Source organism: Pseudomonas sp. KCJK9000, from assembly GCF_046230725.1.
Taxonomy (GTDB): domain Bacteria; phylum Pseudomonadota; class Gammaproteobacteria; order Pseudomonadales; family Pseudomonadaceae; genus Aquipseudomonas; species Aquipseudomonas promysalinigenes.
Window position 1 is genome coordinate 1 of sequence record NZ_JBJJLN010000009.1, and the last position, 57671, is coordinate 57671.

The following is a 57671-nucleotide window of genomic DNA, read 5'->3' on the forward strand; positions in this document are numbered from 1 at the left end:
AAGCGAACTGGAGCAACGCCTGGCCGGCATCTGGCAGGACGTGCTGAAGGTCGAGCGGGTTGGCCTGAACGACAACTTCTTCGAGCTCGGTGGTGATTCCATCGTCTCGATTCAGTTGGTCAGCCGCGCCCGTCAGCAAGGCCTGCACTTCACGCCAAAAGACGTTTTCGAGCTTCAGACCCTGCAGCGTTTGGCCGGTGTCACCGAACAAGGGCAAGCCAGCCAGGCCGAGCAAGGGCCGGTGACTGGCGAGGCCCCGTTGCTGCCGATTCAGCGGCTGTTCTTCGACACCGAGATCAAGGCCCGTGATCACTGGAACCAGGCCCTGGTGCTAGAGCCAATCGAGGCCTTGGATGCCGAGGTACTCAGCGCTGCGCTGGCACAGGTCACCCTGCACCACGATGCCCTGCGTCTGCGCTATCGCAGAGGCGCCGAAGGCTGGGTGCAGTATCATGCCGACGTCGATCAGGCCGTGCAGTTGGACTGTGTGCAGGTCGGTGACTTTGCGCAGGCCGCCGCTGAGGCTCAGCGCAGCCTGTCGCTTGAGCACGGGCCAGTGTGCCGTGTGCTCTTGGCCAGCCTGGCCGATGGCAGCCAACGTTTGCTATTGGTAGCCCACCACCTGGTCATTGATGGTGTGTCCTGGCGCATTCTGCTGGAGGACTTGCAAAGCGCTTACCAGCAGTTGCTACACGGCCAGGCGCTGCGCCTGCCAGCCAAAACCAGCGCCTACAAGGTCTGGGGCGAGAAACTGGTCGCCCATGCGCAATCGACGCAGCTGCGTGCTGAGCTCAGCTACTGGCAGGCCCAGCTTGCCGAGGGCGCAGAAGGCATCACGGCCGACCACCCGGATGGCAGCCAGGCCAAACGCCATGCCCGAACCCACACCAGCCGTTTCGACACTGCCCTGACCCGCGCGTTGCTGCAACAGGCGCCAGCGGCCTATCGTACGCAGGTCAACGATTTGTTGCTGACCGCCCTGGCCCAAGCCCTATGTACGTGGAGCGGCGAGGCCTCGGCGTTGGTGCAGTTGGAGGGGCACGGGCGCGAAGCGATGTTCGACGGCATCGATCTGTCGCGTACCCTAGGTTGGTTCACCAGCCTGTATCCAGTGCGCCTGCAGCCTGGCGCCGATATCGGCGCCTCGATCAAACGCATCAAGGAACAACTGCGCAATGTGCCCAACAAAGGCCTAGGCTATGGCTTGCTACGCCACATGGGGGCGCTGGCTGACCGTGAAGCATTGGCAGCCCTGCCTCAGCCGCGTATCACCTTCAACTACCTTGGCCAGTTCGATGCAGGCTCTGCAGAGCATGCCTTGTGGCGCCTGGCCCAGGAGTCGGCCGGTAGCGGTATCGACGAGGATGCCCCCCTGGGCAACTGGCTGAACCTTGATGGCCAGGTTCACCAGGGCGAGTTGAGCCTGAGCTGGACCTACAGCGCATGCACTTTCGAGCCAGGCCGGGTTCAAGCGCTGGCAGACGCCTTCGAAAGCGCTTTGCGGGCACTGGTTGAGCATTGCTTGCAACCGGGCAACCACGGCGTGACGCCTGGGGACTTCCCGCTGGCCGGGCTCGATCAGGCCCTGCTCGATGCATTGCCTGTTGCGGTGCCAGATATCGAAGACCTGTACGCTCTGTCACCGATGCAGGAGGGCATGCTGTTCCATACGCTGTCCGACAATGGTTCGGCGTTGTACGTGAACCAGGTCTGTCTGCCGGTGGAGGGCCTGGATCCACAACGCTTCGCGCAGGCCTGGCAGCGCGTCATGGCACGCCACGATATCCTGCGCACCAGTTTTCACTGGCAAGGGCTGCCGCGCCCAGTGCAGGTTGTGCATCGCCAGGCTCGCCTGGACTTCGAGCTGCTCGACTGGCGCGGCGAGGCGGTAGACCAGCAACGGCTGGCCAAGCGCTTCGAAGCACAGTGCGCCCGTGGCTTTGACTTGACGTGCGCGCCGTTGCAGCGTTTGCTGCTGATCCGCGTTGCCGAGCACAGCTATCACTTGGCCTGGACCAGCCACCACATTCTCATGGATGGCTGGTCCAGCTCGCAGTTGTTTGGCGAGGTGATGGAGCAGTATCACCATGGCAGCAGCAGCGCTGAGGTGGGCCGCTATCGCGACTTCATCGGCTGGCTGCAGCGCCAGGACCAGGGCGCCCTCGAGCGCTTCTGGAAAGGCCGCCTGCAACGCCTGGACGAGCCGACTTCCCTGAGCCAAGCCATGCATCCGCGCCATGTCAGCGACGAACAGGGCCACCATGCGCTGTACACCCGCTGGGATGAGGAACGCACCGCGCGCCTGCATCAACGTTGCCGCGAGCTGCGCATCACCGCCAACACCCTGGTGCAAGGTGCCTGGCTGCTGTTGCTGCAGCGCTATACCGGCCAGGCAGCGCCTTGCTTCGGCGCAACCGTGGCCGGTCGCCCTGAAGGCCTGACAGGGGCCGACCGAATGCTGGGCCTGTTCATCAATACCCTGCCGGTCATCGGCCGAATGGACCCTCAGCAGCCATTGCTTGACTGGTTGCAGGCCCTGCAGCACGACAACCTGGAGCTGCGCGAGCACGCCCATGTGCCGCTGGCCGACGTGCAGCGGTGGTCGGGGCAGGGTGGCCAGCCGTTGTTCGACAGCATCATCGTCTTCGAGAACTACCCGATCGATCAGCGCCTGGGTGACAGCGCCGCCAGTGGCTTGAGCTTTGGGCAGTCGTCCAACCACGATGTCACCAACTTCCCCATGGACCTGGCGGTGCATCTGGGTGAGCAGTTGTCGATCGAATACCTGTACCTGCGCGGTTGTTTCAGCGAACCGGCGGTGCAGAGCATTCGTGAAACGATGGAGCACCTGCTCGACGAAATGCTCGCCAATGCGCACGTCGCACTGGGTAATTTGCAGCGCTTGCCTCAGGCGCAGCGCACCGCGCTGCACTGCTGGAGCGCCGAACCAGGCCGTAGCTGGCAGGCGCAATCATTGGTCGAGCTGATTGCTCGGCATGCCGTGCAGCGTCCACATGCAGTGGCGGTGCAGTGCGGCGCAGAGCAGCTCGATTACCTGCAGTTGGAGCAGTCTGCCAATCGCCTGGCCAACCGGTTGCAGGCGCTGGGGGCCGGCCCTGAATGTGTGATTGGGGTAGCCCTGCCACGTTCGGTGCAAACCCTGGTGACATTGTTGGCGGTGATGAAGACAGGCGCTGCCTACCTGCCCCTGGACGTCGACTACCCTGCCGAGCGCCTGGCGTACATGGTCGAGGACTCTGGGATGGCTTTACTGGTGACTGAGGGTGCCTTGCAGGCGCGGATACCCGCACCGGCTAATCTTCAAAGGGTACTGCTCGACGCCGCCGATGAGGGCCAATGGCAGGATACTGCGCCGCCGTCGCAAGCCCTGCCAGGCAACCTGGCTTACCTGATCTACACCTCAGGTTCCACTGGCCGGCCGAAAGGCGTAGCAGTCCCGCAAGGGCCGCTCAGCATGCATTGCCAGGCTATCGCCGAGCTGTACGAGATGCAGCCAGGCGTGCGCGAGTTGCACTTCATGTCGTTCGCTTTCGACGGCGCCCACGAGCGCTGGCTGACCACGCTGATGGTGGGAGGCACGCTGGTGATTCGCGATGGCAGTCTGTGGACGCCAGAGCAGACTTGCCAGGTATTGCACGAGCAATGTATCGACATCGCCTGCTTCCCACCGGCTTACCTCAAGCAGATCGCTGAGTATGTCGAAGGCAGCGGAACGCCCGCGCCGCCTGTGAGCATTTACTGCTTCGGCGGTGATGCAGTGCCGGAGCGCAGCTTCGAGCAGGTTCGCGCGGCGCTGCGCCCACGCTACTTCACCAATGGCTATGGCCCCACCGAAACCGTGGTCACGCCGTTGCTTTGGAAAGCGGCGAGCGATGAGCCTTGCGGCGCCGACTATGCGCCCATTGGCCGTGCTGTGGGCGAGCGCAGCCTGCATGTGTTGGACGAGCAGCTCAATCCGTTGCCGGTGGGCTTGGCCGGTGAACTGTACATCGGTGGCGAGGGGGTTGCCCGTGGCTATCAGAACCGACCCGGGCAGAGCGCCGAACGCTTCGTGCCGGACCCGTTCGGTAGCCCAGGCGGGCGGTTGTACCGCACCGGTGACCTGGTGCGCCTGCGCGAGGATGGCATCCTTGATTACCTGGGGCGGATCGACCAGCAGGTGAAGATACGCGGTTTCCGCATCGAGCTAGGCGAAGTCGAAGCTGCGCTGCGCCGTGAGGCAGGTGTGCGGGATGCTTTGGTAATCGCCCGGGACAGTGCCTCGGGCAAGCAGTTGGTGGGGTACGTGGTGGGCGAGCATTCACTGTCAGGTGACAGCCTTAAAATGGCCCTGCGCGCCACCTTGCCTGACTGGATGGTGCCGGTGCAGGTCATGGTCATGGCCGCCTTCCCGGTTACCCCCAACGGCAAGCTCGATCGCAAAGCGCTGCCGGAGCCAAGCTTCCAGCAGCAGGCTTATGTGGCGCCTCGCAATCTCCAAGAGCAACTGCTGGCTGAGGTCTGGGCGCAGGTGCTGCAGGTCGAGCAAGTCGGTATCGAAGACAACTTCTTCGAACTGGGCGGTGACTCGATCCTCAGCCTGCAAGTGGTTTCACGGGTCAAGAACCATCCTGTGCTGAACCTGGACTTGAAACTACGCGATCTGTTGCGTTATCAGACTATCGTCGGCATCTGCGAGCGTCCGGCTGAAGCAGCCAGTGGCCCAGTCGAGGACAACAGCCGTGAGGTGAGGGAAGGCGCATTCCGCCTGCTGCCGATTCAGGAGTGGCTGTTCGCCGAAGAAATGCGCGAGCCGCAGCACTTCAATCAGGCGCTGATGCTCAAGGCCCGTGGTTCGCTCGACCTGGATGCGTTGGAGCAAGCCCTGGGGATAATCGAGCGGCACCACGATTCACTGCGCCTGCGCTTCAGCCGGGACAGTGGCCGCTGGCTGCAGCATTATTGTGCCGAGCACCTCAGCGCGCCGCAGCTGTGGCGGCGCGAAGCCGCCGATGCACAGGCGCTGGAGCGATTGGCCAACCAAGCGCAACGCAGCCTGGACTTGGCCGACGGGCCGATGTGGCGTGCCATGCACGTGAGCATGGCCGATGGCCAGGCACGACTGCTGCTGGTCATCCACCATCTGGTGGTGGACGCCGTGTCGTGGCGTGTGCTGCTCGAAGACTTGCGCAGCGCTTACGAGGCTTGCTGCCAAGGGCAGGAACCTCGCCTGCCCGTGCGTAGCAGCAGCTATCGCACTTGGGTTGAACATCTGGCCCAGGATGCTGGGCGGATCGCCGCCGAGCAAGCCGACTGGTGGCTACAGCAACTGGACCGCCCGGTTCAGGAGTTGCCTTGCGACAACCCTCGTGGTCGCAACCAGGTCAGTGAGCAGGCGGTGGCCAGGGTCGTGCTCGACATCAGCTCGACCAGCCGCCTGCTCAAGCAAGCGCCTGTTGCCTATGGCACGCAGATCAACGACCTGTTGCTGACTGGCTTGGGCCGCGTGCTGTGCCGCTGGAGCGAGCAGGAGTCGGTGCTGGTGCAACTGGAGGGGCATGGCCGTGAAGACTTGTTCGAGAACATCGACTTGTCGCGCACGCTGGGCTGGTTCACCAGCATGTTCCCGGTACGTCTGCAACCAGAGAGGGATATGGGCGACTCGATCCTGGCCATTCAGGGGCAACTGCAAGCTGTGCCGAACAAAGGCATCGGTTATGGCGTGCTGCGTTACCTGGGCGAGCCTGATTTAAGAGAACGCTTGGCCCGCTTGCCGCAGGCCCGAGTCACCTTCAACTACCTGGGCCAGTTCGACCAGAGCTTTGACGACAAGGCGCTGCTGGTGCCGGCTGGCGAAGGTACGGGGGACTGCTACAGCCCCGTTGCACGTCTTGGCAACTGGCTGGAAATCATCGGCCAGGTCTATGACGGCTGCCTGGCGTTGCGCTGTGTGTACAGCACGCGCCGTTACCGTCCCGAAACGGTGCAGGCGTTGATGGACGACTACTGCAACGAGCTTGAGCTGTTGGTCGAGCACTGCCTGCAACGTCTGGGCTGATCCTTTTCGTCATTCAATCGGGGAGGCCTGCCTAGGCCTCACCCTAATCGAGGCACTCCATGCTACATCCTGAACTTGAAGCGTTTCTGGACCTTGCTCAAGCCAATGCTGACAACCTACCCATGCATCAGCTAAGCCCTGCCGAGGCCCGGCGGGCCTTCCAGCAATCTACCGAGCAATTGCAATGGGCTGCGCCGGATGAGCTGGCTGTCGAAGCACTGAATGCGCCTGCCAGGGACGGTGCACTCATCCCGCTGCGCCTTTACCGGCCGCCGCAGGCAGACGACCTGTTGCCAGTACTGGTGTATTTCCATGGCGGCGGGTTTGTTGTAGGCAGCCTGGATAGCCACGATGGCGTTTGCCGCGAGCTGTGTGCCAGGGCTGGTTGTGCCGTGTTGGCGGTGGGTTACCGTCTGGCACCGGAGCATCGTTTTCCGGTTGCCGTGCACGACGGCGAGGATTGCCTTGAGTGGCTGGCCGGCCAGGCAGCGGCGCTGGGCCTTGACAGTGCCCGTGTTGCATTCGGTGGCGACAGCGCAGGCGCGACCCTGGCGACGGTGCTGGCCATTGCTGCTGCCCGGCAGGGGGAGCGCGCACGGCTTGTCCCTCGCGCTCAGTTGCTATGTTACCCAGTGACCGATGCCAGCCGGCAGAGTGTCTCGCGCACGCTGTTCGGCGAAGGTTACCTGCTTGAGAGCGATACCCTGGAGTGGTTCTATGACCATTACGCGCGTACCGCGAAAGACCGTGAAGACTGGCGCTTTTCACCGCTGCTGGCCGAGGACCTGAGCGGTGTGGCGCCGGCCATCGTCGCCTTGGCCGGGCTCGATCCGTTGCTTGATGAGGGGCGGGCCTACGTGGAGCGGTTGCGCCAGGCTGGGGTTGCGGTCCAGGTGATGGAGCTGCCGGGGCTGACCCATGATTTGCTGCGCATGGCCGCGGTACTGCCGCAGGTGCTGCAGGTGCATGAGCGACTGAGTGCGGCGTTGGCTCGAGCTTTGGGGTAAGGGAGATCAGGGGGGCGCTTTGGGTGTTTAGCGCCTGGGAGAGCGAGCACCGCTTGAGCGGTGCATCGCGAGCTGTGCTCGCTCCTACACGTTCGCGCATGTCTCAAGGCCTGCGCAGGCCCGGAGGGTCTAGCGGCGAAGAGTTCTGCGCGGTGGATGGCACCGGCTACGCCCGTATTCGCGGCTAAAACCGCGAATACGGGCTGGTGCCTGACTTGGCCGGGAACTCAGAAATCGCCTTTCAAAGTCACCATGAAGTTACGGGGCTCGCCGTAATAGTTGCCCCACCCGGTGGCCCCGATGGTGCTGTAGTACTTCTTGTCGAACAGGTTGTTGCCATTGACCGCAACGGTCCAGTTCTGGTCGATGCGGTACTGCACACGGCCACTGAACAGCGTGTAGCCCGGCTGCTCGATGCGCGTGGTGCCCTGACGGCGGAAGTTATCGCTCTGGCTGGTCACTCCCGCGCCCAGGGTCCAGCGGTCCAGCGCGCCGTCAAGCTGGTAGTCACCCCAGACTTTGACCATGTGGCGTGGAATGAAGCTTGAGGTGAACGTCAGTTCCGTTGGGTCGGTATCGTTGATGGTTTTCAGGTATTTGGTCTGGGTATAGGTGTAGCCAGCCAGCAGTTGCAGGCGATCGATCGGCGATCCGCTGATCTCAGCCTCGAAGCCCTGAGCACGCACCTTGCCGCTGTCGCTGTAGCAGTAACCGTCACTGGAGCCGCCGCAGACATTTTCATAGTCGGTTTCTGCGCGGTGATCCTCGATGGTACGGAACAGGTTGAACGAGGTGTTCAGGTTGCCATCGAGCAGCTCGCCTTTGATACCCAGCTCATAACTGCCACCGGTTTTGGGCTGCAGTGATTTGCCATCGGCAGTGGTCAGGTTGCCTTGTGGCTGGAAGATCTGCGCGTAGCTGGCGTAGGCGGTCCACTGGTCGTTCAGGTCGTAGAGCAGCGCGCCGAAGGGGGTGACTTCACCATTTTCCTTGCTGCGAATATGTTCCCAGGTATCCCAGCGCTGGGTATAGGAGTCGCGATCGTTGCGGTACCAGCTGACGCGGCTACCCAGCACCAGCGTAAGGGGTTCGGCCAGTTTCAGCCGCAGGTTGGCATAGGTGCCCCACTGAGTGGTGGTGGAATCGGTAGGGAACGGCCCGCCACGCAGGGTGCCGGTCTGGTAGTCGGCTTTGCTAGGGCGCGGGAAGTTATCCGATGGGTCGAAGGGGTTTTGCGTGCCGCTCAGGGCCAGTAGCGCGAAATAGTCGTGATTCTTCTGGCGACTGGCATTGGCCCCGATAATCAGCTCATGCTCCAGGCCGAAGGCCTCGAACTTGCCATCGATATAGCTATCGAAGCCGTAGTCGGTCTGGTCGTAATCGAAGCGACCGGCGTAACGGCCCATAGCGCCAGTGCTAGCGCCTACCGGCACGGCGCCTTCAGAGTAACCGTACTCGATGTTCTGGTTGTTGTGGGTATACACCGAGGCGAAGTTAAGCGACCAGTCATCGTTGAAGCGGTGTTTGAGGTCAGCGAAGCCTGTGATGCGCTCGCTTTGCAGGTCGTTCCAGCTGGCGCCCAGGCAGGTCGAGCGGGATAGCTTCAGGTCACTGCCGTTGGCGTATCGTGGCAGGCCATGATAGCAAGGTGAGGCATCGACATCCTCGTAGGCAAGGCCCAAGCCCAGGGTGGTGTCGGGCGTCACATCCCAGTCGATGGCGCCGTAAGCGACACGGTCCTGACGATCGGCGTTGTCGTAGAAATACTGTTTGTCTTGAAGCGCCGCTACCGCTCGGCCGCGCACGGTTCCCGATTCGTTAAGCGGCCCTCCCACATCCACTTGGCTGCGGTAGTTGTCCCAACTGCCGGCGGACAGTGTAACGCTGGTGTGTGCCTTGTCTTGCCCCCGCTTGCGCACGAAGTTCACGCCGCCGGCCGAGGAGCCGGAGCCCTTCATCATGCCGGCTGCGCCCTTGAGGATTTCCACGCGGTCGTAGATCGCCATGTCGCTGGAAAAACTGTTGGCCTGCACGTAGTTGCCACCCACATCCAAGGGCACGCCGTCGTACTGGTACTGGCCGTCGAGGTTGAAGCCGCGCGAGTAGAAATACTTGCCGCCCATGGGCGAGTCATAGGTGGTGATACCGGGCGTCTTGTCCAACACCTGCTCGAGGGTGTTGAGGTTTTGGTCATCGAGCATCTTGCGGGTCATGACCGTGACCGACTGCGGCGTTTCTTTGAGCGTGTGCACGCCTTTGCCGATGGTCACGGCACGTGCAGCGTACGAGTTGGTCCCCTCACTGGTGGCGCTGAGCGTGTTGGCGTCGATGTTCAAAGGTCCCAGCTCCATCGCCGATGTCGCCGATGCGCCAGTCAGGATCACCGTGTGGCCGTCGAGCTGGTAGTTAAGGCCGCTGTCACGCAGCAGCAGGCGCAGTGCCTGTTCAGGCTCCATAGTGCCCTTGATAGCGGGGGCGGTGGTGTTACGCACGCTTTGCGGGCTGTAGAGCAACTGCAGATCAGCCTGTTGCGCCAGAGCATTGAGTGCGCCGGCGAGCCCCTGCGATGGGATGTTGAGCTGTACGGGTTCGGCGTAAGCATGCATCGAGGCCGCCAGCGCACAGGCCAGTAGCGTCGGAGATGCCAAGGTCAAGGATTTCCTGCGAACCGCCCGGGCGAGCGGCGAAACCGTATTAGTGATCATGCGGATACTCAGTGTTAGCAGATAGATTACTTATGAGAGTTATTTGCATTTATGTAACGTTCGGATGCCCCAGAACCGGAAAGCTCAATGTGAAAATTCTGTGATTTCTTCTTCCACGCGCTTGCCATTGCGCAGGCGCAGCAGGTGGTCGGCCACATCGAAGTAGCGATCGTCATGGCTGATGACGATGATGGTCTTGCCCATGCGCTTGAGCTCTGGCAGCAGCTCGGTATAGAAGATGCGCCGGAATGTCGGGTCCTGGTCGGCCGCCCATTCGTCGAACACCAGCACAGGGCGCCGCTCCAGCCAAGCGTTGATCAGCGCCAAGCGTTTGCGTTGCCCGGTGGACAAATCCGTGGTGGTGAAGGCCCCGTCGCGGATCTGCACCTTGTGGGCGATTTCCAGTCGTTGTAAATAGTTGCCGGCGTCCTCGGGCAACGCCTGGCCGTCCTGCAGCAGGTCATCGAACAGGTAATAGTCGGCAAACACGGTGGTGAACAGCTGGCGGTAGTCGTCGCGGTTGCTGGCGGTAACGCTCTGGCCGTCCAGTACTATCTCGCCTTCATGGGGCGCGTACAGGCCCAGCAGCAGCTTGATCAGGGTGGTCTTGCCGCAGCCGTTCTCGCCGACGATGAACAGGATGTCGCCCTGTTTTATTCGCAGGTTGATCGGCCCAAGGGCGAAGGGCGCAGCACCTTCTACTGGCGGGAAGGCAAAGCGCACATTGCGCAGCTCCAGGCTTTGGATTTCCCGGTCAGGCACATCAGGGGCATCGAGCAGCAGGTGCGGTTCGGGCGAGGAAAACTGCTGCGACAGCTCGGCAATGCGACGCAAGGCAATCTGCGCGCGGCTGACGATGGGCAGGGTCGAGACCAAGTGCTCAAGTGGCCCTTTCATGTACAGCAACACCAGCACGAAGCCGCTGGTCACCTTGGGGTCGCTGACCAGTTGCGCCTGTTGCAGGGCCAGCACCAGGCCGATCACCACAAAGAACAGCATCGAGCCAAGGCTTTTGGCGATGACGAAAATGTTGATCGAGCGCACGTGAGTGTCGCGGATATAGTTCGCCGTACGGCTGATGCGGTCGTTGAACATACGCTGTCGACGCGGGCGGCTGATGCGCAGTTCCTTGGCACCAGAAGCTACACCGTCGTAATGCTTCTGCAATTCGTCTTCAGCTTCACGGGCCGCGTTGAACCCCCGGATGCCACGTATGCGTGCGATGTATTGCACGCCTGTACCAATCAGCACCGCAAGCGCGGCGATCAGAAACATAGGCCAGGATAAGTGCGCCAGATACCCCAGGCAGCCCAGGGTCACCGACAGCGAAATGGCCAGCGGTGCGAACGCGAAGGCGAAGTCACTGATGGTGTCAACGTCATGGGTCAGCACCGGGATCAGGCGGTGGCTGCGGTAGCGCTCGATCTGCTCGATCGGCGCACTGAGCACTTTTTCGCCCAGGTCACGGCGCAAGCTCGCGATCACGTGCTGGCCGACATAATTGGTGCCGATGTCCGAGGCGATGGAGGCGCCCAGCGCCACCAGGCAAATGCCCGCGAACGCCAGCACCACGCCCCAGCTCAGTGCACCAGGGGTATGCAAGAGGTTGTTGATGTTGGCCAGCAGCACGGTAATGCAGAGGCCGCCCACGATACCAAGGCCGATGGCAGCGGCGACGATCAGGCGGTAGGGTTTGAGCAAGCCGAGGAGTTCGCGAAGTGCGCCAGGGGACGATCGGTTCATTGTGGGTTCCTGGTGGATGCGCGCGAGCGCTTTGGGCGCTGCGTCAGGCAGGCGCCGTGCGGGCCATTGCCCTGTGAGGAAGACGTTCGAGAAGGGTTCTTATTTAGCAAGCCCAGGCTATCGAGCCTGGGTCGTCTGGATGACCGCGCGGGTTACAGCTCTCGAGCTACCCGAAACCCCAACCAGTCGCCGCGTACATAGGGTTCGCGGTAGTTGCGGTTACCCGAGCGGGAAAACACCGGCGCTTCACTGTAGTCGTTGCCGCGGATGTGGTTGTACTCGCAGCTTGCTTCCATCCACGCGCTGCCATCGCTGGGCGCGCCTACGTAGCTGTCGTGCATGCAGTCGGCTACCCATTCGTAGACGTTGCCGTGCATGTCGTAGAGGCCGAAGGCGTTAGCCGGGAAGCTGCCGGCAGGCGAGGTGTAGTTATAGCCGTCGGCGGCGCCGTAGGTGTTGGCGTGTTTGGCGATGCTGTATTGCTTGCCTTCATCGAACGGGAACGGGAATGGGCCGCTGGAGCCTGCACGGGCGCCATATTCGCGTTCGGCCTCGCTGAGCATGCGGTAGTGCTTGCCGGTTTTCTTGGACAGCCAGGCAACGTAGGCCTTGACCTCGTCATAGCTGATGCACACCGCCGGTTGGTCCGGGCCTTGCGGGTAGCTAGGCTTGCCATTGGTGCAGCGCCGGCCTGGACGGTCGTCGCCGTCGGGCAGGGTGACCTTGGCTTCGCGTTGCCAGGCTTGCATCTGCTTGGCCTGGACCTGGAAGCGGCTGACCGCAAAGGGCTTGGCGAAGGTCACGGTGTGCATCGGGCCTTCGTCGGGCTGGCGGCCCACTTCATCATCCGGCACGCCCATGGTGAAGCTGCCGGCAGGCAGCACGACCATCTCCGGGCAATCCTTGCAGTCCTTGAAAATCTTGCCGGGTTTGGGCGCGTCGGCGGCCAAGGCCGGGGCGCTGGCGAACAGGGCGGCCATCAGGGCCAAGGGTTTGAACATAGCCATAGGGTTCTCTTCAAAGGCAACAATGTCAGGTGAGTTGTGGCGCGAGGATCGCCATCAACCGGTCGATCTCGGCTTCGTCGTTGAGCAGGCTGGGGGCCAGGCGCACCACTGGGCCCACGTCACGGTCGACGGCATCACTGATGACCTTGTTGGCCATCAGGTGGCGGGCGACGGCGTCGCAGTCGCGGCCTTCGACGCGAAAGAAGGTGAACCCTGCGGAAAGCTGGCTGCTGCGAGGGGTGACCAGCTGCACTTTGGGGTGCTCGGCCAGCCGCTGCTTGAGGTAGTCATTGAGTTGATGCACGCGAGCCTGGACATCGGCCTTGCCCAGTTGCAGGTGCAGCTCGAACGCTTTGCCCAGGGCCAGGCGATGATCGAAGGCGTGGTAACCGCCAGGGGTCATCAAGGTGCCGAAGTTTTCCCCTTTGGTGAACGTCGGCAGGCTCGGCACCAGGTAAGGCTGTGGCTTGGCGTGGCGAGCGATGATCACGCCGGTGCCGCGTGGGCCGAACAACCACTTGTGGGTGCCGGCAATGAAGTAGTCGCAGTTGAAGTCAGCGAAGGTTACGTCCTCGATGCCGAACCCGTGTACGCCATCCACCACGTAGATGATTCGGTCTTGCTCGTCGCGTTGCTGGTTGAGCTGGTTCACCAGCTCACCGACCTCGCGGATCGGCAGCTTCACGCCGCTGCCAGACTGCACCCAGGTCATGCCCAGCACACGGGTTTCGGGGCGGATGGCCTGGCGGATATTGCCGAGTATTTCGTCCACCGAAACCTGGTGCGGGTCCTTGAACAGCGCCACCCGGCGCACCTTGGTACCCATAAGCCGTTCGCGGTAATCCAGCCGAGTGTTGGTCGAATAGTGCTCATGGGCGCTGACCAGGATCTCCTTGCCCGGCGCCACCTGCAGGCCGCCATAGATCATCGACAAGCCCTCGGTGGTGCTGCCCGTCAGGGCCACCTGGCCTGGCTGCACGGCGAAGTAGCGCCCAGCCCAGGCACGCACCTGGTTTTCGTAGCCCCACAGTTCTTCGCGGTCCCAATCGACCATTTCGCCGGGGTTCTGATCCAATCGAGTGCGAAAACGGGCGATGGCCTCAGTGACCACGCGCGGGTGGGAGGCGAGCAGGAAATTGCAAAAGTGCAGGTAGGCCGGGTCCAGGTCGAACTGCTGGCGCAGGGCTTGCCATTTGTTCTGGTCGGGCGTTGCCAGCGGCGTGACGGCCAGCGCCGTCTGGGCAAAATTGCCGGTCAGCGGTAGGGCGGCGGCCAGCAGGCCTGCCTGTTTGAGAAAGCGCCGACGTGCGTTCATCAGCCGCGCTCCGCTGGTTTGATGGCACTGGGTTTGGCCAAGCTTTGCACGGTGTCCCACACGCGCAGGAAATTGCCGCCCCACAGCTTGGCGATGTCCGCGTCGGAGTACCCGCGCTGAATCAGCTCGGCGGTGACGTTGCGCGATTCACCGACGTTCATCCACCCCGTGACGCCGCCTCCGTCGTTGAAGTCCGAGGCGATGCCAACATGGTCGATGCCGATTTTGCGCACGGTGTAGTCGATGGCGTCGACCAGGTCTTTGACCGTGGCGCGGGGCTCTTCGTCGAGGATGGCGTACAGCGCGCTGGCGTACTCACCGAACCGCTTTTCCGGCCAGATGGCAATGATCGCATCGCCCGGCATCAAGGCATTGGCAAGGCCCGTCAAGGGCTGCAGGTCGAAGCGTTTGCGCAGCGCGTTGAGTTTGTCCAGGGTGCCTTGGCTCAGGGGCTTGAGGTAGGCGGGAAAACCCACCACCTGAACCACACCGCCGCTGCGTTTGATCGCTTGCAGTTCGTGGTCGCTCAAGTTGCGCGGGATATCTACCAGCGCTCGCGGTGCCGAGTGGGAGGCGACCATCGGCGCACGGCTCAGGCGGGCCACGTCTTCCAGGGCCAGGGTCGACATCTGCGAGACATCGATGATCACGCCAAGGTCGTTGAGCCGAGCCACCGCTTGCTCACCCAGCGACGATAGGCCGCCCAGGGCGTCAGGGGTGTCATTGAGAAACGGCAGCGGGCGCGAGGAGTCGGCCCAGTCATTGTTGCCCACGTAGCTGAAACCGAACATGCGCATGCCGCGCGCAGCCCAGGTGTCCAGGGCATCGAGGTCGTGCCCCAGGGGATAGGCGTTGAGCATGCTGAGGAAGATGGCAAATTTGCCCTCGCCATGCAGGCGACGAAAATCGGCGGGGGTGTAGGCGATGGCAACCTGGTTGGGGTAATCGCGGACCATGCCGGTAATAATCTTGTAGCGCATTTCCTGTTGCAGGCGCGCTTCATCGACAAAGGCCGCGGTGGGGCGATGGGGCGCGTTGTCGCCGTTCCAGATTTCCGGCCAGCCAAAGATCGTCAGCGCAGCGCCTGACAAACGCCCCCGCCCAGCCTTGACCAGGTCGAACTGGCCGCTGCCATCCTTGTCGGCCTCTTTGCCTTCGGTGCCAAAATTCAGCGGTACGGTGATATGGCTGTCGAAAGAAAGGATGCGCTCTTGCAGTTGCTCGGCGTGTTTGATCACCTCGCGCGGGTAACCGGCGGGCAGGTAGATGAAGAAATACCAGGCTGCGGCGCCTGCGGCTGCGAGGATTAGGGCCAGGGCTGCGAGGTAGGGGGCCTTGCGCAAGCGTGTCGTGTTCATTGCCATCCCGTTGGTTGCCAGGGTCGATACGGCAGCCGCGCTTACCGGGCTTGCCTGTCACGGAGGGACGAGGCCGGCAGCCGGAAATTTAGCAGCGCGCCGGCGTTAAATTTGCCGGGCGGCGTCTCGTTCTAGCTCGATAGGCGTGGCTGACACGGGTACGGATGTGGCGATGAGGTTTTCCAGGCGTGGGTTCATGGTGGGGCTAGCGGTTGCGGGGGCGGCGGGCTCGGCAGCGTGGTATGCGCGCCAGCCCCAGGACTACGACGAGCCGCTGGGCAAGGATGAAGTGCAGACAGTGGGCGAGGCCACTGTCGAAGCAGCCAGCGAGCCCGGCATGCGCATTGCCGACAAACTGCGCGGTATCTGGGACCTGCGCTTGAGTGGTGCCGATGCCGGGCTTGAGGGCTTGCCGCTGCAGGGCCTGCAACTGCTGCTCGATGTCGGGCCGACGGGCCGCGCGCTGCGCGGCTTTGTCGATGTCGCACAGCAACTGCGCGGCAACGATCAGCCTCGCTACCGAGTGCTGGGCGAGCTGGTTGCTGCCGATGCGGGCAACGTGCGCTGGCGCCTGGTGCCGGCGGGAGCGTCAGCACCTAGCCATGAGCTGGAGGCGACCCTCGATGAGGTATGGGCCTCATGGGGCAATGCGGGCGCAGGCACCCTGACCGGCCGCATCCGGCGCATCGATCGGCCACTGCTGAGCCCTGAGCCTGACAACCAGTTCATTGCCAGCAAACGCGCCTTCCCCGAGGCCCGCCAGGTCACGCCGTTGGCACCCACGCTCATGGCTTGGCTGAACTCCCCGGAGCACCGCCTGTTTCATCAGGTATGGCATGCCACTCGGGACAAATGGCACCGCTTGCCCGAGGCCAAGCGCGATGCTCTGCGAGGCGCTGGTTGGCAACCAGGCCCGCGTGATGCGGAACGCAGCGCTCGGGGCCGGCGCAAGCACCTCAATGGGTCCGGCGAAGATTTTCTGTTCATGCACCGGCACATGCTGGGGCATGCACGCAGCCTGCAGCCTGACCTGCCGAACTGGACGCAATTGCCACTGCCGTCACCGCAGCTGGAGTACGACCGCTTGGGATTCATCCGCTATCAGGAGAACCACGATGGCAACTCGGTGCCACCGGCCTGGGTGGCGGCCGATGATGAAGAACTGAGCCAGTGGTTGCATGGCATCAAGGCGGCACAGACTTTCTTCAGTAACTTTCAGGTGTGGGAGTCGCAGTATCAGGACCCGGACTACCTCAGCCGCCTGACCCTGGGGGAATTTGGCTCACAGGTGGAACTGAACATTCATGACTGGTTGCACATGCGCTGGGCCACCGTCACCCGCGACCCCTCCAACGGCGCCCCGGTGATGGGTGACCGCGACCAGACCGATTACGCTGCGCGCTGGTTCCGTGAGGAAAACGACTTCCTGGGCGACCCGTTTTCGTCCCACGTGAACCCAGTGTTCTGGCGCTTTCATGGCTGGATCGACGATCGCATCGAAGACTGGTACCGGGCACACGAGCGCGCCCATCCGGGTGAAGTGCAGCGCCGGCAGGTCAACGGTGTGTCCTGGTTCGCACCGGGGCGGTGGGTGCAGGTCGGTGACCCATGGCTCGGGCCGATCACCCATGGCTGCGGTGGCATTTCCGATGCTGGAGGCGGGGCGGGGGAGATGGAAGTCGAAGCCATGAAGCTTGCGCTGCGGATTGCTTTCAGCGGTGAGCGGGACGTGGCCCCCTTGCTGCGGCGCACCCCGCGCAGGCCTTGGTATGCCCGGCATATCAAACTGCCGGGCAAGGTCTGAACGAGGCTTTAGCGCGACGGGTATCGCGCCCAGCGGTGGCCGGGGCTCCAGCCGACCTGCAAGCCGCTTATCTGCAATTACCTGCCTTGCGATACCCTGCCGCTTGCGCTTGGGCTTCGCTGCCAAACGCCACTTGGTTCTTCTGCGACACCTGGCTGTAACCTGGGCAGCCAGTGGCCAGGTGATAGACATGGCTATTGCGGTTACCCAGCACCGCGCCAGCGCTTAGTGCATTGGCCAGTGTCGGCTCGGCCGGCGCCGGTTTGACAGCCGGTGCCGAGGCAACGCCAGCACCTTGTGGCGTGTAACCCAGCGCCCACTTGCGCTCACCGGTGACGAACGGGTTGCTGTGGCCCATGATCGCGGCAATGCGCTGATCCCGTTGCTTTTCCCAGGCCGTTACCGGGTGCTGCTTGTCCCAGGCCATCAACACCTGTTGCTGCTGGCGCGACATGCTGAGCTTGTAGCGATCGAACATATAGAACGTGGTGCGTGCTACCAAGCCTTTGACCTCGTCGCGTGGCTCGGCGGTTTTCTGTTGGAAGTCGATCTTGGTGGTGCATTGGCCATACTGCGGCGCAACCCCAGACACCATGCCGTAGTTGAAATTGCTGCGGTCACCATTCACTTCGCCCACCGATGGGTAGAGGTTGAACAGATCGGCCTCCATGGCGCGGAAGGTTGGATCGCTGTCGACACAATGCTCGCGCCCGCCGTTCTGCCAGCATTGGCGCTGGTGGCCGAAGGTCCAGGCCGGGACGATATGCTCCCATTCGGTACGCTCGGCGCGGGTTTGCTGCGTGCGGGTTTCATAGCCGCAGGATTTCAAATCGACGCGCCCGCCTGACTTGCCTACCCAGGTCCACTTGCAGCCACAGTACAAGTCGCCGGTGGCGCTGTTGTTTTGGTCAAGGTAGATCTTCTGTTTCGCGACCACCTTGGCTTCGGTGAAGGTGGCGGGTGGGCTGGCGAAGGCGGCGGGTAGGGCGGCGAAGGCAAGTGCGACGGCGCAGAGCAGTTTCTTCATTGAATTACGTCTTAGGCTTACAAAAAGACGCGATTATACGGATTGTGCCCTGGGGTAGAAGCGGTGAAAGGCTTGCGGTTGAGCGCTGCGCGGCCGTGCGAAGGCGTGCGACAGCTCTCGAGGGTACTCACGCAGAGCTTAATAGCCCCAGTACTGCAACCCCCACAGCACACCCATGCCGACCCCCAGGGTCAGCAGCGTGCTGCGTGTGCGCCAGGCGACCAGCGCGGCGACGATCGCCGCAGGTAGCTGCGGGTTGCCTATGTCGATGCCAGGCTGCCCGGCCTCGAACACCACCGCCGGCAGTACCAAGGCGGCCAGTACGCTGGCTGGCACGTACACCAGCGCGCGGCGCAAAACCGGTGGAATGCGCAATGCACCATAGAATTCGATGAACGACAGCCGTATCGCGAAAGTGCCCAGGCCGATCAGGGCGAAGGTGACCCAGGGGGATAGCTCGGTCATGGCGTCTGCGCTGCCTTGTTTGCGTCTTTGCGTAGGTGCTCGATGGTCAAGCCGCTGATCACCCCGCCCAGCGACGCGGCCAGCAAACCCAGGTTGTAGGGTAGGTCATGTGCCAGAACCGCCAGCGCACCGCCCGCCACCGCTGCGCCCAACATTGCCGGGTTACGGATGCTCGGCACCAGCAGGGCCAGGAACGACAAGGGGATGGCAAAGCCCAGCGACCAGGATTGCGGGATGCCGGCACCCAAGTAAACACCGGCCAGCACAGCCAGGTTCCAGCCGACCCACATCGGCAGGGCTGTTCCCATGTAGTACGCGAAGGCAGATCGGCCCACCGGGCCGGTGCCGAACTTCAGGCTGCACAGTGCAAAAGCCTGATCGGAGAGCACGAATGCCAACGGCCAAGTCTTGCGCCGCGGCAGGTTACTGAGATGGGGCGCCAGGGCTGCGCTGTACATCACAAAGCGCAGGTTGATCACCAGTGCGGTCACCACCATGGTCAGCGGCAGCGCACCGCTGTGCATCAGTTGCAGCACCACCATCTGCGCAGACCCGGAATAGAACAGCAAGGTCATGCCCATGGCATCGGCAGGCGACATACCGATACCTATGGCAGTCACTCCGGTGATCAAGCCAAAGGGCAGCATGCCGGTCATCAATGGCAGGACCGCGCGGGCACCTTCGCTGAAGGCGGGCATCGCGCCTTGGTGTGACATGGGGTATTCCTTGACGCTCATCGGGGCTGCACAAAGTAAAGGGCGCAGCGCGTTGCCACAATGGCTTTTTCGAAACGATCGGTCTGCGCGAGGGCACGCAGGCGTTAGCGGATAAAAAAGACCCGCAGCGCCAGGGCGAGCGGGTCAAATCGGCCTTGGCCGCTCCAGTGTCAGATATGCAGTGCGTGGCCCAGCGCACGCAGCGCCGCTTCCTGCACCGCCTCGCCCAGGGTCGGGTGGGCATGGATGGTCCCGGCTACATCCTCCAGCCGTGCGCCCATCTCCAGCGACTGCGCGAATGCAGTACTGAGCTCGGACACGCCCACTCCAACCGCCTGCCAACCGACGATCAGGTGATTGTCACGGCGTGCCACCACGCGCACGAAACCGCTGGTCGATTCAAGCGTCATGGCCCTGCCGTTGGCGGCGAACGGGAATTGCGCGACGATGCAGTCGAGCCCAAGCTGGCTGGCTTGCTCGGGCGTGTGGCCCACCACCACCACTTCCGGGTCGGTAAAGCACACTGCGGCGATGGCTGCAGGTTCGAACCGTCGCGCTTTGCCAGCGATGATTTCGGCAACCATCTCACCCTGCGCCATGGCACGGTGGGCAAGCATCGGCTCACCGGCCACGTCACCAATGGCCCAGACGTTGCGCATGCTGGTCTGGCAGCGCGCATCGATGGCGATCGCAGCGCCGTTCATCTTCAGGTCCAGGCATTGCAGGTTGAACCCTTGGGTGTGTGGCCGACGGCCTACTGCCACCAGCACCCGGTCGGCCTCAAGGCGCAGTTGCCCGCCCTGGCCATCGCTGGCCAGCAGGCAGCCGTCTTCATAGCCCTCTACGCTGTGGCCCAGGTACAGGCTGATGCCCAAAGTCTTCAGAGCCTGCGCTACGGGGGCGGTCAGCTCGCTGTCATAGGTCGGCAGAATGCGTTCGCGCGCCTCCACGACGCTCACCTGTGCGCCAAGCTTGCGATAGGCGATGCCCAGTTCCAGGCCGATGTACCCGCCACCCACCACCACCAGATGCTTGGGTAGCGTTGAGGGCGCCAGGGCTTGGGTGGATGAAATGATCGGCCCACCCAAGGGGAGCATTGGCAGTTCGACGCTGGTGGAGCCAGTGGCCAGCAGCAGGTGTTCGCACTGTATACGCTGGCCGTCGACCTCGACCTGCTTGCCATCGAGGATCTTTGCCCAGCCGTGGATCACCTTCACGCCATGTTTCTTCAGCAAGGCAGCCACGCCTGTGGTCAGGCGGTCGACGATGCCATCCTTCCAGGCCACGCTCTGGGCGATATCCAGGCGCAGGTTGTCGACGCTGATGCCCAGTGGCGAATGCCCGGCCAAACGTGCGGTCTGATGGAATTGCTCGGCCACATGGATCAGCGCCTTGGACGGGATGCAGCCAATGTTCAGGCAGGTGCCGCCCAGGGCCTGGCCTTCGATCAGCACCGTAGGAATGCCCAGTTGCCCGGCACGGATAGCGGCTACATAACCACCCGGGCCACCGCCGACGATCAGCAGGGTAGTATCGATGATCTGCGACATGCTCACTCCAGGAACAGACAGGCAGGTTGTTCGAGCAGGCCGCGCACGGCCTGGATGAACTGCGCGGCGTCCATGCCATCGACCACCCGGTGGTCGAATGAGCTGGACAGGTTCATCATCTTGCGCACGACGATCTGGCCGTCGATCACCACCGGCCGTTCGACGATACGGTTGACGCCGACGATCGCCACTTCCGGTGTGTTGACCACCGGTGTGCTGACGATGCCGCCCAAGGCACCGAGGCTGGTCAGGGTGATGGTCGAACCGGTCAACTCTTCACGGCTGGCCTTGTTGCTGCGCGCAGCGTTGGCCAGGCGTGCGATCTCGCTGGCGTTGGCCCACAGGCTGGCGGCTTCGGCGTGGCGCAACACCGGGACCATCAAACCGTTGTCCCCCTGGGTGGCGATGCCCACATGCACCGCACCATGGCGGGTGATGACCTGTGCTTCGTCGTCGTATGTGGCGTTGATCTGCGGATAGTCGCGCAGGGCTACCACCAGAGCGCGTACCAGAAACGGCAGCAGCGTCAGCTTGCCACGCGTATCGCCATGCTTGGCGTTGAGCTGCTGGCGCAGGGCCTCCACGGCGGTGACGTCGATCTCTTCTACGTAACTGAAATGCGCGACCCGGCGCTTGGCATCCTGCATGCGCTGGGCGATCTTGCGGCGCAGGCCGATCACCGGCACCTGCTCGCTGTCGGTGCGCTTGGCATAGCCCTGCGGGGCCTGGCCGGCAGCGCTGTGCGGTTTGCTCATGAACGCGTCGAGGTCTTCGTGCAGGATGCGCCCGGCCGGGCCGCTGCCATGCACATAGCGCAACTCGATGCCGGCATCCAGTGCGCGTTTGCGCACGGCAGGCGAAGCCAGCGGTTTGTCGCCAGGCTGGCGCGGCACGATCGGCGCTTGGGCAAGCTGCGCCGGGGTATGTGCGGCTACGGGTTGGATGGCCTGTGGCTCAGGCTTGGGCGCAACCGTTGCACTGGGAGCCTGCGCCACGTTGGCCTGCGGCACCTCGACATGGTTGCCGCCGCCTTCGACCTCGATGCGGATCAGCTCGCTGCCGACCGCCATCACTTCGCCCGGCTGGCCGCCCAAGGCCAATACTTTGCCGCTGACCGGCGAGGGGATTTCCACCGTCGCCTTGTCGGTCATGACGTCGGCCACTACCTGGTCCTCAGCGATGACGTCGCCGACTTTGACGAACCATTCCACCAACTCGACCTGCGCGATGCCTTCGCCAATGTCTGGCATCTTGATGACGTGCGTGCCCATTCAGACCTCCATGACCCGTTTCAATGCCGCGCCCACCCGCGATGGGCCTGGGAAGTACGCCCATTCCTGTGCGTGGGGGTAGGGGGTGTCCCAACCGGTGACACGCTCGATCGGCGCTTCGAGGTGGTGGAAGCAGTGCTCCTGCACCAGCGACACCAGTTCGGCGCCGAAGCCGCAGGTACGCGTGGCCTCGTGGACCACTACACAGCGGCCGGTTTTTTTCACCGACGCGACGATAGTTTCAAGGTCCAGCGGCCACAAGCTGCGCAGGTCGATGACTTCAGCATCCACACCGGTTTCCTCGGCAGCCACCTGGGCCACGTACACCGTGGTGCCATAAGTCAGCACGGTCACGTCGTTGCCGGGACGGGTGATGGCCGCTTTGTCCAGCGGTACGCTGTAGTAACCGTCGGGCACAGCGCTCTGCGGGTGTTTCGACCAGGGGGTGACAGGGCGGTCGTGATGGCCGTCGAACGGGCCGTTGTACAGGCGTTTGGGCTCCAGGAAGATCACCGGGTCGTCGCATTCGATCGAAGCGATCAGCAAGCCTTTGGCGTCGTATGGGTTGGACGGCATGACCGTGCGCAGGCCGCAGACCTGGGTGAACATCGCTTCGGGGCTCTGGCTGTGGGTCTGGCCACCGTAGATGCCGCCACCGCAGGGCATGCGCAAGGTCAGCGGGGCGATGAACTCGCCGGCCGAGCGGTAACGCAGACGGGCCATTTCCGAAACGATCTGGTCGGAGGCCGGGTAGAAGTAGTCGGCGAACTGGATTTCCACCACCGGGCGCAAGCCATAAGCGCCCATGCCAACGGCAGTGCCGACGATACCGCTTTCCGAGATCGGCGCGTCGAACACGCGCGACTTGCCATACTTGGTCTGCAGGCCTTCGGTACAACGGAAAACCCCGCCAAAGTAACCGACGTCCTGGCCGTATATCACCACATTGTCGTCGCGCTCGAGCATGACATCCATGGCCGAGCGCAAGGCCTGGATCATGGTCAGTGTGCTGGTGGCCATGGCGGTTTCCGGGTTGATGCTGTTGTTGTGATCGTTCATTTCAGACCCCTAGTTCCTGGCGCTGACGACGAAGGTGCTCAGGCATGTCCTTGTAGACGTCTTCGAACATCGACGCCGCGCTGGGAATGTGGCCATTGGCGAGCGTGCCGTACTGTTCGGCCTCTTTCTGCGCCGCGATCACTGCTGCTTCGAACTCGGCGGTGGTGGCCTGATGTTCTTCCTCGGACCAGTGACCGGTCTTGATCAGGTGCTGCTTGAGGCGGGCGATCGGGTCGCCCAGTGGGAAGTGGCTCCAGTCATCGGCCGGGCGGTACTTGGACGGGTCGTCGGACGTCGAATGCGGGCCGGCGCGGTAGGTCACCCACTCGATCAGCGACGGGCCAAGGCCACGGCGGGCGCGTTCGGCGGCCCAGCGCGAGGCGGCGTAGACGGCGACGAAGTCATTACCGTCGACCCGCAGCGAGGCGATGCCGCAACCCACACCACGGCCGGCGAAGGTGGTCTGTTCACCACCCGCGATCGCCTGGAAGGTGGAGATCGCCCATTGGTTGTTGACCACATTGAGGATCACCGGGGCGCGGTAAACGTGGGCGAAGGTCAGGGCGGTGTGGAAGTCCGACTCGGCGGTGGCGCCGTCACCGATCCAGGCCGAAGCGATCTTGGTATCGCCCTTGATCGCCGAGGCCATGGCCCAGCCCACTGCTTGCACGAACTGGGTCGCCAGGTTGCCGCTGATGGTGAAGAACCCGGCATCGCGTACCGAGTACATGATGGGAAGCTGGCGGCCCTTGAGCGGGTCGCGCTCGTTGGACAGCAGCTGGCAGATCATGTCCACCAGGGACACGTCGCGGGCCATTAGAATGCTTTGCTGGCGGTAGGTGGGGAAGCACATGTCAGTGCGGTTGAGCGCCAGCGCCTGGGCGCTGCCGATGGCTTCCTCGCCCAGGCTCTGCATGTAGAAAGACATCTTTTTCTGGCGCTGGGCAACCACCATGCGGCTGTCGAAGATGCGTGTCTTGAGCATCGCACGCATGCCTTGGCGCAGCACCTGGGGGTCGATGTCATCGGCCCATGGGCCCTGGGCATCGCCGTGCTCATCGAGTACGCGGACCAGGCTATAGGAGAGGTCGGCGGTGTCGGCGGCGTCTACATCGATTGGGGGTTTACGGACTTTGCCTGCGTCGTTCAGGCGCAGGTAGGAGAAATCTGTCTGGCAGCCTGGCCGGCCGGTGGGCTCGGGCACATGCAAACGCAGGGGGGCGTACTCGTTCATGCTTTTTACGCTCGCTCGGATGTTGTTTTTGTGAGCTCTGAAGCGGTCGCCGCTGACTACCGGCTTGTGACTGGCAGGTCAGCGTCACTTACATCTTAGTGGCAGGGCGAGAGAATTTTTCTCTCAAGTTGATTGCCTTTGTCTGACAGGGGAGATAAACATTCCGCACAAGCACAAAAAACCGGTGAATTTGTCTCATGCGCAAGCTCGATCGTACCGATATCGGCATTCTCAACAGCCTTCAGGACAACGCCCGCATCACCAATGCCGAGCTGGCGCGCTCGGTGAACTTGTCGCCCACGCCCTGTTTCAACCGGGTCAAGGCGATGGAGGAGCTGGGGGTGATTCGCCAGCAGGTCACCTTGCTGTCGCCCCAGGTGCTGGGCCTGGACGTGAACGTGTTCATCCATGTCAGCCTGGAGAAACAGGTCGAGCAGGCCTTGCACCGCTTCGAGGAAGAAATCGCCGAGCGGCCAGAGGTGATGGAGTGCTACCTGATGACGGGAGATCCGGACTACCTGCTGCGGGTGCTGCTGCCGAGTATCCAGGCCCTGGAACGGTTCCTCGATTATTTGACGCGCTTGCCAGGGGTGGCCAACATCCGCTCAAGCTTTGCCCTCAAGCAGGTGCGCTACAAGACCGCTTTACCGTTGCCTGCCAATGGCATGACCTTGCGCGAATAGGCTGGCACAGTCTATGCGAGAGGGTGCTTGATATTTTAAACACCCCTAGCCTATGTTGTGGCCAGCCCATAACAACAAGGACAAGCGTCATGACCACCGCCGCCCACCGCTCGCCTGCCGAGATCCTCCAGGGCATTGACCAGATCGAATGCGTCACCCCCGACCTCAACGGCGTCCCCCGTGGAAAAGTGATGACCGCCGAAGGCTTCCTCGAGGGCCGCCGCTTGCAGATGGCCCGGGGGGTGCTCTTGCAATGCATCATGGGGGGGTACCCTCCAGCGCGTTTCTACGGCAGTGATGACGGTGACCTGGCGTTGGTGGCCGAGCCTGCACAGATCCATCGCCTGCCATGGAGCGAAGAGGGCCTGGCGCTGGCTATCTGTGATGCCAACGAACTTGACGGCATGCCCTCCGGGCTGTCCACGCGGGGCCTGCTAAAAGCGGTGATCGCCCGCTATGCAGCCCTGGGGTTGGCACCGGTGGTGGCGACCGAGCTTGAGTTCTTCGTCTTTGCCCACAACGCCGACCCGCTGCAGCCCTTCCAGCCCCCGCTTGGCAGGGACGGCCGCCGTGAGCTTGGGCATTCGGCGTTCAGCGTCAGCTCCAACAACGGCCTGCGCCCATTCTTCCAGGAGGTCTACCAATGCATGGCGGCCCTGGGCCTGCCACGCGACACCTTCATGCATGAAATGGGCGTGAGCCAGTTCGAGATCAACTTGCTGCACGGCGACCCGCTGCTGCTGGCCGACCAGACCTTCCTGTTCAAGCACCTGCTCAAAGAGGTGGCCCTAAAGCACGGGCTGACTGTGGTGTGCATGGCCAAACCGTTGGCACATACCCCGGGCAGTTCCATGCATATTCACCAGAGCCTGGTGGAGATTGCCAGCGGGCGGAATGTATTCAGCGACCAGAAAGGCGAGGCGACCGAGGCGTTTTACCACTTCATCGGTGGCCAGCAGGCGTGCATGGCCGACTTCACCGCGTTGTTCGCGCCCAACGTCAACTCCTACCAGCGCTTGTGCCACCCTTACGCTTCGCCGAACAATGCCTGCTGGTCCGAGGACAACCGCGCTGCAGGCCTGCGCATCCCTGCCAGCGCCCCGGTGGCGCGACGGGTGGAAAACCGCTTGCCGGGCGCAGACGCCAACCCCTACCTGGCCATCGCTGCCAGCTTGGCCGCGGGCCTGCATGGCATCGAACAGCGCCTGCAGCCCACCCCGGCGATCCAGGGCGAGTTCCAGGTGCCGGAGCACTTGAGTCTGCCTTGCACCCTGCATGCAGCACTGGAGCGCCTCAAGCGCAGTGCGTTGGCCCGGGAACTGTTCGGCAATGAGTTCATCGAAGGCTACGTTGCGAGCAAGACCCTTGAACTTACGGACTTCTTCAACGAAATCACGCCATGGGAGCGACGCGTGCTGGCCTCACAGGCCTGAGCGCGACACCCTTGGTACTGGCCGCGCCGCTGTCAGCCGATTTGGCTGGCGCAGGACTGCATTACGGCCGTTTTGCTTTTATGCTTGCGGCAAGCCAACGCCACCTGACCAGGGAGTTCGACGGGACGTATGCGAAACATCTGGAAGCCCTTTCAGTCGCTGTATTTTGCCGCCTTGATGATGCTGATCGGCTCCGGCCTGCTGAGCACTTACCTGGCACTGCGCCTGGCGGCCGAGCATGTCGATAGCCTGTGGGTAGGTGCGTTGATGGCAGCCAACTACTTTGGTCTGGCGGTAGGCGGCAAGGTCGGCCACCGGCTTATCGGTAGGGTTGGGCACATTCGAGCCTATGCCACGTGCGCCGGCATCGTCGGTGCGGCGGTGCTTGGCCATGGCCTGACCAGCTGGCTGCCGGTATGGGTCGGGCTGAGGATGATCGTCGGCCTGGGCATGATGTGCCAGTATATGGTCATCGAAAGCTGGCTCAATGAGCAGGCCGACGCCAAGCATCGGGGTGCGGTGTTCAGCGGCTACATGATCGCCTCCTACCTTGGCCTTGTGCTTGGCCAGCTGATTCTGGTGGTACACCCGCAACTGGGCCCTGAGCTGCTGATGCTGGTAGCCATGTGCTTCGCCTTGTGTCTGGTGCCGGTAGCGATGACACGGCGCATCCACCCAGCACCGCTGCGCCCGGCACCGATGGAACCAAAGTTCTTCATCAAGCGGGTACCACAGTCGCTCAGCACGGTACTGGGTTCGGGCCTGATCGTCGGCTCGTTCTATGGCTTGGCGCCGCTGTACGCGTCCAGTCAAGGCATGTCGACCGAACAGATTGGTCTGTTCATGGGTTGCTGCATCTTTGCCGGGCTGCTGGTGCAGTGGCCGCTTGGCTGGCTGTCCGACCGGTATGACCGTGCTGTGCTGATTCGTAGCGTCGCAGTGGGTTTGGCAGTGGCGTCGGCGCCGCTCGCCCTATTGCCCAGCGTGCCGCTTGAGGTGCTGTTCGGCATTGGCTTCGTGATTTCCCTGCTGCAATTTTGCCTGTACCCGCTGGCGGTGGCGTTCTCCAATGACCATGTCGAGAGCGAGCGGCGGGTTTCGTTGACGGCCATGCTGCTGGTCACCTATGGCGTGGGTGCCTGTATCGGGCCCTTGGCGGCGGGTGTTCTGATGAAAGTATTCGGGGCGCAGATGCTCTACGCATTCTTCGCATTCTTCGCCCTGGTGCTGGTCTGGCGCATCCGGCCAAAAGCCGTTACCGGGCTGCACCAGGTGCAGGATGCTCCACTGGGGCACGTGGCCATGCCAGCGGCCGGCTCGCCACTGTCGGCGGCCCTCGACCCCCGTGTGGATGAGCAGACCGTGCAGGACGTGATGCAGACCCCAGTTGCGGCTGAGGATACCGAAGAAGAGGAAAAGGCGGGGGTAGAGGCGGCGCCGGGGCACGTCGAGCGGCCGGTGTAATCGAACTGCCAGCAAGCAGGCCCCGTGCCTGATTGCTGGCAGGCGGCAATGTCACTAGTGCTTGAGCTCTATATTGCGCAGCTGCAGCGTCAGCACTTCGCCCTGTTTGTCGCCGGCATTGAGAAACCACAAACGCAGATTGTCACTGTCCTTGTTGCTGACGTGCCTATAGGGCACAACTGACACCCTGTGGCCCTGCAAGTCGCGCAGGTGGAAATCGATATGCTCGGCGCTTGCCACATCACCATCCCAGGGTTGCAGCAATTCGATCTTCCATTTGTTGCGCGACTGCGAAAACAGATCGTGTGGCAAGTCCAATAACCTGCCCAATACGTGAGTACCGTATAGGCCCAGCCAGCCATTGCCGTTTTTGGCGAGCCTTGCGTCTTGGTACTCCCAAGAAGTGTCGCATTTGATCTTGTAGTAGATGCGGTTACGTCCTTTTTCCACGAAGGCGAACTCAAAGCGTATGGGCTTGAAGCTGGAGGTGCCCCGCAAGTGGTGCTCTGTGCACAGCCAGCCATCGACGTCCAGTGAGAGCGTTGGGTGCACCCAGATGGGGGTTTCAACTACCCCGATACGGCCATAGTGGCAATGCAGTTCAGCGGTGAATGTCGATTGAATCATGCTAGGCCTCGTTCCTGATGCGCCTGTTGCAGGCTTGGGGCGCTCTACAGTAGGAAGTCGGTCAATCACGCGTAATGGGGAAACCTTACGCCAATCGGCAAACGAAAACGCCACCCGGTGGGTGGCGTTCGGCGAGCGCGGCTCGGTTCAATAATCGTCTTTATCGAAACGCCGAGCCTCACGCTGCAACTGGTAGACGAAACTTTCGACCTTGCGCTGGGCTTGACCTGTGAGGTTATGAAAGCGCACGCCAGCAAAGGTGGTGTTGATCCGCTCTTCGAAGTGCAGATGGCGCAGTTCCACCATGGTATCAACCAGGCCTAGCGGGTTGCTGGCCTTGAAGCGTTCGTACACTTGGCCCAGTTGCAGGCGGTCCTCGACGTTACCGTCGAAGCGCAGCTTGCAGCCGGTGGCCGAAATGTCCAGCAGCTTGCCACGCAAGGCACCGTTACCCTTGAGGTAGCTGCCATCGAGAATGATGTCGACCAACTGCGACAGCTTGAGCGCTGCACGGAATGCGTTGCGGCGCTGGTGGTAGGTCATTTCTTCAGGCATCGCACCGCGGTAGCAGCGATGACCATCGACCTCGCTGATTTTCAACTGCTGGTCGCATTCCCAGGCGATGCGCACACCGTCGTGGAAGCCTTCGATGCGGAACGCTTCGCCGTTCTCGATGAATTTTTCGCCATCGCGCGGAATCATTTCATCCAGGGCCAGCGCATTGCTGTCACGGTCTACGTGCACCACGTAACTCTGGAACCGCTGGCTGCGCTCGTGGAAGGTGATGATCAGCGGATCGTGGCTTTCTTGTAGTAGGCGCAGGTTGGCCGCGATCTCCAAAGGCGTGTTCAGCACCTTTGGCGGTTGCGGGGCATCGGCTTCATTGAACACGGGTTATCAATCTCCAGGCAAAAACGACACACGCAAGTAACGGCATTTTGCCAGTATGTTCCGTGCCTTGATAGAAATAATCACACCTGGCTGAGCGCCCGGGGCTTGGCTAGTGGGGAGGTGGTGCCACGGCTGTCGTAGAGCGATGGCGCTTCACCGCCCTGAAGGATATTGATCTGGTTGGCCGTGACGTGTTGTTGCACTTGAATCATCCGGCCGTTGGTCTCGTTGACCTTCTGGCACGCCGTCATCAACTGGTTCAGCACTTCGAGCTGCTGCATGATCAGCTCGCCGTTGTCCGACTGAGCGGCCAGTGCCTGCACACCGGCACGGTTGGCACTAAGGCCAAGGCTGGTGAGCAGGTTGTTGCGACGCATGCCTTGCTGCTCGAGCAGGACGATCAGCGACTGCTTGCGCGCCAGGATACCCTCCAGCGGAGCCATGTCGCGGCCGTGCAGGGCGATAGACTCCTGCTGGAGCAGGTCGAGCAGTTCCTGGGTCGGTGCGATGTCGTCTTCGATCAGTTGCAGCAAAGTGATGTCGTGCATGGCTAACTCTTGGCTTTACATAGCGTCCGTGAAGTCAGCGCGACGAACGGTCAGCGCTGGGCTTCGAAATCGAGCAGTTTGCTGGCGACACGGCCGGCGTCGACCTGGTAGCTGCCGTCTGCGATGGCCTGCTTCAACTGCGCCACGCGGGCACTGTTGACGACGGGCTGGTCGCGCAGCTTGTCGCTGACCTGTTGCAACTGCTGGGCCTCTTGGCTGAGGTGTACCGCTTCTCCGCTGGCGCTGGCGCCTTTGGGCGCTTCTTTGGCTTCGCCGGTTTTTTCGGCGTTGCCGGACGTGGCGTTGCCACGAACGCCGCCCGTGATGGACGGAGAGTTGTTCAAACGACTTAAGTCGATGGCCATGATCGCAAACCTCTGGGTATTTGGACGCTTGCCTTGTTTTCGGCCAACCCGAAATAAACTTTAGGCATGAATGCGTAGCCGCCTGTCAGCAAGCCCGCGAACCCGTTTGCGCACAGTTTAGGAAAAGCCGCAGCGCACTGCCAGCGTAATCTACATGGCGACCTCGACGTGGCCTGGGCCGGTCACCCGGGCTTTGACCACCCGCTGCGAATTGAGGTTGCGCACGCGGATCTGCTCGCCTTCGCCACCTTTGGCCAGCGCTTCACCAGGCATGCGCACGCTCAGCGAGCCACTGCGCGCGGTAATCACGACATGATCGCCCTTGCGCACTACCTCGGCCTGTTCAAGGTGCTGCGGCGTGAGTACCTGGTCGAGCACTGTGGGGCGTAGCATTTTCATGCCCACCGCCTGATCCAGTTCGGTGAGAAAACCCTGGTTCAGCGTGCCGACATCGCGCTCGCGCAACGCGACATCGTTCTCGCCGACCACGTTGTCACGTTTGAGTGGCCGAGTGACCACCACCACCTCGCGAAATAGCTTCACCGTTGCCGGTACGAAGATGGTCCAGGGCGCGCTGCCGTTGCAGCGCACCCGCACGGTCACCCGCCCCAGCGGTTGGGCCGGGCTTTCCAGCGACGCGTCCAGTTGCTGGCTGCACAGGGGCATGCGTAGGCGCGGGTCGAGCGGGTTGACCTGAATTTCGTAGCGCCCTGGGGTTTGCGTGGTCGCCAGATAGTCCTCGACACTGAATTCAAGAAACCCTTGGGTGACACCGATAAGCTGTTCAGGCAAGGTAACCGCGTCCGCCAGTGTGCGAGCGCCAGGTGCCAGCAGGCATAGCGTGGCGAGCAAGCCGCTCAGCAGGTGCGTCAGTCGTCGGAAATTTGTCGTTTTCGTGTACATGGCGCTCAAAAAAGCAAAGCCCGTGCCGACTTGCTGAGCAAGTGGCACCAAAAAGGCAGAAAGCATAAGGAGTCAGGCATGGCGGGGGTAATGGATTCAGTCAACCAGCGTACGCAGCTGGTTGGGCAGAATCGCCTGGAATTGCTGCTGTTCCGTCTCAATGGAGCGCAGCTTTACGGCATCAACGTGTTCAAGGTCCGCGAGGTGCTGCAATGCCCTGAGCTGACCCTGTTGCCCAAGTCTCACCGGGTTGTGCGAGGTGTAGCGAACATTCGCGGGGCGACCATCCCGATCCTCGATTTGTCGATGGCGACCGGCCTGCCAGGCTTGCAGGAAGACACGCGCAACAGTTTCGTGATCATCACCGAGTACAACACCAAGACCCAAGGGTTTCTGGTGCATTCGGTCGAGCGTATCGTCAACATGAACTGGGAAGAGATCCATCCACCACCCAAGGGCACTGGGCGCGACCATTACCTGACGGCCGTTACCCGGGTCGATAACCGCATGGTCGAAATCATCGACGTGGAGAAGGTGCTGGCCGAGGTGGCACCGTCGTCCGAATCGGTGTCTGCCGGTGTGGTCGATGCCGAGGTGCAGGACAAGGCCACTTTGTTGCGCGTGCTTACCGTCGACGATTCGTCGGTGGCGCGCAAGCAGGTCAGCCGCTGCCTGCAGACGGTGGGGGTGGAGGTGGTGGCACTCAACGATGGTCGTCAGGCCCTGGATTACCTGCGCAAGCTGGTGGACGAGGGCAAGCGGCCGGAAGAAGAGTTTCTGATGATGATTTCCGACATTGAAATGCCGGAAATGGACGGCTATACGCTTACCGCAGAAATCCGTAGCGATCCGCGTATGCAAAAATTGCACATCTGCCTGCATACTTCGCTGTCCGGGGTATTCAACCAGGCGATGGTCAAGAAAGTCGGTGCCGATGATTTCCTCGCCAAATTCAGGCCGGATGACCTGGCCCAGCGCGTGGTCGACCGAATCAAGGCAACGCATTGAAGCAGCCGGGGGCAGCCCCCCGGCACCAGTGATTGAAAAGAGGCGGCAGTAGTGTCTACGGGTAATTTGGAATTCGAACAGTTCAGGGTCTTCCTGGAAAAAGCCTGTGGCATCCTGCTGGGGGAGAATAAGCAGTACCTGGTTTCCAGCCGTCTCAACAAGCTGATGGAGCAACAGGGTATCAAGAGCCTCGGCGAGCTGGTGCAGCGCATTCAGACCCAGCCGCGCGGCGGCCTGCGTGAGCAGGTGGTGGATGCGATGACCACCAACGAGACCCTGTGGTTTCGCGATACCTACCCGTTCGAAGTGCTGAAGAACAAGGTCATACCTGAGTTCATCAAAAACAACCCCGGCCAGCGTCTGCGCATGTGGTCGGCGGCCTGTTCGTCGGGGCAGGAGCCGTATTCGATCTCGATGGCCATCGACGAATTCGAGCGCAGTAACCTTGGCCAGTTGAAGATGGGGGCGCAGATTGTCGCCACCGACCTTTCCGGTTCGATGCTGACCAATTGCAAAAGCGGTGAGTACGATAGCCTGGCGATCGCTCGTGGGTTGTCCCAGGAGCGCTTGCAGCGTTATTTCGACACCAAAGGGCCCGGCCGCTGGGCGGTCAAGCCGGCCATCCGTAGCCGAGTCGAGTTCCGCGCTTTCAACCTGCTCGACAGTTACGCAAGCCTGGGCAAGTTCGATATCGTGTTCTGTCGTAATGTGCTGATCTACTTCTCGGCGCAGGTGAAGAAGGACATCCTGATGCGCATCCACAGCACCCTCAAGCCTGGGGGCTATCTATTCCTAGGTGCCTCGGAGGCGCTGAACGGGTTGCCGGACCATTACCAGATGGTCCAGTGCAGCCCCGGTATCATCTACCAGGCCAAGTGAGCGCGATGGCCGGCAATGCAAATTGCCGGCTTTTTTGTTTGCCTGTGCCAGATATCTCGCGGTTCAACCCGCAAATCGTGACGTAGCGGTTTGACGTCAATTTTTTGATTTGCCGCTTTTGCCACCCCTCAATTGCCGCTTTTCCCTGGCCAAGCGGAAGCACTTTGCCGCTTTTCTGGCATCGGGCCAGTAGCGGAATACACTGCAGCCCAGTGTTTGCGCAATTTCAGGTCTTTGGCACAACCCTTGCTATGACTTGCTCAACGAAATTCCGGCCAACCTTCGAAGGTTTACCCGATTATGAGCATCAGTTTCGACAAGGCGCTTGGCATTCACGAAAAAGCCCTGGGTTTTCGCGCCCAGCGTGCCGAAGTGTTGGCCAACAACATCGCCAACGCCGACACGCCCAACTACAAGGCGCGTGACTTGGACTTCTCTTCGGTGCTTGCCGCCGAGAGTCAGAAGCAGCAAAGCGGGCGCTTTGCCATGGACCGTACCAATAGCCGGCATATCGAGGCCCAAGGGCTGGCAATGGCTGACGACAGCTTGCAGTACCGCGTGCCAACTCAGCCCTCGGTGGACCAGAACACCGTGGATGCCCAGATCGAGCAATCGAACTACACCGAAAACGCCATCGGGTTCCAGGCCAGCTTCACCCTGCTCAACAGTAAATTCAAAGGGCTGGTGTCGGCCCTGCGCGGAGAGTAATTCATGTCCCTTTCCAGTGTTTTCAACATCGCCGGCAGCGGCATGAGCGCGCAGAACACTCGCCTCAACACCGTCGCCTCGAACATCGCCAACGCCGAAACCGTGTCCTCGAGCATCGACCAGACCTACCGTGCTCGCCACCCGGTATTTGCCACCACCTTCCAGAACGCCCAGAACGGCACCAGCCAGTCGCTGTTCGAGGATCAGGGCGAGGCGGGGCAGGGCGTGCAGGTCAAGGGCATCGTCGAAGACCAGAGCAACCTGGAGGCGCGTTACGAGCCTAACCACCCGGCGGCGAACAAGGACGGCTACGTCTACTACCCCAACGTCAATGTGGTTGAAGAGATGGCTGACATGATCTCGGCCAGCCGCGCGTTCCAGACCAACGCCGAGCTGATGAACACCGCCAAGAACATGATGCAGAAGGTTCTGACCCTGGGTCAGTGATAAGGAATCGCGACGATGGCCATCGATACTTCGACCACCGGTGTCAACCTCAATGACGTGCTGGCGGCCTCGGGTGTAAGCACCGGTACCACCAAGAAAACCGCCACAGACACAACTTCCCAGACGGGCAACAGCACGCTGGGCAAGGACGCGTTCTTGCAGCTGCTGGTGACCCAGATGCAGCACCAGAACCCACTCGACCCGCAGGATAACGGTGAGTTCGTCGCCCAGTTGGCACAGTTCAGCAGCCTGGAAGGCATTACCTCGCTCAATGAATCGGTTACCAACATCACCAGTGCCATGGCCTCGTCCCAGGCCCTGCAGGCTTCTTCGTTGGTCGGGCGCTCGGTGATCGTGCAGAACGACAAGGCCGTGGTCGACACCGCCGATAGCTTCAATGGCCAGTTCGTCGTACCCCAGGCCATCGATGGGGCGAAGATCACCGTCAAAGACAAGGACGGCAACACCGTCAAGACCATCGAGGTGGGCGAGCAGAAAGCCGGCTACGCCGACTTCATTTGGGATGGCACCAACGCCAGCGGTGAAAAGGTCGATCCGGGCACCTACACCTTCACCGCCAGCACCACCGTCGACGGTCAGTCGGTGCAGATGAATACCCTGCTGCCGGCCAAGGTCACCAGCGTCAGCTTCAACACCACAGGCGAGATGGTGCTCAACCTCGCTGGCGTCGGCAAGGTTTCCCTCGCTGACGTACAAACCATCGGTATCTAAGGCCAGAACGGCACAAGGAGCAACAGCATGTCTTTCAATATCGGCCTTAGCGGTCTGTACGCAGCCAACAAGCAACTGGACGTCACTGGCAACAACATCGCCAACGTCAACACCACAGGTTTCAAATCGTCCCGTGCCGAGTTCGCCGATGTCTACGCTGGTGCCAACCGCCTGGGCGTAGGCAAGAACCAGGTCGGTAACGGTGTGCGCCTGGCCGCGGTTTCCCAGCAGTTCACCCAGGGTGACGTGAACAACACCGGCAACGTGCTGGACATGGGCATCCAGGGCCAAGGCTACTTCGTACTGTCGGACAACGGTTCGATGGTCTACACCCGTGCCGGCGCCTTCCAGAACAGCAAGGACAACTACGTCGTCACCTCCGATGGCCTGCGCCTGCAAGGTTATGCGGCGGATGCCAACGGTACGATCAAGAAGGGTGTGCTGACCGACCTCAAGATCGATACCTCCGCCCTGCAACCTAAGGCCACCAGCCTGATCGACCAGGGTATCAACCTGAACTCGTCGGCCAAATCCATCCCGCTGCCTTCCACGCCGCCGGTCGCAGGTGAGATCGTCTTCGACCCAACCGACGAAACCTCGTACAGCAAGTCGTTCTCGACCAAGGTCTACGACAGCCAAGGCAACGAGCACACCATGGAGCAGTTCTATCGCAAGACCGATACGAACGAGTGGACCATGTACACCCTGATCGATGGCCGCAACCCGATGGACCCGACCACCGATACCCCATTGACGGGCACCATCAGCTTCAACAGCGATGGCAGCGTGGCCTCGATGACCACTGACACCACCGGGCTGCCGACGGGGGCGGAGTGGAGCGTGACCAACAACACCTTCACGCTCAAGGGCTGGATTCCAGCCACTCAGGATGCCAGCGGTAACTGGATCGCCAACGGTTCCACCGAGAACACCACTGGCATGCGTCTGTCGATGAACAGCACCACCTCGTACAATACCGAGACCGCGCGCATGTCGCAGTCCCAGGACGGCTACGCCACCGGCATTCTCTCCAGCCTGAGCATCGACTCCACGGGTGTGCTGTTCGCCAGTTTCAGCAACCAGCAATCCCGGGCCATTGGCCAGGTGGCGCTGGCCAGCTTCGCCAATGACCAGGGCCTGCAGCAAATCGGTGGCACCCGTTGGACGGAAACCTATTCCTCGGGCATTCCGGGCATCGATTCGCCGAAAACCGGCACCTTGGGCAGCGTTGAGTCCAACTCACTGGAAGCCTCCAACGTCAACCTGACTCAAGAACTGGTCGAGTTGATCAAGGCGCAGAGCAACTACCAGGCAAACGCCAAGACCATCTCTACCGAAAGCACCATCATGCAGACCATCATCCAGATGACCTGATGATGACGCGCTGGGGCCGTCGAGCGGCCCCGGCGATCTGGAGCACCCATGAACAAGCTGGCCATCCTGTTGCTCGCCGCCTTCTACCTGTATCAGGCCCACGCCGGCACCGCGCCTTGGTGGCGTTGGGAAAGCCAGGCGGACGGGCGGCTGGTGTGTTCGCAATGGCCGCCGGGGCAGGGCTGGAAAAAATTCGCCGGCCCTTATAGCAACGGCGGTTGCCGCGAACCGTAAGCCGTTGCCGCTATCGGCAAACCGGCGCCGGATAACCGGCGGCAGGCAGCTGGCAAACCCTGAATAAGCCCGTGAATACGGGCTTTTTCATGAATTCGAAAAGTTGGTTCGGAACTTGCTTTAAAGCCTGCACAGCAGCGGCGAGCGGCAATCGATCGTCAGTGCAGCGGAGGATGACTGTGGACAAGATGCTTTACGTGGCCATGACCGGCGCCAGCCAGAACGCGCTGGCGCAAAAGGCCCACGCCAACAACCTGGCGAACGTTTCCACCAATGGCTTTCAGCGTGATCTGGAACAGGCACGCTCCATGCCGGTGTTCGGTGACAGCTTTCCGTCGCGGGCATTTGCCATGACCGAGCGCCCGGCTACCGACTTCAGCGAAGGGCCGATGGTCGAGACCGGGCGTGACCTGGACGTGGCGGTGAGCGGCCAGGGCTTTATCGCCGTGCAGGCGCCCGATGGCAGCGAAGCTTACGTGCGCACCGGCAGCCTGAACATCGATGCCCTTGGCGTGTTGCGAGCTGGCAATGGCATGCCGGTGATCGGCAACGGTGGCCCTATCGCCATTCCACCAGAGCAGAAAGTCGAGGTCGGTGCCGATGGCACCCTCAGCATCCGCTCGATGGGTGAAGGCCCGCGGGTGATGGCCGAAGTCGACCGTATCAAGCTGGTCAACCCGGACATCAAAACCATGACCAAAGGTCTGGATGGCTTGATTCACACCCAGAGCGGCCAACCGGCGGCTGCCGACGTCAATGTGCGGGTGGTGTCGGGCTTTCTGGAAGGCAGCAACGTCAATGCCGTCGAAGAAATGACGTCGGTGCTGGCGCTGTCCCGCCAATTCGAGCTGCACGTGAAAATGATGAACGCGGCCAAGGAAGGCGATGAAGCCATGGCGCGTGTTTTGCAAATCGGCTAACCAACTGTGAACGGGTGCCGTAAAACAGGCGCACGAGGAGAATACTGATGCTTCCGGCTCTTTGGGTCGCTAAAACCGGCCTGTCCGCCCAGGACACCAACCTGACCGTTATTTCCAACAACCTGGCCAACGTTTCGACCACAGGCTTCAAACGCGATCGCGCCGAATTCGCCGACCTGTTGTACCAGATCAAGCGTCAGCCTGGCGCGCAGTCGACCCAGGACAGCGAGCTGCCATCGGGCCTGCAGGTAGGTACCGGTGTGCGCATCGTCGGCACCCAGAAAAACTTCCAGACCGGCAGCCTGCAAACCACCGAAAACCCGCTGGACATGGCGGTCAATGGCCGTGGCTTCTTCCAGGTGCTGCAGCCTGATGGCACTGTCTCCTATACCCGTGACGGTACTTTCCATCTCAACTCCGATGGCCAGATCGTCACTGCCCAGGGCTTCGCTCTGGAGCCTGCGGTAGTGGTGCCCAACGATGCCCAGACCTTCACCGTCGGCCAGGATGGCACCGTGTCCATCACCACTGCCGGTAACCCCGCAGCACAGGTGATCGGCAATATCCAGACAGCCGACTTCATCAACCCCGCTGGCCTGCAAGCCATCGGCGACAACCTGTTCCTGGAAACCGCTGCCAGTGGCGCGCCGCAGGTCGGCACACCAGGCCTCAATGGCTTTGGCACCACCTTGCAGCAGACACTGGAGAACTCCAACGTCAGCACCGTCGAAGAGCTGGTGAACATGATCACCACCCAGCGTGCCTACGAGATGAACTCCAAGGTCATCTCCACCGCTGACCAGATGCTGTCGTTCGTCACGCAACAGCTCTGAAGCGTGGTCGCTGCAAGCCTAAGTGCAGGTTCTACTCCCGTTACACCGTGAGGTATGTGTCATGAAGCGTCTGTTGTCTGTGTTCGCCCTGGGGGGGGCGGTGGTGTTGGCTGGTTGCGTCGCGCCGACGCCTAAGCCGAACGACCCGTACTATGCGCCGGTTCTGCCGCGCACCCCGCTGCCGGCGGCTGCCAACAACGGTTCGATCTACCAGGCCGGTTTCGAGCAGAGCCTGTACACCGACCGCAAGGCGTTCCGTGTGGGTGACATCATCACCATCACCCTCAACGAGCGCACTTCGGCGAGCAAGAACGCAGGGTCGCAGATTCAGAAAAACAGCAAGGCCGACCTGGGCCTGACCTCGCTGTTCGGGGCCAACCCCAATACCAACAATCCGTTCGGCGGCGGCGACCTGTCGCTGTCGGCCGGGTACAGCGGTGACCGCACCACCAAAGGCGACAGCAAGGCCACCCAAGGCAACACCTTGACCGGCTCGATCACGGTCACCGTGGCTGAAGTGCTCCCTAACGGCATCATCGCCGTGCGCGGCGAGAAGTGGATGACGCTCAACACCGGCGAGGAGTTGGTGCGTATCGCCGGGCTGATCCGTGCCGACGATATCGCCACCGATAACACCGTGCCGTCCACCCGTGTGGCCGACGCGCGCATTACCTATTCAGGCACAGGCTCCTTCGCCGATGCCAGCCAGCCCGGTTGGCTGGACCGCTTCTTCATGAGCCCGCTTTGGCCCTTCTGAGTACGGATGAACATGTTCAACCTAAGGCAGCTGATTGCCGCGACCCTGCTTCTGTCCTGTGCGTTCGGTGCCCATGCCGAGCGCCTGAAGGACATCGCCAGCATCTCTGGTGTGCGCTCCAACCAGTTGATCGGTTACGGCCTGGTGGTGGGGCTCAATGGCACGGGTGACCAGACCACCCAAACCCCCTTCACCTTGCAGACCTTCAACAACATGCTCTCGCAGTTCGGCATCAAGGTGCCGGCAGGTTCGGGCAACGTGCAGCTCAAGAACGTCGCCGCCGTGTCGGTGCATGCCGACCTGCCGGCATTTGCCAAGCCGGGGCAGTTGGTGGACATCACCGTATCATCGATCGGTAACTCCAAGAGCCTGCGTGGCGGCAGCCTGCTGATGACGCCGCTCAAAGGTATCGACGGCAATGTCTACGCCATCGCCCAGGGCAACCTGGTGGTCGGCGGCTTCGATGCCGAAGGCCGTGACGGCTCCAAGATCACCGTCAACGTTCCGTCGGCCGGCCGCATTCCTGGCGGAGCATCGGTCGAGCGTGCCGTGCCTAGCGGATTCAACCAAGGCAACAGCCTGACCCTGAACCTCAACCGCCCCGACTTCACGACAGCCAAGCGCATCGTCGACAAGGTCAACGAACTGCTCGGCCCAGGTGTCGCCCAGGCCGTGGACGGCGGCTCGGTACGGGTCAGTGCGCCCATGGACCCAAGCCAGCGCGTGGACTACCTGTCGATCCTCGAGAACCTGGAGATCGACCCTGGTCAGGCCGTGGCCAAGGTCATCATCAACTCGCGTACCGGTACCATCGTCATCGGGCAGAACGTCAAGGTCTCGCCAGCGGCGGTGACCCACGGCAGCCTGACCGTGACCATTACCGAAGACCCGATCGTCAGCCAGCCGGGGCCGTTCTCCAATGGCCAGACGGCAGTGGTGCCGCGCTCGCGGGTCAATGCCCAGCAGGAAGCCAAGCCGATGTTCAAGTTCGGCCCTGGGACCACCCTGGATGAAATCGTCCGTGCGGTGAACCAGGTGGGCGCAGCGCCGAGCGATCTAATGGCCATCCTCGAAGCCTTGAAGCAGGCCGGCGCCTTGCAGGCCGACCTGATCGTGATCTGAGGACGCCGCCGATGAATTCGAAAAGCCTCGTCTCCAGCCACGCCGACAGCGGTGCCTACACCGACCTGAACCGCCTGAGCTCGCTCAAGCACGGTGACCGCGACAGCGATGCCAACGTGCGCAAGGTGGCTCAGGAGTTCGAGTCGCTGTTCATCAGCGAGATGCTCAAAGCCTCGCGCAAGGCCAGCGATGTACTGGCCGACGACAACCCGATGAACAGCGAGACGGTCAAGCAGTACCGTGACATGTACGACCAGCAGTTGGCCGTGAGCATGTCCCGCGAGGGTGGTGGTATCGGTTTGCAAGACGTGCTGGTGCGCCAGCTGTCGAAGAACAAGAGCACGCCGGTCAACACCAGCCCGTTCCCACGTATCGAGGGCAGTGCGCCTGCGCTGTGGGGCAACAAGGTGGCCGAACCTGTGCACGCCACCCAGGCCGCTGCCACGCGTAATGACGTCGCCGCGCTCAATGCCCGGCGCCTGGCGCTGCCGGGCAAGCTCACCGACCGCCTGCTGGCCGGTATCGTGCCTTCGGCCACCGGCCCGGCCGCGACCACCAATACGGCAGCCGTGCCGGCCCGTGACGGGCAGCAAGTGGCTACCGCTATCGCCGTTCCCGACAACGGCCTGCGCATTACCGGCCGCGCGGTGGCGCAGCCGCCGCTGGCACCGAAGAAGGCCTTCGCAGGCAGCGACGAATTCGTCGCCACCATGCTGCCGATGGCTGAGCAGGCTGCCAAGCGCATCGGTGTCGACCCGCGTTACCTGGTGGCTCAAGCCGCCCTGGAAACCGGCTGGGGCAAGTCGGTCATGCGCAACAGTGACGGCAGCAGCAGCCACAACCTGTTCGGTATCAAGGCCAGTGGTAACTGGGAAGGCGATTCGGCGCGGGCGATCACCAGCGAATTCCGAGACGGTCAGTTCGTCAAGGAGACGGCGGCGTTCCGTTCCTATGACTCTTACCAGGACAGCTTCCACGACCTGGTAAGTCTGTTGCAGAACAATTCGCGCTATCAAGATGCGGTGAAGTCAGCCGATAACCCAGAACAGTTCGTGCGGGAGCTGCAAAAGGCCGGGTACGCCACCGACCCGAACTACGCCAGCAAGATCTCGCAGATCGCAAGACAGATGAAGTCGTACGAGCAATACGCAACGCTCGGTACCACAACGAAACTTTAAGGGCATGGAACCATGGCGAGTCTGATCAACATTGGTATGTCGGGGCTTGGCGCCGCACAGTCGGGGATGTATACCCTGGGTAACAACATTGCCAACGCCGATGTCGATAGTTACTCGCGCCAGCAGAACGTGCAGAAGACCAAAGGCGCCCAGCAGGTCGGCCAGGTGTTCATCGGCTCTGGCACTACGCTGGCCGACGTACGCCGGGTTTACAACGCGTTCCTTGAGAACCAGTTGCGTACCACCACCTCGCTGAGCAGCGACGCCTCTTCGTACCTGAGCCAGATCACCCCGCTCGATACTGCCCTCTCGAGCAGTGACACCGGTATCACGGCTGCCTTGCAGAGCTTTTTCAGCGCCATGCAGGATGCTGCCGCCAAACCGACCGAGGACGCGTCGCGTCAGCTGCTGTTGACCAGTGCGCAGTCGTTGGCCAAGCGTTTCAATACCTTGTCGGCGCAGTTCAACCAGCAGAACAGCGATATCAACGCCAACATGGCGTCGATCGCCGACAAGGTCAACGCCCTGACCAAGTCGATTGCCGACCTCAACGCTCAGATCTCCAAGATGACTGCCATCAACGGCCAGCCCAACGACCTGCTCGACCAGCGCGATGGCGCGGTGCGCGAGTTGTCGTCGTTGATCGGTGCCGATGTGGTCGAGCAAAAGAACGGCAATTACGACGTCTATCTGAAGAACGGCCAGGCCCTGGTGCTGGGCAATACCACGCAAACGATCGGTGTCGAGCCTAGCGCCAGCGACCCAACCCGCATGAGCCTGATCCTCAATCGTGGCTCGACCAAGATGGACATCACCAACAGCACCACCGGTGGCGAGCTGGGCGGCCTGATCCGCTATCGCAAGGAAACGCTCGACCCCGCGCTCAATGAGCTTGGCCGCGTGGCGTTGGTAGTGGCAGATGCCATCAACAGTCAGTTGGCCCAAGGCATCGACAAGAACGGTGACTTCGGTGCCACCCTGTTCAGCGATATCAACAGCGCTGCGGCCATTGCCCAGCGCAGCATCGCCCGGTCTGGCAACAGCGCAGGCTCAGGCAACCTCGATGTGACCATCAAGGACACCGGCAAGCTCACCACCAGCGATTACCAGGTGACCTTCACCAGCGACAAGCAATACACCGTGCGCAAGCTGCCAGATGGCACCGACATGGGCAGCTACAGCCTTGACGACGATCCGGCACCGGTGATCGATGGGTTCAGCCTGGCGCTCAACGGTGGCGCCCTGAGCGCCGGTGACAGCTTCAAGATCACCCCGACACGCAATGCCGCAGCCGGCATCGACACCGTGCTGACCGATCCCAAGCGCCTGGCCTTGGCCGCGCCCCTGACGGCAACCAGCGGTTCGGGCAACAGAGGCACTGGCGTGATCACCCAGCCGACGCTGACCTCGGAACTGGACATCTACGATTCCGCGCAACGTTCGCAGCTGCAGACAGGCCTTAAATACTCGACCCCGGTGAAGCTGGTGTTCGGCGATGACAGCACCTCGCCGCAGGCGTACACGATGTACGACGCCAAGGGCAACAGTATCGGTAGCGGTACGATCATCCCCGGCCAGGACAACAAGCTGCAGCTCTCGGTGCCGATGGTCGATGGCGACGGCAATTCGCTGGGCAGCAACTTCACCTTCGAGATGAGCGTTTCCGGTGCTCCAAAGGATGGCGATAGCTATACCGTGGCGTTGACCGGTGCAGGCTCGGCGGACAACCGCAACAGCCAGTCGGTGATCGACCTGCAGACCAAATCCACCGTCGAGGTGGGTGCCAATGGCAAGGGCATCAGTTTCACAGATGCCTACGCCAAGCTGGTCTCCAACGTGGGTGGCAAGGCCGGCCAGGCGCAGATGGACAGCGATGCCACGACGGCGCTGCAGAAGTCGGCCAAGGATGCCCGCGACAACCTGTCGGGCGTGTCGATCGACGAAGAAACTGGCAATTTGATCAAGTTCCAGCAGTACTACACCGCGTCGTCGCAGATCATCAAGGCGGCCCAGGAAACTTTCGCCACCCTGATCAACAGTCTTTGAGGAGCCCTAGATCGTGAGCGTACGCATCTCTACCGCACAGTTCTATAACACCAACCAGGCCAACTATCAGAACAACTTCGCCAAATCGGTGAAGAGCCAGCAGGAGGCCAGTGATGGCATCCGCGTTCGCTCGGCCAAGGATGATCCGGTGGGGGCTGCGCGCCTGTTGCAGCTGGAGCAGCAGCAGAACATGCTCAAACAGTACTCGGGTAACATCACCAGCGTGCGCAACTCACTGGGCACCGCTGAAAGCACGCTCAACTCCATCAGCACCATCCTGCAGCGTGTCAACGAACTGGCGGTGAGCTCGGGCAACGGTACGTTCACCGACTCCGACCGCAAGGCCAATGCCGACGAGCTGGCGTCGCTGCAAGACCAGCTGTTCACCCTGATGAATAGCAAGGATGAGAATGGCAAGTACATTTTCTCCGGCTCCAAGGGTGACACCCAGCCGTATGTGCGCAATGCCGATGGCACCTACAGTTACCAGGGTGACCAGAGCAAGCTGAACCTGCAGGTGGGCGACATGCTCAGCCTGGCTGCCAACGAAACCGGTTACGATGCATTCGAGCAGGCGCTCAATACCAGCCGCAGCGAAACCAAGCTGGTGTCGCCAGCGATCGATGACGGCCGTGTGAGCCTGTCCAACGGCCAGGTGTCGGGTAGCTCGACCTACAACGACCGCTTCCGCAGCGGTGAGCCTTACAGCATCGAGTTCACCAGCAGCACCCAGTACAAGATCACCGATGCCAGCGGTAATGATGTGACCCTGGAAGCCAGCCAGGGCGGTACGTTCGACCCCAAGGGCGACAACACCACCATCAGCTTCCGCGGTGTTGACATGCGCCTGGACATCACCTTCAAGGATGCAGACAAAGGCAACGAGGATGCCGCCATCGCTGGGCATACCTTCACGCTCAGTTCCAAGGCTGATCAGGTGTCCGGTACCCGCAGCCCTGGCAACAGCTCCAGCGAGCAAATCACCAGCGCGACCATCACCGACCAAGCTGCCTACAAGGCTGCATTCCCTACCGGTGGTGCGGTGCTGAAGTTCACAGGTACCAACACCTTCGAGCTGTATGCCGCGCCGATCACCGACAGCAGCCGCCCAGTGGCTTCAGGCACCTTGGGAGGGCCGAGCGGTACCACGGCTTCCGCGGCGGGTGTCAGCTTCGAGCTGTCCGGGGTGCCGGCTGCGGGCGATTCGTTCGGGGTCAAGGTCGACACGCATCAGACCCAGAACGTGCTCGATACCATCAGTCAACTGCGTACAGCGTTGAGTACGCCGGTGGACAACGACCCGGTGGCCCGACAGAATTTTCTGGCATCGGTCGATTCGGCCATTGGCAACATCGTGAGTGCCAGCAACCAGGTATCGTCCTCGATCAGCGCCATTGGTGGCCGGGGCCAGGCGTTGGATGTGCAGGCTGAAACCAACGATGCGCTGAACACCGAGAACACCAAGACCCAGAGCTCGATTCGCGAGAGCGATCCGGCCGAGGTGATGCTGCGGTTGCAGATGCAGACCAACATGCTGCAAGCGTCTTTACAGGCTTATGCAAAAGTTGCCGGCCTCTCGCTGGTCAACTACATCTGACAGCCCCCTCGTTATATCCACTCACGCATTGCCTGCCGGTAATGCGTGAGCGCGTTCCCCAAGGTACCTCAACGTGAACCCATCGGCTCTGGTCAGTATCGCCATTGCGGCATTCAACCCTGATTTTCTGCGTAATGCCTTGATGAGCGCGGTCAACCAGGATTACCCGCACTTCGAAGTCCTGGTCTGTGATGACAGTCGTGGCGATGCGATAAAGCTTATCGTTGACGAGGTAATGGCCGAAACCGGCAGACCGATCCGCTACCAGCGCAACCCACAGACACTAGGATTTGCCCGCAATCTGCTGGTGTGTCTTGAGCTTTCGCGCGGCGCGCTGATCAAGTTTCTTTGCGATGACGACCTGTTGTTCACCGAGTGCGTGAGCCTGCAGGCCGCAGCGATGAACAGCCACCCCGACGTGAGCCTGTCGATCTGCCAGCGATTGCTGTGTGCCGCCGACGATGCATTGCTGCCTTCGCGGATGCTCAACATGGTGATGTGTCCGGACGATGCCGTGGTGAAAGGGACCGATCTGCTCGATGCCCTGGAGTTGCAGGCACCCAATCTGTTCGGTGGCCTGAGCGGTGCGTTGATGCGGCGCTCGTTGGTGGAGGAGTTTCTGCCCGCGCTGGTCATGGAGGGCCAAGGCTTTGCGGCACGCTTGGACCTGGCACTGTACATCTGCCTGCTACGCCGGGGAAACCTGGGGCACCTCGACCGTTTCCTCTGCCTGGAGCGGCTGCACCCGGCACGATTGAGCCACCAACCCAGCATGACCTTGGCGTTCCCGATCGAAACCGACTGGATCAAGGCAATGCTCGGTGAGCGCACCAGCGAAGCTGCTCCGGCCAAAGGCTGGGTCAGGTATCTGCCTTTCTGCGACTACGTCGACGATGCCAGTGCGCAATGGCAGGAGTACGACCTAAATGGCTTAGGGGCTTTGCAGTGGGCCCGTACACAACAGCAGGTAGGCAGTGATTGCCTGTCTCTGGAGCAGGTCTACAGTCAGTGGCTGGAGTGCCGCGTACTCTCGGACGCGCAGCTGAAGCTGTTGCCCAAGCGCTTTGGGCAATGGCCCTCGCAGCCCAGGATAGTGCCGGTAATCTGGGCCGATGAAGGCCAGGCATCGGCGCTGCGCATGACGCTCGAAAGCCTGAACGCGCAATCCTATCCGGCTGCGACTTGCTGGGTGGTAGGGCCGACGCAGGCATTGGGCGCAGACGAGGCGGGTGTGGAATTTCTGCCATCGCAAAGCGATGGCATGGCGACGCTGCAAGCTCGCCTTCAGCAGGCTGAGGGCGTTGACTGGGTGCTGCTTTTGCGTGCCGGTGACCGCTTGGTCCCCCATGCGCTGGCGATCATGGCCGAACGCATGGTGGTGCGCGACCGTGTGTGCCTGTACATGGACGAAGACAGTCAGGACGCGCTGAGCGAATCCACACCATTGTTCAAGCCCGACTTCAACCTCGACCTGATGCGCAGCATGCCCTATGTGGGGCGCGTGCTCGCATTCAAATGCGAGGCATTGCAGCAGGTAGGGGGGCTCAACGCTGACTTCGGGCTGCTGGCTCCCCATGATCTGCTGTGGCGGCTCGCGGAGCAGCATGGCCTTCAGGTGGTCGAACATGTCGATGAGGTACTGGTTCATTGCGCATGGCGTTTCGACGATTGGTTGAGGGACCCGCGCTGCGTCCTGCAGGCACCTCGGGTGACTGACGCCCACTTGCAACGGCTGGGCGTGGCAGCTGATGTCGTTTGCGCTGACGGGCTTGCCCTCTGCCGCGTGGCTTATCAGCACGCAGGTTCTGCCTCGGTCTCGATTCTCGTCACTGTTGGCGACAACCTTCAGGTGGCCAGGCGTTGCGTCGAGTCATTGTTCGAACACACCGCCTACGGCAACTTCGAAGTGCTGTTGATTGCTGCGCCAAGCGTGCCGACAGAGCTGCGCCAGTGGCTTGAGGCAATGCGCAGCCTTGGCAGCGAGCAGTTGCGGGTCATCGAAGTTGCTCAAGCCAGCAAGGTGGCCCAGTTGAACGAGGCCAGCAGCTTGGCGCGCGGCGAGTATCTGCTGATGCTCGATAGCGCCTGCGTCGCCTTCGACGCGGGTTGGCTCGCTGAGCTCGTGGCCCAGGCCCGGCGTCCGGAAGTTGGCGCGGTTGGCCCGAAACTGTGTAGCGCAAACGGCACGGTGGTCGGTGCCGGGCTGGTGCTGTCGCTGCATGGCGAAGCTGGCAGCCCGTTCGTGGGAATGCCCGCTGATAGCAGTGGTTACATGCACCGCCTGCAGGCGGTGCAGAACTGGAGCGCCTTGAGCCTGGACTGCCTGTTGCTGCGGCGGGAACTGTTCGAAAGCCTCGGTGGGTTCGACGTCGACCGATTGCAGGGCGGCTTTCAGAATGTGGACATCTGCCTACGGCTGGGAGAGCAAGGCTACCTGTTGGTGTGGACGCCCAACGCCTTGCTGGCTTGCATGGCGGCGGCTAGCGATGGTCACCCAGGTGCGCATGACATACGCGCCCTGAGGGCGCACGACCAGGCAGTGTTGCATGAGCGCTGGCTTGCCAAGCTGGCCCGTGACCCTGCCTACAACCGCAATCTCAGCCTGAAGATGGCAAGCTTCACCCTGGAGCCTGGGCTGCGCCAAGGGTGGGATCCTTTCATCAAGCGTGTGCTGCCGTCGGTGCTGGCGTTACCGGTCAACTCTTCTGCGGTGGGTCACTACCGTGTCTCTCAGCCGTTCCTGGGCCTGGAAAGCGCCGGCTGGATACAAGGACGTCAGGATTACTCCATGCCGGAGCTGATCCAGCTCGAGCGCGAAAAGCCCGACGTCGTCATCTTCCAGTACCGCAGCAAAAAGAGCTCGGTCGATGAAATGCAGCGCCTGGTGCGTGCTTCCAGTGCCAGGCATATCTATGAGATCGACGACTACATCATCGATGTGCCCAAGCGCAACGATCACTCGCGCAATATTGCCGGGGACATTCGTGAACTGGTCGCCCGCGGCATCTCGTTGTGCGACCGAGTGGTGGTGTCCACCGAACCGTTGGCCGACGCTTTGTCGAGCCTTCATCACGATATCCGCGTGGTCCCCAACATGTTGGCAGCTCGGCTCTGGGCAGGGCTTGCCAGCGAGCGCCAGACCACGGCCCGACCGCGGGTGGGCTGGGCGGGGGGAACCAGCCACAGAGGCGACCTGGAATTGCTCCAGGATGTGGTGAAGACGCTGGCCGATGAGGTGGACTGGGTATTTTTTGGTATGTGCCCAGATGCGTTGCTGCCGTACGTCAAAGAATTCCATCAGGGTATCCCTATGGCGCTGTATCCGCAGAAGCTTGCCAGCCTCAACCTCGACCTGGCGCTGGCACCGCTTGAGCAGAACCTGTTCAACGATTGTAAAAGCAACCTGCGCTTGCTGGAGTACGGGGCCTGTGGTTTCCCCGTGATCTGCTCGGATACCAAGGCGTATGCAGGTTACCTGCCGTGTACCCGGGTGGCTGGCAATGATGCGCAGCATTGGCTGGAGGCGATACGCATGCACCTGTCTGACCCGCAGGCCAGCTACCAGCAGGGTGATGCTTTGCGTGAAGTGGTACTGCGCGACTACGTACTGACCGAGCGACACCTTCAACACTGGGCCAACGCCTGGCTGGCCGACTAAGCGCCTGCGCCTAGCTCCGGCAGCGGCGGTGGCAGAACTGAATTTGATTACCGGGTGCATTATGACTGGACACACAACCGACAATACCTTGGCGCTGGGCGATATCACGGTGTTGCTGCTGGGCAGTGGCGACCTGGATTATCGCGCTCGGGCCAGCACCTATGTGAAGAGCCTGGGATGCAAGCTGGCGGTGCTTGAGACGGCGACCGGCGAGCAGGCGCACCAAGCGCTGGCCAGTGTCCTGGCGACCCTGGAAACCCCGTTCGTGGTGCTGGTCAAAGACAGTGACTTTCTCTTGCCGCACGGCTTGCAAGTTGCTCGCGACTGGCTGTGTGAGCACCCCGAAAGCCAAGGTGTTCAGGGCTACGTATTGGGCATGCGCCCTGGCAACGCTGTGGTCGCTTACCACCGGCAAGGTCTGACAGCCCACCGTCAGCCCGGACGTGATGCACGGGAAAGGGTTCTGGAACACGCGCTCAGCGGCCTGCAGCCTTGGCGTGCGCTGCTGCGGGTGCAGGCCCTGCGCCGCGCCCAGGCCGAAGCTGCGTTACGCATGGCTGATGAGCACTGGCTGCTGGGGCTGTCTTTTGCATTGCTGCGCCAGGCTGACCTTGAGGTGCTGGAGCATACGCTGGTAGTCAGCGAATGCCAGCAACAGCAGTTGGACCCTGACAGTTTGCTGCCAGCTGTGCGTAAGCTGCGCCAGTGGGACGAGCAAGCCCAAGCGGTTTTCGATGATGATGAAGGCTTTGCCATTGTGCGCCAGTTCGCCCTGACCGGTGCTGGCGCCGTAGAGGAGCCGTTGCTGTTCACCTCGCCCTGGACCAGCGTCATCCAAGAGTCTCAGCGCAGCTTCGAGGCCCGGCAGTGGGTCGAACTGCCTTACTACTCTGCAAGATTGTTCACCCAGCTGACGGCCATCGAATTCCTGCTGCATGCGTGGCCTGCCGGCCAGGCGCAGGTCACGGCGGTGGAAGGTGCCTGGGTGCGCCAGCATGAACTGCTCGTGCGTCATGCCAATGACAACCAGCAGACGCTACGTGGGCGGTACTGGCAAGCGCTGGGGATCAATCTTTTTGCACCGCAGGTCTGCCGGCAATTGCTGGCGGTATTGACCGACGAGGATGAGCAAGCGCGTGGCGAGCTCGAACAATGGTTGCAGCGCCTGCAGGAAGTGGCCGCCCCGGCGCTCAGCGACCGTCTGGCGCGAACGCCTTCAGGTCAGGTCATGCAGACGCTGGCCGAGGCGACGTTGAGCGCCGATGACCGCAAGCGTGTGTTCGAACGGCTCGATGGTGCCCGCAAGATCGGCATCGCACTGATGGTGCTGGACCTCGATGATGACAACGAAGCCCTGCAGCAGACGTTTGACAGCGTGGCGCAAAGCGGCCTGCGCGATATGCGTATTGTCGTGCTCAAAGCCGGTGCCCTGCCGGCTATCACCACGGCTCGTGACACGCTGCATTTCATCAAAGTGACAGCGGACAATGTCGTCACGCATCTCAATCAGGCACTGGCGCAATTACCCAGTGAGTGGGTGCTGCTGCTGCAGGCCGGTGATGAGCTGGCCGGCAGTGGTCTGCTTCGCCTGCAACTGGAACTGTCTCAGGAAAATGCCTGCACGGCCGTCTGCGGGAATGATGTGCAACGTGACAGTGATGGACGGCTGTTCGTGGTCCAGCGGCCTTCTGCCGATATCGATCTGCTGCGCAGCCGCCCGGACTTGATGGCGCCACACTGGTTGATCCGCCGAGAGGCGGCCCTGAATGTGGGTGGTTTCAGCGCTGCATGCCCGCAGGCCCTGGAGTTCGACCTGCTTCTGCGCCTGGTCGAACACAATGGGTTGGGCGGGCTCGCGCATGTCGACGAGTACCTGGCGGTTGGGCTCAATCGCCGTGACACAATGTTGGCGCAAGCCAGCGTCACCCTGGACCGTCACCTGGCTCAGCTGGGCTATCGCGCGCAGGTGTCTGCCGATGAGCTTGGGCAACTGCAGATCGAGTTCCGTCACCCGGGCACGCCTTTGGTGAGCATCCTGCTGGCGGCGGGCGAGGACATGCAGCAACTGGCTACCAGCTTGGCGAGCATACAGCAGCGCACGCGCTATCCGCGTTATGAGGTGTTGGTAGTTACTCATGGTGAGCTGGGTCAGCAAGCCAATCTGGGAGCCAAGGTGCGGATGCTGGCCTGCCCATCCGCGAATCTGGCAGAGCGGCTCGATCTGGCGGCGGGGCAAGCACGGGGCGAGTACCTGGTGCTGATGAGTGACCGCAGCCAGGTGTCCAACCCAGGTTGGATCGAAGGCTTGCTCAATCAGGCTCAGCGGCCGGAGGTTGGCGTAGTCGGTTGCCAGATGCATGACGGTGATGGCCGTGTGAGCCATGCCGGCTACGAACTGCTGGAGGGGCAGCGTGTGCATGCCAGCTGGTTGGGGCGTGAGCTTGGCGAGTCGAACGGCACGTTGAGTCTAGGGGTAGTGCGTGGCTGCCATGCCGTCAGCGCCGATGGCCTGATGGTGCGCAAGGAGGTCGTCGAAGCGTTGGGCGGTTTGAGCCAAATGGCTCCGGTGGATCTGGAACTCTGCGTTCGGGTGGCTCAGGCCGGTTTGTTGGTTTTGATGGCGCCTCAGGCACAGCTGTACAACCCGACTCTGCCGATCGTCCCGGATGGCGATTGCAGACCCCTGGCGGCGCGCGCACCCTGGGCATTCGCCCGCGCAATTCCAGTAGATGGCGCCCAAGGGCTTGCCATGCCTAGCTGTGATGGCGCGCCCCATTGGCTCAAGACGCTGCTCTGATTAATCCAGAGCAATCAAGCCGGGCATCGCCCGGCTTTTTTGTGCGCGTTGGCAGACATCTTGCTTTGAGCCTTTGCAACCGGGCGGGTGTTGGATTTCTGACTGCTTCATGGCCCGTTCGCTGCAGTGACAAGGAGCAATCTTGAACGACTCTCGACGCATCAAGGGTGAGCGAGTAGCCATCGACTACGATGCAACCCGCGCTTTTTTTGAAGCGCGCGGCAAGCGCGATTATGCCAACGTGCTCAGCGCCACCATGTACCAGGATAACGACCCGGAGCTGGTCGAGCGGCGTGATCAAGCTGAAAAGGCGGCGATGGCCAGTATCCTGGGCCTGAATCAGGCTCGGCGAATTTTCGACATCGGCTGCGGCACCGGGCGCTGGGGCTGGTTTCTGGCCGAGCACTGTCAGGAACTCGACTATCTGGGCGTCGATTTTTCCGCCAGCCTGATCGACAAGGCCAAGGCCGAAGCTGCAAAGCGTCAGTTACCCGCCTTGCAGTTCCAGGTGATGTCGGCCACCGACATTCAGCCGCTGGCACTGCAGGTGTCGGCGCCTTTCGACCTGGCGCTGATTTCGGGCTTGCTCATTTACCTCAATGACGCCGATTGCATCAAGGTATTGGGTGATGCCGCCCGCCTGTTAGCTCAAGGTGGGAGGATCTACCTGCGTGAACCGGTCGGCGTGGCTGATCGCTTCACCCTCGACCGCTTTTATTCCGAGGAGCTCGCCGATCAGTACTCGGCCATCTACCGCACGGCCGCCGAACTGCGCCAACTGATGGATGTAGCGTTCGATGGCCTGGATATGTGCGTGGAGCATGAAGGTTTTCTGTTTTCGGACAGCCTGGAAAAGCGTGCCGAAACCCGGCAGTACTTCTTCGTTCTGCGACGTAGTCAGGGAGCTGCGCAATGACCACGGCCTACTGCTTCGACCTCGATGGCACGCTCACGCGCCAAGAGCTTTTGCCGCTGATCGCAACCTCGGTGGGGCTGGAAGACGAAATCAGTGCGTTGACCCAGGCGACCATAGAGGGCCTGCTGCCCTTCGACAAGTCCTTCAAATTGCGCGTCAGGCTACTGCGGGATGCGCGCCTGGACTGGATTCATGCCGCACTGGACAGGCATGTCGAGTTCGACCCGGCAATACTCGATTTCATTGCCCGCCACCCCGAGCAATCGTTCATCGTCACCGGCAACCTCGACCTCTGGGTCAAGCCGGTTCTCGACAAACTGGGCGTCCACAGTTTCACCTCGCTGGCCCGGCTCGACGGGCAAGGGCAGTTGGATGGCGTCGAGCACATCCTGCACAAGGGTGATGCGGTCAGCAGCCTGCGCTCGCGCTTCGATCGCATCGTTGCAGTGGGCGAAGGCATGAACGATGTGCCGATGTTCGAAGCTGCCGACTGGCGAGTGGCGTTCGGGGGTGTGCATCAGCCCAACAAGGAGCTGATGAAGCTCAGTGATTTCGTTACTTATGATGGGAAGGCCCTATGTCGCCTGTTAAGCACGCTGTAATCTGCGCCGCCGGGATTGGCTCGCGGCTGGGGCTCAACAAGCCGAAATGCCTGGTGGAAGTGGCGGGGCGGACATTGCTCGACTGGCACCTGGAGCGTCTTCAGTGGGCCGAGACGGTCTGGCTGGTGGTGGGTTACCAGGAAGATGATGTCATCGCCCACGCCATTTCACTGCGGCCTGACCTGATTGTGGTGCGCAACCCGGATTACGCGCGGACCAACACGTTGCAGAGCATCTACCGTGTGTCGCGCCATCTCGATGAGCGCATGCTGGTGCTGGACGCCGACACGGTCATGGATGCGCGGAGTTTCGAGTCGTTCCTTCAGGCCTCGCAGACTCACGAGCAACTGATCGGCGTATCGCCCTACATCACCAGTGATGGTGTTCGCGTGCAGCTCGATGCGTCCGGCAGCCAAGTGCTGGGTTTTACCCGCGAGCCGCATTACGCCATGGAATGGACCGGCATCGCGGTGATCAAGCCGCAGTTGGTGATCAACCAGCCGATTTTCGTTTATCAGGCCCTGGAAGCCTGCCTACCCCTGCCGGCATTCGAACTCAAAGCGTTCGATATCGACACCACGGCAGACCTTGATATGGCACGTAAAGTCTTTGCAACCCAGTGGGGCGAACATGAGTAACAATTCCCAAGGCCAGATCGCCCGTCATTTCTGGAGCCAGACCGAGCGTGGCAAGATCGGCCCCGCCGAGCTTTATGAGCGCCAGCGCCAATGCCTGCTGGAGCAAGTGCTGCCCGGCCTGCCTGAAAATGCCCAACTGCTCGACATAGGCTGTGCGGACGGCGACTTCAGCCTGCTGTTCGCTCGCCACGTTGAGCGAGTCGTGGCGTTCGATGTGGGCGAACGGCTGATCGAACAGGGCCGCGCCAAGGCGCGGGAGCAGGGCATCGACAACATCGAGTTTCAGGTCGCTGATGTGTTCGAGTTTTCCTCGCCCCAGCGCTTCGATGTGGTCAGCCTGATGGGCGTATTGACCACCATCAGTGACGACACCGCCGCCGCCCGCGTCGTGCTCAGAGCACTGTCGATGCTCAAGCCGGGTGGGCAGTTGATTCTCAAGGACTCGGTGCTGCTGCAAGGCCGCGAAGCCCGCACCCTGCTCAACGATCAGTACGAAGCCAAGTACCGTCCAGAGCCCCAGTACACGGCATTGATCCGCTCATTGGGCCTGCGCGAACAAGCGCGCTACCCGTTACTGACCATGCCTAATTGTGGGCAGACCAGCGTGCTGTACGTCTTCGGCACTGTGCTGAGCCAGCCGGCATCGCTGCCGATTGCCGATCTTCGGGTTGCCTGTTACGGCAGCATGCCGTTTCACTTCCGCTCGCTGCGCCCGCTCGCGGCCTGTTTCCAGAACAGTCTGTTGAGCCTTTCGATTGACGAAGTCATGGCCTGGAAGCCCCAGGTCATCGTCGTCGCCGATGGTTGGTCGGTAGAATTCTGGCGTGAGTACTGCGATGCGCATCAGGTGTTGCTGATCGGTATGCGCCACGGCTCGGTGACGCGTTACGGGTACGCCGAACCGCAGTACAACCATGCCGACTACCTGTGCGGCAGCGTCTGGGATATCGAAGACACCTTGCTCTCGGACGTGCATCCACGGCACGGCTTCCTGCTGACCGGTAATGCCTGGGTAGACCAGGTGTTCAGGCTGCCAGCGCGCCAATGCCTGAACGATGAGCCGACCATCCTGTTCGCCCCGACCTACAACCCGGAAATCAGCGCTGCGGTATTCTTCGGCGACCGAGTCGTGCCTCTGATTCGCTCAGTCTATCCGCGGGCGAAAATCATCATCAAACCGCACCCGGCCATCGTTCAACACGAGCACAGCTTCGTCGTGGACAAGGCGCTGTTCCGCAACCTGATGGCGCAGTGGCGTGAACAAGTTGCCGCCGACCCGCGTGTGGTGCTGGTGGATGACCCGGGGGCAAGCATCGCCGACAGCTTTGCCGAAGCTGACATTCTGGTGGCCGACCGCTCATCGTTGCTATTCGAGTTCATGGTACTGGACCGCCCGATCCTGCTGTATTCCAGCGAGGCTAGGGTAGGCCACTGGGAATACAACCCGGACGCCCCTGGCAATGCCTGGCGGGATATCGGCATGGAGTTCGGTGACGATCAGGCGTTCCTCGCGCTGCTTGCCGATGCAGCCAATCTGCATCGAAGCCACTGCCGTGATGCACAGCGTGCGCGCGTGCAGCACCTGTATGGTGATTATCGCGATGGTCGCTCGGCCGAACGGGTGGCGTCCGCCATCGCCCAGGTGCCCCGGCTGCATGTGGTAATCGACGGCAAGCACCGCGAGCAAGCGGCGCGCCTGCGTGAAGCATTCGATCAGCGCTTGGCGTTCAAGCGCATCAGCGTTATCGGCAGCTCTGATGGGGGCGTTTCCCCAGCACAGTGGGTCGAGCAGCGGCTGGTTGAGCCGGCGGCTGACTTGGCCTACCTGATGGTCGATGCTGGCCTGAGCTGCGAGCTTGGCAGTGCCCATCAGGTCAGCCAGGGGCTGGCGGCGCTGGCCAGCGGCGAATGCGCCGCCATGTCGTTGAGCGTCGCGGCCGCCGCAGCGCCTGAGCCGCCAAGTGCGGACAGCGGCGTCTGGATTCGTCAACAATTACGGTCTGCGCTTGAACGAACTCAGGGCCTCAGTGCACTGAAGCTTTTGCCGGCCCATGCAGTGCAACGCCTGCTCGTGCAGCTGCCGGCGGTTGTTGACCACGAGGTCTTCACTACGTTGTGGCAAGTGGCTGGGGCTAGCGAGCCGGTGGCGCCCTGGCAGCACGACACACTCAACGTCGTGCTCGACAGTTCGGTGCTGCCCATTGTCGGTGGTCAAGCCGGCCAGTTCTTGGCGGGGCCGAATGCGCGCTTGCAACTGGTTTCGCCGATCATTGAGCACGCACCCTCGGTAAACGGCCTCGAACTGTTGATCAGCGCGGCGCGGGGACAGCAGTACGACGTCTATCCGTTCATCACGCAGGTTTGGGTCAATGGTCGCTGTGTACGGGAAGTGACGGTCGGCGATGCTGGTGCACTGCGCCTGCGACTGCCGTATGAGCCTAACGAGCGTGGCATCACCGACGTCGAGCTACGCAGCTCGGGTTGCTTTGCTGGCATGCCTGGGCTTGCCGGCCCGCTGTCGCTATATATCGCTTTTGCCCAGGCAACGCCCGTGGTTGCGCCTGAGCGCGCACGCATTCATCAGATCTTCTATTCGGATGAAACGCGGGCGAAGCTGGAACCGGGCTACATACCGCTGGACAATGTCGGGCAGCGCCCCGATTGGGCCGAATACTGGCCGATGCGCAATGTCTTGCTGAATGCGAGCCTGGATGAGAACACCTTCTATGGCGTGCTCTCACCGCGCTTCAAGGACAAGACCGGGCTTGAGTCGCGACAGGTCCTGGAGTTCGTTGCCTCGGCGCCAGACGATGCCGATGTTCTGTTGTTCCCGGTGTTCTATCCAGACGGTGCCCGCTACGAAAACACCTTCATTCAGGGCGTGGTTCACCATCCCAATATCTGGCCGGTGTTCGTCGAAATGGCCCGCCGCCTGACGCCTGGGGTAGATTTGCAAACCCTGGTGATGGATGCCACCCAGGTACAGTTCTGTAACTACTTCATCGCCAAGCCGCGATTCTGGCGTCGCTGGTTCAGCCTGGCGGAGACCATCTTCCAAAGCGCTGAACAATGGCGCACTGGCGAGTGGCCAACCGCGTACGGAGAAGCGTTGAATACTGCCACTTTGCATCGGGGAACCGAGGGGTATGAATGCAAAGTCTTCGTCATGGAGCGTTTGGTCTCGCTGATCCTGGCTACCGAGCCGCAGTGGCGTGTGCACCTTTTCGAAGGGCTAAGGCCCGCGCAGACCGGCGCGCAGCTCAATGCCGACCTGCTGCTCCTCGATCAGCTCAAGACGAGCTTGCGCCAGGCAGACACCCCTCAGACCCGGCAGGCATACGCAGAGTTACGCGAAACGGTGTTTGGCACCCTGTTCGCCCCGCAGATCGCCGAGATCACTGCCAAGGGAGGCCAGGTGGCGACTGCCCAACAGCAGATTCAGGCAGCGTTGGCGCAGTTCCCGGCTTTGCCTGTGGAGCCCGATATGTCGCAGTGGCTCGCCGAGCGCGTACCTGATGCGGTGCAGCAACGCTTGATCAGCGAGCGCTTGACCCGCGGGCGGGCGCCAACGATAGCGGTGCTGGTGGTCAACCACCAGGCCAGCAGTGAAAGCCTGGCTGTGACCGCCAAAAGCCTGAGCCCTGCGCACAATGCTTACCCTGCAATCGAGCTCATCGAACTTGCCGAGGGGCCGATACCCAAGCAGGTCGAGCAGATCGTGCGCAACGGTACCTTCGACTGGTTCATGCTGGTGGAGGCCGGTTGTGAGTTCACTGCCAGTGGACTGATGATTGCCGCGCTGGACCTGATTGACGCTGAAGGTGTGCGTGCGGTCTACGGCGATGAGATGCGGCGTTTGCCAAACGCAGAACTTCAGTTGGCCGTGCGGCCAGACATCAATTTGGACATGCTTCTGAGCCTGCCGGGTGTGCTCGCGCGCCATTGGTTGTTCAACCGTGAGGCGGTGCTGGCAACAGGCGGTCTGCGGATGG

General features: G+C 61.8%; 43 protein-coding genes and 1 pseudogene (1 of these 44 running past the window's edge). 27 read left to right on the top strand and 17 right to left on the bottom strand.

Annotated features, from left to right (window positions below; all coding sequences use genetic code 11):
- The 3 genes and pseudogenes from ACK59H_RS06370 to ACK59H_RS06380 form a co-directional block, all read left to right on the top strand.
- A pseudogene (locus ACK59H_RS06370) lies at positions 1-139 on the top strand (phosphopantetheine-binding protein); the annotation flags it as partial.
- Between the two features lie 102 nt (positions 140-241).
- Positions 242-6058, top strand: coding sequence for an amino acid adenylation domain-containing protein (locus ACK59H_RS06375; RefSeq protein ID WP_409264337.1), 5817 nt, complete (start codon positions 242-244; stop codon positions 6056-6058).
- Positions 6059-6117: 59 nt separating this feature from the next.
- On the top strand, positions 6118-7065 hold the full coding sequence (locus ACK59H_RS06380; RefSeq protein WP_060476972.1) for an alpha/beta hydrolase: 948 nt from the start codon (positions 6118-6120) through the stop codon (positions 7063-7065).
- A gap of 227 nt (positions 7066-7292) precedes the next feature.
- Here ACK59H_RS06380 and ACK59H_RS06385 read toward each other — a convergent pair whose 3' ends face one another.
- The 5 genes from ACK59H_RS06385 to pvdM form a co-directional block, all read right to left on the bottom strand.
- On the bottom strand, positions 7293-9770 hold the full coding sequence (locus ACK59H_RS06385) for a TonB-dependent siderophore receptor (RefSeq protein ID WP_060476971.1): 2478 nt from the start codon (positions 9768-9770) through the stop codon (positions 7293-7295).
- A gap of 84 nt (positions 9771-9854) precedes the next feature.
- Positions 9855-11513: a cyclic peptide export ABC transporter gene (locus ACK59H_RS06390; RefSeq protein ID WP_060476970.1), complete on the bottom strand. Its 1659-nt coding sequence runs from the start codon at positions 11511-11513 to the stop codon at positions 9855-9857.
- 152 nt (positions 11514-11665) lie between these two features.
- A complete protein-coding gene (locus ACK59H_RS06395) occupies positions 11666-12520 on the bottom strand; it encodes a formylglycine-generating enzyme family protein (RefSeq protein ID WP_060476969.1) in 855 nt (284 codons plus the stop codon).
- A gap of 25 nt (positions 12521-12545) precedes the next feature.
- Complete coding sequence (gene pvdN, locus ACK59H_RS06400; RefSeq protein ID WP_060476968.1) at positions 12546-13835, bottom strand: pyoverdine-tailoring periplasmic protein PvdN; 1290 nt, start codon at positions 13833-13835, stop codon at positions 12546-12548.
- Positions 13835-15193 (bottom strand): pyoverdine-tailoring dipeptidase-like protein PvdM, encoded by a 1359-nt coding sequence (gene pvdM, locus ACK59H_RS06405; RefSeq protein ID WP_060476980.1) that lies wholly within the window; start codon positions 15191-15193, stop codon positions 13835-13837. The genes pvdN and pvdM overlap by 1 nt, the downstream gene beginning before the upstream one ends.
- A gap of 172 nt (positions 15194-15365) precedes the next feature.
- On the opposite strand from pvdM, the gene ACK59H_RS06410 reads away from it, so the two are divergent.
- Entirely contained in the window at positions 15366-16997 is a 1632-nt protein-coding gene (locus tag ACK59H_RS06410; protein ID WP_060476967.1) for a twin-arginine translocation signal domain-containing protein, read from the top strand.
- 67 nt (positions 16998-17064) lie between these two features.
- On the opposite strand, the gene ACK59H_RS06415 is transcribed toward ACK59H_RS06410, so the two are convergent.
- The 7 genes from ACK59H_RS06415 to ACK59H_RS06445 all read right to left on the bottom strand — a co-directional run bounded on the left by ACK59H_RS06415 (position 17065) and on the right by ACK59H_RS06445 (position 24319).
- Positions 17065-18024, bottom strand: coding sequence for an endonuclease (locus ACK59H_RS06415; protein ID WP_060476966.1), 960 nt, complete (start codon positions 18022-18024; stop codon positions 17065-17067).
- 138 nt (positions 18025-18162) lie between these two features.
- A complete protein-coding gene (locus tag ACK59H_RS06420; protein ID WP_261743836.1) occupies positions 18163-18489 on the bottom strand; it encodes an AzlD domain-containing protein in 327 nt (108 codons plus the stop codon).
- Positions 18486-19205 carry an AzlC family ABC transporter permease gene (locus ACK59H_RS06425; RefSeq protein WP_060476964.1) on the bottom strand — a complete coding sequence of 240 codons (720 nt, stop codon included), beginning with the start codon at positions 19203-19205 and terminating at the stop codon, positions 18486-18488. The genes ACK59H_RS06420 and ACK59H_RS06425 overlap by 4 nt, the downstream gene beginning before the upstream one ends.
- Positions 19206-19375: 170 nt before the next feature.
- Entirely contained in the window at positions 19376-20755 is a 1380-nt protein-coding gene (gene lpdA, locus ACK59H_RS06430) for a dihydrolipoyl dehydrogenase (RefSeq protein WP_060476963.1), read from the bottom strand.
- A gap of 2 nt (positions 20756-20757) precedes the next feature.
- Positions 20758-22026 (bottom strand): dihydrolipoamide acetyltransferase family protein, encoded by a 1269-nt coding sequence (locus ACK59H_RS06435; RefSeq protein ID WP_060476962.1) that lies wholly within the window; start codon positions 22024-22026, stop codon positions 20758-20760.
- On the bottom strand, positions 22027-23085 hold the full coding sequence (locus ACK59H_RS06440) for an alpha-ketoacid dehydrogenase subunit beta (RefSeq protein ID WP_060476961.1): 1059 nt from the start codon (positions 23083-23085) through the stop codon (positions 22027-22029). It abuts the gene before it with no gap.
- A gap of 1 nt (position 23086) precedes the next feature.
- Entirely contained in the window at positions 23087-24319 is a 1233-nt protein-coding gene (locus ACK59H_RS06445; RefSeq protein WP_060476960.1) for a 3-methyl-2-oxobutanoate dehydrogenase (2-methylpropanoyl-transferring) subunit alpha, read from the bottom strand.
- Positions 24320-24516: 197 nt separating this feature from the next.
- On the opposite strand from ACK59H_RS06445, the gene bkdR reads away from it, so the two are divergent.
- The 3 genes from bkdR (at position 24517) to ACK59H_RS06460 (ending at position 27899) form a co-directional block, all read left to right on the top strand.
- Entirely contained in the window at positions 24517-25002 is a 486-nt protein-coding gene (bkdR, locus tag ACK59H_RS06450) for a Bkd operon transcriptional regulator BkdR (protein ID WP_060476959.1), read from the top strand.
- 191 nt (positions 25003-25193) lie between these two features.
- Positions 25194-26435 (top strand): glutamine synthetase family protein, encoded by a 1242-nt coding sequence (locus tag ACK59H_RS06455; protein ID WP_196375118.1) that lies wholly within the window; start codon positions 25194-25196, stop codon positions 26433-26435.
- Positions 26436-26564: 129 nt separating this feature from the next.
- Positions 26565-27899 (top strand): MFS transporter, encoded by a 1335-nt coding sequence (locus tag ACK59H_RS06460; protein WP_060476957.1) that lies wholly within the window; start codon positions 26565-26567, stop codon positions 27897-27899.
- Between the two features lie 54 nt (positions 27900-27953).
- On the opposite strand, the gene ACK59H_RS06465 is transcribed toward ACK59H_RS06460, so the two are convergent.
- The 5 genes from ACK59H_RS06465 to flgA form a co-directional block, all read right to left on the bottom strand.
- Positions 27954-28526, bottom strand: coding sequence for a hypothetical protein (locus tag ACK59H_RS06465; protein ID WP_060476956.1), 573 nt, complete (start codon positions 28524-28526; stop codon positions 27954-27956).
- Between the two features lie 147 nt (positions 28527-28673).
- The gene (locus ACK59H_RS06470; protein ID WP_060476955.1) at positions 28674-29417 is read right to left on the bottom strand and encodes a flagellar brake protein; all 744 of its coding nucleotides are present in this window, start codon (positions 29415-29417) and stop codon (positions 28674-28676) included.
- An 80-nt stretch (positions 29418-29497) separates the two neighbouring features.
- Positions 29498-29965 (bottom strand): flagella synthesis protein FlgN, encoded by a 468-nt coding sequence (locus tag ACK59H_RS06475; protein ID WP_060476954.1) that lies wholly within the window; start codon positions 29963-29965, stop codon positions 29498-29500.
- A 50-nt stretch (positions 29966-30015) separates the two neighbouring features.
- Entirely contained in the window at positions 30016-30330 is a 315-nt protein-coding gene (gene flgM, locus ACK59H_RS06480) for a flagellar biosynthesis anti-sigma factor FlgM (RefSeq protein WP_060476953.1), read from the bottom strand.
- A gap of 150 nt (positions 30331-30480) precedes the next feature.
- Positions 30481-31233 (bottom strand): flagellar basal body P-ring formation chaperone FlgA, encoded by a 753-nt coding sequence (gene flgA / locus ACK59H_RS06485; protein WP_060476979.1) that lies wholly within the window; start codon positions 31231-31233, stop codon positions 30481-30483.
- Between the two features lie 78 nt (positions 31234-31311).
- On the opposite strand from flgA, the gene ACK59H_RS06490 reads away from it, so the two are divergent.
- The 20 genes from ACK59H_RS06490 to ACK59H_RS06585 all read left to right on the top strand — a co-directional run.
- Positions 31312-32241: a chemotaxis protein CheV gene (locus ACK59H_RS06490; protein ID WP_060476952.1), complete on the top strand. Its 930-nt coding sequence runs from the start codon at positions 31312-31314 to the stop codon at positions 32239-32241.
- Positions 32242-32292: 51 nt separating this feature from the next.
- Complete coding sequence (gene cheR, locus ACK59H_RS06495) at positions 32293-33120, top strand: protein-glutamate O-methyltransferase CheR (protein ID WP_060476951.1); 828 nt, start codon at positions 32293-32295, stop codon at positions 33118-33120.
- A 300-nt stretch (positions 33121-33420) separates the two neighbouring features.
- Positions 33421-33828 carry a flagellar basal body rod protein FlgB gene (gene flgB, locus ACK59H_RS06500; protein ID WP_060476950.1) on the top strand — a complete coding sequence of 136 codons (408 nt, stop codon included), beginning with the start codon at positions 33421-33423 and terminating at the stop codon, positions 33826-33828.
- A gap of 3 nt (positions 33829-33831) precedes the next feature.
- Positions 33832-34275: a flagellar basal body rod protein FlgC gene (gene flgC / locus ACK59H_RS06505; RefSeq protein WP_060476949.1), complete on the top strand. Its 444-nt coding sequence runs from the start codon at positions 33832-33834 to the stop codon at positions 34273-34275.
- 15 nt (positions 34276-34290) lie between these two features.
- Complete coding sequence (gene flgD, locus ACK59H_RS06510; protein WP_060476948.1) at positions 34291-35007, top strand: flagellar hook assembly protein FlgD; 717 nt, start codon at positions 34291-34293, stop codon at positions 35005-35007.
- A gap of 27 nt (positions 35008-35034) precedes the next feature.
- A complete protein-coding gene (flgE, locus tag ACK59H_RS06515; RefSeq protein ID WP_060476947.1) occupies positions 35035-36381 on the top strand; it encodes a flagellar hook protein FlgE in 1347 nt (448 codons plus the stop codon).
- A 48-nt stretch (positions 36382-36429) separates the two neighbouring features.
- Positions 36430-36615, top strand: coding sequence for a hypothetical protein (locus tag ACK59H_RS06520; RefSeq protein WP_060476946.1), 186 nt, complete (start codon positions 36430-36432; stop codon positions 36613-36615).
- A gap of 179 nt (positions 36616-36794) precedes the next feature.
- Positions 36795-37535, top strand: a complete 741-nt coding sequence (locus ACK59H_RS06525; protein WP_060476945.1) for a flagellar basal body rod protein FlgF — start codon at positions 36795-36797, stop codon at positions 37533-37535.
- Positions 37536-37582: 47 nt separating this feature from the next.
- Positions 37583-38368, top strand: coding sequence for a flagellar basal-body rod protein FlgG (gene flgG / locus ACK59H_RS06530; protein ID WP_060476944.1), 786 nt, complete (start codon positions 37583-37585; stop codon positions 38366-38368).
- A gap of 61 nt (positions 38369-38429) precedes the next feature.
- The gene (gene flgH, locus ACK59H_RS06535) at positions 38430-39125 is read left to right on the top strand and encodes a flagellar basal body L-ring protein FlgH (RefSeq protein WP_060476943.1); all 696 of its coding nucleotides are present in this window, start codon (positions 38430-38432) and stop codon (positions 39123-39125) included.
- Positions 39126-39137: 12 nt separating this feature from the next.
- Positions 39138-40247 (top strand): flagellar basal body P-ring protein FlgI, encoded by a 1110-nt coding sequence (locus tag ACK59H_RS06540; protein ID WP_060476978.1) that lies wholly within the window; start codon positions 39138-39140, stop codon positions 40245-40247.
- 11 nt (positions 40248-40258) lie between these two features.
- Positions 40259-41425: a flagellar assembly peptidoglycan hydrolase FlgJ gene (flgJ, locus tag ACK59H_RS06545; RefSeq protein ID WP_060476942.1), complete on the top strand. Its 1167-nt coding sequence runs from the start codon at positions 40259-40261 to the stop codon at positions 41423-41425.
- Positions 41426-41437: 12 nt separating this feature from the next.
- Positions 41438-43471, top strand: coding sequence for a flagellar hook-associated protein FlgK (flgK, locus tag ACK59H_RS06550; protein ID WP_060476941.1), 2034 nt, complete (start codon positions 41438-41440; stop codon positions 43469-43471).
- A gap of 13 nt (positions 43472-43484) precedes the next feature.
- Positions 43485-45068, top strand: coding sequence for a flagellar hook-associated protein 3 (locus ACK59H_RS06555; protein WP_060476940.1), 1584 nt, complete (start codon positions 43485-43487; stop codon positions 45066-45068).
- Between the two features lie 73 nt (positions 45069-45141).
- The gene (locus ACK59H_RS06560) at positions 45142-48726 is read left to right on the top strand and encodes a glycosyltransferase (protein WP_060476939.1); all 3585 of its coding nucleotides are present in this window, start codon (positions 45142-45144) and stop codon (positions 48724-48726) included.
- Positions 48727-48787: 61 nt separating this feature from the next.
- A complete protein-coding gene (locus ACK59H_RS06565) occupies positions 48788-51523 on the top strand; it encodes a glycosyl transferase (RefSeq protein WP_409264326.1) in 2736 nt (911 codons plus the stop codon).
- Positions 51524-51665: 142 nt separating this feature from the next.
- Positions 51666-52439, top strand: coding sequence for a class I SAM-dependent methyltransferase (locus ACK59H_RS06570; RefSeq protein ID WP_060476937.1), 774 nt, complete (start codon positions 51666-51668; stop codon positions 52437-52439).
- The gene (locus ACK59H_RS06575) at positions 52436-53041 is read left to right on the top strand and encodes an HAD-IB family phosphatase (RefSeq protein ID WP_060476936.1); all 606 of its coding nucleotides are present in this window, start codon (positions 52436-52438) and stop codon (positions 53039-53041) included. Before ACK59H_RS06570 ends, ACK59H_RS06575 begins: the two co-directional genes overlap by 4 nt.
- A complete protein-coding gene (locus ACK59H_RS06580; RefSeq protein ID WP_060476935.1) occupies positions 53017-53679 on the top strand; it encodes an NTP transferase domain-containing protein in 663 nt (220 codons plus the stop codon). Before ACK59H_RS06575 ends, ACK59H_RS06580 begins: the two co-directional genes overlap by 25 nt.
- Positions 53672-57671 carry the 5' portion of a methyltransferase domain-containing protein gene (locus ACK59H_RS06585; RefSeq protein ID WP_409264327.1) on the top strand. Its footprint extends 2048 nt past the window's final position, so only the first 4000 of its 6048 coding nucleotides appear in the window; the start codon lies at positions 53672-53674; its stop codon lies beyond the right edge, outside the window. Before ACK59H_RS06580 ends, ACK59H_RS06585 begins: the two co-directional genes overlap by 8 nt.

Excerpts from the sequence above, each read along its gene's own strand:
- ACK59H_RS06380 (WP_060476972.1), top strand. The coding sequence starts at position 6,118 with ATGCTACATCCTGAACTTGAAGCGTTTCTGGACCTTGCTCAAGCCAAT.
- ACK59H_RS06385 (WP_060476971.1), bottom strand. The coding sequence starts at position 9,770 with ATGATCACTAATACGGTTTCGCCGCTCGCCCGGGCGGTTCGCAGGAAA.
- ACK59H_RS06390 (WP_060476970.1), bottom strand. The coding sequence starts at position 11,513 with ATGAACCGATCGTCCCCTGGCGCACTTCGCGAACTCCTCGGCTTGCTC.
- ACK59H_RS06395 (WP_060476969.1), bottom strand. The coding sequence starts at position 12,520 with ATGGCTATGTTCAAACCCTTGGCCCTGATGGCCGCCCTGTTCGCCAGC.
- pvdN (WP_060476968.1), bottom strand. The coding sequence starts at position 13,835 with ATGAACGCACGTCGGCGCTTTCTCAAACAGGCAGGCCTGCTGGCCGCC.
- pvdM (WP_060476980.1), bottom strand. The coding sequence starts at position 15,193 with ATGAACACGACACGCTTGCGCAAGGCCCCCTACCTCGCAGCCCTGGCC.
- ACK59H_RS06410 (WP_060476967.1), top strand. The coding sequence starts at position 15,366 with ATGAGGTTTTCCAGGCGTGGGTTCATGGTGGGGCTAGCGGTTGCGGGG.
- ACK59H_RS06415 (WP_060476966.1), bottom strand. The coding sequence starts at position 18,024 with ATGAAGAAACTGCTCTGCGCCGTCGCACTTGCCTTCGCCGCCCTACCC.
- ACK59H_RS06420 (WP_261743836.1), bottom strand. The coding sequence starts at position 18,489 with ATGACCGAGCTATCCCCCTGGGTCACCTTCGCCCTGATCGGCCTGGGC.
- ACK59H_RS06425 (WP_060476964.1), bottom strand. The coding sequence starts at position 19,205 with ATGTCACACCAAGGCGCGATGCCCGCCTTCAGCGAAGGTGCCCGCGCG.
- lpdA (WP_060476963.1), bottom strand. The coding sequence starts at position 20,755 with ATGTCGCAGATCATCGATACTACCCTGCTGATCGTCGGCGGTGGCCCG.
- ACK59H_RS06435 (WP_060476962.1), bottom strand. The coding sequence starts at position 22,026 with ATGGGCACGCACGTCATCAAGATGCCAGACATTGGCGAAGGCATCGCG.
- ACK59H_RS06440 (WP_060476961.1), bottom strand. The coding sequence starts at position 23,085 with ATGAACGATCACAACAACAGCATCAACCCGGAAACCGCCATGGCCACC.
- ACK59H_RS06445 (WP_060476960.1), bottom strand. The coding sequence starts at position 24,319 with ATGAACGAGTACGCCCCCCTGCGTTTGCATGTGCCCGAGCCCACCGGC.
- bkdR (WP_060476959.1), top strand. The coding sequence starts at position 24,517 with ATGCGCAAGCTCGATCGTACCGATATCGGCATTCTCAACAGCCTTCAG.
- ACK59H_RS06455 (WP_196375118.1), top strand. The coding sequence starts at position 25,194 with ATGACCGCCGAAGGCTTCCTCGAGGGCCGCCGCTTGCAGATGGCCCGG.
- ACK59H_RS06460 (WP_060476957.1), top strand. The coding sequence starts at position 26,565 with ATGCGAAACATCTGGAAGCCCTTTCAGTCGCTGTATTTTGCCGCCTTG.
- ACK59H_RS06465 (WP_060476956.1), bottom strand. The coding sequence starts at position 28,526 with ATGATTCAATCGACATTCACCGCTGAACTGCATTGCCACTATGGCCGT.
- ACK59H_RS06475 (WP_060476954.1), bottom strand. The coding sequence starts at position 29,965 with ATGCACGACATCACTTTGCTGCAACTGATCGAAGACGACATCGCACCG.
- flgM (WP_060476953.1), bottom strand. The coding sequence starts at position 30,330 with ATGGCCATCGACTTAAGTCGTTTGAACAACTCTCCGTCCATCACGGGC.
- flgA (WP_060476979.1), bottom strand. The coding sequence starts at position 31,233 with ATGTACACGAAAACGACAAATTTCCGACGACTGACGCACCTGCTGAGC.
- ACK59H_RS06490 (WP_060476952.1), top strand. The coding sequence starts at position 31,312 with ATGGCGGGGGTAATGGATTCAGTCAACCAGCGTACGCAGCTGGTTGGG.
- flgB (WP_060476950.1), top strand. The coding sequence starts at position 33,421 with ATGAGCATCAGTTTCGACAAGGCGCTTGGCATTCACGAAAAAGCCCTG.
- flgC (WP_060476949.1), top strand. The coding sequence starts at position 33,832 with ATGTCCCTTTCCAGTGTTTTCAACATCGCCGGCAGCGGCATGAGCGCG.
- flgD (WP_060476948.1), top strand. The coding sequence starts at position 34,291 with ATGGCCATCGATACTTCGACCACCGGTGTCAACCTCAATGACGTGCTG.
- flgE (WP_060476947.1), top strand. The coding sequence starts at position 35,035 with ATGTCTTTCAATATCGGCCTTAGCGGTCTGTACGCAGCCAACAAGCAA.
- ACK59H_RS06520 (WP_060476946.1), top strand. The coding sequence starts at position 36,430 with ATGAACAAGCTGGCCATCCTGTTGCTCGCCGCCTTCTACCTGTATCAG.
- flgG (WP_060476944.1), top strand. The coding sequence starts at position 37,583 with ATGCTTCCGGCTCTTTGGGTCGCTAAAACCGGCCTGTCCGCCCAGGAC.
- flgH (WP_060476943.1), top strand. The coding sequence starts at position 38,430 with ATGAAGCGTCTGTTGTCTGTGTTCGCCCTGGGGGGGGCGGTGGTGTTG.
- ACK59H_RS06540 (WP_060476978.1), top strand. The coding sequence starts at position 39,138 with ATGTTCAACCTAAGGCAGCTGATTGCCGCGACCCTGCTTCTGTCCTGT.
- flgJ (WP_060476942.1), top strand. The coding sequence starts at position 40,259 with ATGAATTCGAAAAGCCTCGTCTCCAGCCACGCCGACAGCGGTGCCTAC.
- flgK (WP_060476941.1), top strand. The coding sequence starts at position 41,438 with ATGGCGAGTCTGATCAACATTGGTATGTCGGGGCTTGGCGCCGCACAG.
- ACK59H_RS06565 (WP_409264326.1), top strand. The coding sequence starts at position 48,788 with ATGACTGGACACACAACCGACAATACCTTGGCGCTGGGCGATATCACG.
- ACK59H_RS06575 (WP_060476936.1), top strand. The coding sequence starts at position 52,436 with ATGACCACGGCCTACTGCTTCGACCTCGATGGCACGCTCACGCGCCAA.
- ACK59H_RS06580 (WP_060476935.1), top strand. The coding sequence starts at position 53,017 with ATGTCGCCTGTTAAGCACGCTGTAATCTGCGCCGCCGGGATTGGCTCG.